Here is a 57671-nt window from a genome sequence, read left to right as displayed (position 1 = left end):
AGAACTTCACCGAGGCGCTGCTCCTCGGCAAGATCGCCCAGATCGCCCTGCAGGTCGCCGGCTACGAGGTCGTCGACCGCAGCGGCATCCCCGGTGCGGCACCGGCCCGGGCCGCGATGCTCGACGGCGAGGTCGAGGTGCAGTGGGAGTACACCGGCACCGGGTGGCTGAACTACCTGGGCATGCCGGAGGGCATCCCCGACAGCGAGGAGCAGTACGAGGCGGTGCGCGAGGCCGACGGGGCCAACGGGCTCACCTGGCTGCCGCCGGCTCCGCTGAACAACACCTACGCCTTCGCCGTCCGCAGCGAGGCGGTCGAGGAGCTCGGCGGCATCGACAGCCTCTCCGGCATCGCCGCTCTCCCGGTCGAGGAGCGGACGTTCTGCGTCGAGTCGGAGTTCGCCACCCGCGGCGACGGGTTCGAGCCGATGCTCGAGGCCTACGGCATCCCGCTCGGTGACCCGCAGGGCGTGCCACGGGACAACGTGCGGGTGCTGGACACCGGTGCGGTCTACACCGCGACCGACGACGGCGCGTGCAACTTCGGCGAGGTCTTCACCACCGACGGGCGGATCGCGGCTCTCGACCTGACCGTGCTGGAGGACGACCGCGGCTACTTCCCGGCCTACAACGCCGCCCCGGTGGTGCTGACCGACGTCCTCGAGGAGAACCCGGGGATCGCCGAGGTCTTCGCGCAGATCACGCCGCGGCTCACCGACGAGGTGATGATCGAGCTCAACGGGCGCGTCGACGTCGGCGGCGAGCAACCCGCCGAGGTAGCCCTGGACTGGCTGGTGTCCGAGGGGCTCGTCACCCGCGGCTGAGGCTGCCCGGCGGTTCACCCCTGGCGGGCGGCGTTCGCCTGGACGGCGGCGCTCACGTACTGCGCCAGGCCGGGGGCGATCCGCTCGTAGTACGCGGTGAACCGCTCGTCCTCGACGTACATCCGGCCCAGTCCGGCGTGCATCTCCGGCGGGCAGTCGTAGAAGTTGCGGCTGATCTGCAGCCGGTGCTCCTCCGCGAGGTCCATCGCCCGCACCGAGTCGGGGGCCGCGCCCGCGGCCAGCGCCTCGGCGAACCGGCGCTCGACGTCGTCGCCCTCGGCCTTGACCCGCAGCCAGTCCTCCTTCGTCATGGCGCGGGTGCGCTGCTGGGACTGCGCCCATGCGTCGGTGCCGCCCCACTTCTCCTCGGCCTCGGCCGCGTACTCCTCCGGCAGCCAGTCGCCGAACACCTCGAACCGCTCTTCCGGGGTCAGCGAGATCCCCATGGCGCGTGCCTCCATCTCCTTCTCGACGGCCGCGACCATCGCCTGCGTCCGCTCCAGCCGGTCCCGCAGCAGGCGGTGCTGCCGGCGCAGGTGCTCGGCGGGATCGGCGGACGGGTCGTCCAGCAGGGCCGTGACCTCCTCGAGGGGGAACCCGAGCTCGCGGTAGAGCAGCACCTGGTGCAGCCGGTCGAGATCGGCCGGCGCGTACTGCCGGTAGCCGGCCGACGTCCGGCCGGACGGCCGCAGCAGGCCGATCCGGTCGTAGTGGTGCAGCGTGCGCACCGTGACGCCGGCCGTCGCGGCCACCTCACCCACGTTCACCGGGTCCCTCCTTCATCTGACGAGGAGAAGGCAACAGCCTGACGTCGCGTCAGGGTCAAGGCCTTATGGTCGACCCGGTGAGCGGGGGAGCGGACGGCTGGGGCGCGGTGCTGCACGAGGCGGTGCTCGACGCCACGGCGGTGGCCGCCGGCACCCGGCTGCTCGACCTGGGCTGCGGCGCGGGTGGGCTCGCCCGGCGCGCGGCCGGCCGCGGCGCCCGGGTGACCGGCGTGGACACGGACCCGGACGCCGTCGCCCAGGCGGCCGCGGCCGTCCCCGGCGGGACGTTCCTCGTACGGCACGCGCAGGACCCGCCGCCCGGGCCGTTCGACGTCGTCACCGCCGTGCAGCTGCTCGTGCACGTCGCCGACCCGGTCGCGGTGCTGCACCGGGCCGGCCGCGCCGGCGGGGTCGTCGCCGCCACGGTGTGGGGGCGGGACCGGGAGTGCGACCTGCGGGTGCTGCGGGAGGCGCTGGCGCCGCGCCGACCGGGCCGGCCGACCGCGGTCAGCGAGCCCGCCCGGCTGCGGGCGATGGCAGAACGGGCGGGGCTGGTGGTGGAGCGGATCGACGAGGTCGTCGTGCCCTTCGACTACGCGGACGCCGACGAGCTGCTCGGGCCGCTCCTGACCACGCCGGTCGGCCGATCGGCGGCGCGGGGGGCCGAGCCGGACGCGGTGCGCGACACCGTCCTCGAGCACCTGGCGCCCTACCGCACCGCCGACGGCGGCTACCGGCTGCGCAACCTGTTCCGGGTGCTGGTCGCACGGCCGGCGACCGGCGGGGCTGCCCGGGTGGTGTGAGGATCGGGGGCATGGCCGACGACGTCTCACCCGAGGACCCGTTCCCCCGCACGCGGATCACCGTCAAGGACAGCGAGATGGCGTACGTCGACGTCGGCACCGGGGAGTCGATCGTCTTCCTGCACGGCAACCCGACGTCGTCCTACCTCTGGCGCAACGTGATCCCGCACGTGCAGCACCTCGGTCGCTGCATCGCTCCCGACCTCATCGGCATGGGCGAGTCGGGGAAGCTGCCCGACGCCGGTCCCGGCACCTACTCGTTCGCCACGCACGCCGGCTACCTGGAGGAGTTCCTCGACCGCGTCTTCGTCGGCGACCGCGTCACGCTGGTCCTGCACGACTGGGGGTCGGGCCTGGGCTTCGACTGGGCCGAACGCCATCAGGACCGGGTCCGGGGCATCGCGTTCACCGAGGCGATCGTCGCCCCGGTGACCTGGGACGACTGGCCCGCCGCGGCCCGCAACGTCTTCCAGGTCATGCGCGGTTCGGACGGCGAGGCCGCGGTGCTGGACAAGAACGTGTTCGTCGAGCGGGTGCTGCCGGCATCCGTGGCGCGTGGGCTCACCCCCGAGGCGCACGACCGCTACCGCGCCCCGTTCGCCCGGCGCGAGGACCGCTGGCCGACGCTCGAGTGGCCCCGCCAGCTGCCGATCGAGGGCGAGCCGGCGGCGGTCGTCGAGGTGGTGGAGCGCTACGGGTCGTGGCTGGCCGGCAGCGACGTGCCCAAGCTCTTCATCGACGCCGATCCGGGGTCGATCCTGGTCGGGCGGCAGCGGGAGTTCGTGCGCTCCTGGCCGGCGCTCACCGAGGTCACCGTCGCGGGCAGCCACTTCGTCCCGGAGGACTCACCGCACGAGATCGGCCGGGCGGTGGCGGACTGGATGGCCGCGCTGCCGTAGCGGTCGCGTCAGCCGGTCAGCACGCGGACCGTCTCCACCACCGCCACGACGGCGAACACGAGGAACAGGCCCGCGGCGACCCGGCGGATGAGCGGGATCGGCAGCCGGTCGGCGAGCTTCTTGCCGAGGAACACCGCGAGGCCGGAGACGACCAGCAGGGCGGCCCAGGCGCCGACGAAGACCGACAGCGGCTCCTCGTAGCGCGCGGCCAGCCCGGCGGTGGCGAGCTGGGAGAGGTCACCCCACTCGGCGGCGAACAGCACCCCGAAGGAGATCGCCGCCGCGCGCAGGAACGACGTCTGCTCCCGGGAACCGGCGGCCTCGCCCCCCTCCTCCGCACCCGCGGCCGCGCTGCGCCAGAGGATGACCGCGCCGACCAGGAACAGCAGCGCGACGACGCCGGTGACCAGCGCCTCGGGCAGCAGGGAGAGCAGCGAGCCCGCGGTCACCGCGATCGCCACCTGCAGGCCGAAGGCGGTTCCCACGCCGACGAACACCGGCAGCGGCGGGAAGCGGGTCGCGAGCACCAGGCTGGCGAACAGCGTCTTGTCGGGCAGCTCGACCGGCAGCACCAGGACGAACGCGGCCAGCACGACCGACCAGATCACGACGAACCCTCCTCGCGCGGCACTGCCGGGCGGGGCTCGGGCAGGCGACCTCTCGGCGGTCCACGGTAGCGGTCCGCGGGTGGTCGGGTCAGGGAGCGGGGACGGTGGGATCGGTCACCGGGCGGGGGCCGGGACCCGGGATCCCCGGCGGGCCGCCTTCACCCGGTACATGGCGGCGTCGGAGGCCGCCAGCGCGGAGTCGGGGGTCTCGCCCGGCCCGCAGAGCGCCACCCCGATGCTGATGCCGACGGCGTGCTCCTCGCCGTTCGCCCGGCGCAGGGGCGCGTCGAAGGCGGCGGTGATCCGGTCGGCGATGACCTGGGCGGCCCGCTCGGAGCCGGTCGCCGGGCACAGGACGACGAACTCGTCGCCGCCGATGCGCGCCACCGTGTCACCGGGCCGGATCGCGGCAGCCAGCCGGCGGGCGGCCTCCACCAGCACCTCGTCGCCGGCGGCGTGCCCGGCGCTGTCGTTGACCGGCTTGAACTCGTCGAGGTCGCAGTAGAGCACCGCCATCGGCCGGGCGGCCCGTTCGGCGGCGGCGAGCGTCTGGTCCAGCCGGTCCAGGAGGAGGTTGCGGTTGGGCAGGCCGGTGAGGGGGTCGTGCAGCGCGGCGTCGCGCAGCGCGGCCTCGAGGGCCCGCTGCTCGGTGACGTCGGTGAGGGCGACGACGATGCCGAGCACGGCGCCCTCGTCGTCGTGCACCTGGACGCCGGAGCCCGAGACCCGGCGCAGCGGCCGACCGGGGACGGCGATCGCCATCTCGGCGTCGTCGACGCGGCCGTCGGCGTAGACCCGCCGGAAGGGGACGTCCTCGGCCGCGAGGGTCGCGCCGTGGACGTCGGTGAGCCCGAAGGTGCTCGGGAGGTCCTCGAGCGCCACCGACGGGTCGGCGTCCAGGCCGTGCCACGCGCGGGCGGCGGCGTTGAAGAGGGTGACCCGCCCCTCGGCGTCCCCGCCGATGACACCGACGGGCAGCACCTCGAGCAGGGACCGCGTGAAGGCCGTGGAACGGGCCAGGTCCTGGTGGGCACGGGCAGTCTCGGCGCGCGCGAGCTGGCTCCCGGCGGCGAGGTCGGCGAGCTCGCGGGCCTGCTGCGCGGCGCGGACCAGCGCGGCCACCGCGGCGCCGACGTCGGCGAGGTGGTCGCGCTGCTCGCGGCTGAAGACGTGCGGAGTGGAGTCGAAGACGCAGAGGGCGGCCACCGTGCGACCGTCCACCACCACCGGGACGGCGCCGAAGGCGCACATCCGGGCTCGCCGGCCGTCCACCCACGGGCTGGCGGCGAAGCGCTGCTCCTGCGTCAGGTCCTCGCAGGTCTGCACCCCCGGCCCGCGGTCGAGCACCGTCGCCACCACCGAGCCCTCGCGCGGCCAGGAGGCGCCGCGGAAGCCGTGCACCGCCATCACGTGCATGACGGCGGTGTCCATGGTGAGCACCGCGGCGCAGGGCATCCCGGTGACCGCGGCGGCCACCCGCACCAGGCCCTGGAGCGCGGGGTCGGCGTCCATGACGGGCAGCTCCGGCTCCGCCTCGGGGGCCTCCGGGCGCGCGGGCACGGGCGCGTGCTCGGCCGTGCTCGTCATCTCGTGTCCCTCCGCGGCCGGCGCGTCCGGCCCGTTCAGTCTCGCAACGGCGCGCCTGGCTCGGCGGTTGAGCTCCGGCGTGTCACTTCCCCCGCAGGGGTCACCGCCACCGGGGTTTCCCGTGGAACAACGGTGCGCGGGAGCTGCGTCGGGTCTAGCGTCCCGGTCATGCGCCGACATTGATCCGCACCGCTCCCGCTGCCCCCGGCAGCCAGGCCGCTCGCCCGTCTGGCCATCGGCTGGGCCGCGCTCTCCGAGTGGGTGCCGCTGTACCCGCTGTACGCCCTGCTGTTCCTCGACGCCGGGGTGTCCGCCACCGACCTCTCCCTGCTGTTCGCGCTCTGGTCGGTCACCGGCCTGCTGGCCGAGGTGCCGGCCGGGCTGCTCGCCGACCGGTGGTCCCGTCGCGGGGTGCTGGTCCTGGCCGGGGTGCTGCAGGCTGCGGCTTTCGCCCTCTGGGCGGCGACCCCGTCGACCGGCGCCTTCGCGGCCGGCTTCGTGCTGTGGGGCCTGGCCGGCGCCGGCACGTCGGGGACCGCGGAGGCCCTCGTGCACGACGGGCTCGCCGAGGTGGGCGCGGCGGGCTGCTTCGCCCGGGTGAACGCCGCCATGACCGCCGCGGAGCTGCTCGTGCAGGTCCCGACGGCGCTCGCGGCGACCGCCCTCCACGCCGTCGGCGGCTTCACGCTGGTCGGGTGGGCGAGCTCGGCCGTGTGCCTGGCCGCCGCGGGCCTGGCGCTGCGGTTCCCCGAGGCCGTGGCCGACGACGCGGACGAGCCGTCCCCGGGCCTCGGCGTCGCGCTGCGCCGTCCCGCCCTGCTGGCCGCCGTCGTGGCCGTCGCGCTGGTCGGTGGGCTGGACGGGATGGAGGAGTACTTCCCGGTGCTGGTGGGCGAGCGCGCGGTGCCCGTGGCCGCGGTGCCCGTCGCGGTGCTGGCCGTCTCCCTCGCCGGGGCCGCCGGCGCCGCGATGGGCGGCCGGCTGGTGCGGCCCCCCGGCCGGCTGCTCGGCGCGCTGCTCCTCGCCGCGGGTCTCGGGATGCTGCTCGCCGCGGCCACCGCCGGTCTGCTCGTGGTGGCCGTCCTCGGCGTCGCCTACGGCGTCTACCTGGCGGTGCTGGTGGCCGCCGAGGCCGAGTTGCAGCGGAGGATCAGCGGCCCGTACCGGGCGACGATCACCTCGGTCGCCGGTGCCGGGGTCGAGCTCTCGTCAATGCTGGTCTTCGCGGCCTGGGCCGCCGGCGGCAGCGGCGCGGTCGCCCTGCTCGTGCTCGCCGTCGTCCCCGTCGTGGTCGTCGGGCTGCGGCGCCGGACCTGAGCCGGCCAGCGGCAGCGACAGCCGCGGCAGCAGCACCTGCACCAGCGGGCCGATGGTCAGCGCGTAGACCACGGTGCCGACGCCGAGGGTGCCACCGAGCAGCCACCCGGTCGCGACGACGCCGATCTCCACCGAGGTCCGCACCAGCCGCACCGACCGCCCGGTGCGCCGCACCAGGCCGGTCATCAGGCCGTCGCGCGGCCCGGGGCCGAGGTGGACGCCGATGTAGGCGGCCGTGGCGACGGCGTTGAGCAGGACGCCGGCGACCAGGAATGCGGCCCGTGCCGCCGGTGCCGTCGGTGCGGGCAGGACGGCGAGCGTCGCGTCCACGGCCAGGCCGATCACCAGGACGTTGCTGACCGTGCCCAGCCCGGGGCGCTGCCGCAGCGGGATCCACGCCAGCAGCACGAGGACCCCGACCGCGATCGTGACCGCCCCGATCGACCAGCCCAGCCGGGCCGCCAGCCCCTGGTGGAGCACGTCCCAGGGCATCACGCCGAGTGCGGAGCGGACCAGCAGCGCCATCGAGGCGCCGTACAGGGCGAGCCCCGCGTAGAGCTGGACCAGCCGCCGCGTGGTGCCGCCGACGGTGGCGGGGGCGCCGGCGAGCACGAGACGGTGGTCCACCCGGTCATCATCGGCCAGCGCCGGCCCGGCGACCGCAGGCCAATCGGGAGAAGTGGCCCACCGCGCCGCACCGGCCCCCACGACTTCCCCGGACGGGCCTCTGGCGCGGCGATCGGAGGCCGCTTCCCCGGAAGTCGCGCACCGCGCGGGAACGGGGAGCGGCGCGAGGGGCGGACCGGCGTCAGCCCCGGAGAGGGGGGATCCCGGCCCGCGGCCCCACCGGGTGGGCCGCCTCCGCGGCGGCCGTGGCGGCCCGCAGCGCCTCCTTGACCGGCAGGTCGCGGGTGCGGGCCAGCGCGGCGACGTCCTCGAACTCGACGCTCACGTTCACCACCTGACCGCCGGAGACGGCGAGCTTCACGCCGACCGGGGCGCCGAGCACCTCCACGGTCGCGTGCACGCGCTCCAGGGCCACCTTGCCGACCTCGACGACCCGCAGCCCGATCGTCGACGTCGTCGCGAAGACCGCGGCCTGCACGCTGGCCACCACCTCGGGCCGGCAGAGCACCGAGAGGGTGTGCGCGGGGCGGCCCTTCTTCATCAGGATCGGGGTGAGCCACGCGTCGGACGCCCCGGCGGCGAGGAGGCCGTCGAGGACACCCGGCCACAGCCGCGGGTCGAGGTCGTCGACGTTGGCCTCCAGCACGACCGGGCGGGCCGGCGCGGGGTCGGCGGCCTCGCCGAGCACCAGCCGGACGACGTTGGGGAGCTCCGCCGGGTCGCGACCGCCGGCGCCCACGCCCACCCGTTCGACGCGCAGGGCGGGCAGCGGCGTCCACTCGTCCACCCGGGCGGCGAGCAGCGCGGCGCCCGTCGGGGTGCACGTCTCCGCCGGCACCGGTCCGGCGTGCACCGGCGCACCGGCGAGCAGTTCCAGCACGGCCGGGCCGGGGACCGGGACGACGCCGTGCGCACCGCGCGCGGAGCCGCTGCCCAGCGCGACGGGAGAGGCGGTCAGCCGGGACAGCGCCAGGTGCTCGAGGGAGGCGACCACCCCCACGACGTCGGCCAGCGCGTCCAGCGCTCCGACCTCGTGGAAGTGCACCTCCGCCGGATCGACGCGGTGCACCCGGCCCTCCGCGACCGCCAGCCGCTCGAACACGGCGAGCGCACCGTCGCGCACCGGTGGCGGCAGCGCCGCGGACTGCAGCAGCGCGCGGACGTCGGACCACGTGCGGTGCGCCTCCGACGGCGGCGCGTGCACGTGCACCCGGGTGGCGCCGAGGCCGTGGCGGGTCACCTGCTCGGTGGTCAGCCGCACCGGCTCGACCGGCAGCGCGGCCACCGCCCGCGCCGGCACGTCCAGCGGCACCCCCGCGTCGACGAGGGCGCCGAGCAGCATGTCGCCCGACGCGCCGGCAGCCAGGTCCAGCCACCCGGTGGTCACGGCCGCCGAGCGCTCCTCCGCGCGACGCGGGCGGCGAAGATGCCGGCCGAGCAGCCGTCGTCGACCGCGGTGACGACGACGCCGGATCCGGCCGGGTGCAGCATCGACACCAGCGCGCCCAGCCCGCCCAGCCCGCCGGGGTGCGCGGCCGACGTCGGCACCGCCACCACGGGCACGTCGGTGCGCGCGGCGATCGCGGTCACCTGGCCGGCGTCCGCGCCGGCGACGACGACCAGGCAGTCGGTGTCCTCCGGGAGCGCGTCCCGCTCGACCGGCACGACCTCGGTGCCGGACACCCGGGCCACGAAGGCGGCCTCCGCGGCGGCGACGGCGTCGGCACCGTCGGTGCGCAGCACGGCGGTGCGGCCGGCCGGCTCGGGCAGCGGACCGATGGCGGCGGCCAGCGCGGCGCCGTCCATCGTGGTGCCGGAGCCGTGCTCGGTGGCCAGCGCCACGAGCGTCTCGGTCGCCGCGCGGACCACGAGCACCGCGCGGTCGGGGGTGTCGCGGCGGGCGTCGCGGACGAGGGCGAGCACCTGCTCGGTGCTGCGGCCCGCCGCCCGGACGACCGCCGGGCCGACGTCCTCGACGGAGCGGCGCACGGCCGGGACGGGCGCGAGGAGCGGCTCGCCCGGGAGGGCTCGGCCCAGCGGGGGGTGGGGGTCGCCCAGCAGCGCGGCGAACCCGGCCGCCTCCTCGCGGACGGCGGCGGCAGCCCGGGCGGCGTCGTCGGCCCGGGTGCTCTGCGGGGCGGGCGCCCCGGCCGGGGCGGGGGCGGCGCCGTCGGCGGCCCGGGTCTGGGTGAGCGCGGACAGCCGCACCACGCGGTCGCGGCCGCTGCGCTTGGCGTCGTAGAGCACCCCGTCGGCGGCGGCGAAGAGGGTCTTGCGGTCGTCGCCCCGGGTGGCCGAGGCGATGCCGGCGCTGATGGTCACCGGGACGTCCAGGCCGAGGTCGACCCAGGGGTAGCGGGCGACCGACGCCCGGATGCGCTCCAGCGCCCGCTCGGCCTGCTCCGCGGTGGTGTCGGGCAGGAGGATGACGAACTCGTCGCCGGCCCAGCGGCACACCTCGTCGGTGTCGCGCACGCCGGCGACCAGCAGCTCGCCGATGGTGCGCAGGACGGCGTCGCCGGCCGGGTGCCCGGCCGTGTCGTTGATCGTCTTGAAGGTGTCGACGTCGACCACGGCCAGCGCCGGCACGTCCCCCGCGGCCAGCAGCCCGTCCAGCCGCGCCTCGGCGTAACGCCGGTTGGGCAGGTGGGTGAGCGGGTCCTCGTAGGCCTGCCGGCGCAGCTGCCCGGCGGCGCGCTCGGTCTCCAGCAGGCTCTTGCGCCGGCCGAAGAGCTCCACCCAGCGGGTGCGTCGCTCGTCGACCCGGTCCAGCTCGTCGGCGAGGTAGGCCTGCAGGTAGGGGAGGGCGCGACCGGCGTCGTCGAGGTCGGCGTGCAGGGTGCAGAGCTCGCGCAGCGCCGCGCGGCGGACCCGGGGCAGGCCGTGCTCGGTGGCCAGGGTGAGCGCGGCGACCAGGTGCTCGTCGGCCGCCCGCCCCTCGCCCTGCCGGCGCAGCGCGCGGCCCAGGGCGAGCTCGGCCGAGGCCATGCGGTCGCGGTCGGCGGTGGCGGTCGACAGCCGGACGGCGGCGCGCAGCGGACCGACCGCCGCCGTCTGCTCGCCCATGCCGACCAGCGCCCAGCCGTGCACGATCTGGGCCGGCACGACGCCGGACGACTCCGGGGGGAGCCGCACGAGGGCCTGCTCGGCGAGCGCGCGAGCCTCGGCGAAGTACGGCGCGGCGGACTCGGGGGTGCCGTCGTCCAGGAGCCCCTCGCCGAGCTCGGCGCAGAGCTCCCCGAGCCGGGTGGCGGCGACGGCGACGAGCACGTCGGGGTCGAGGTCCGCGGTCGGGTCGGCCGCAACCGCCTCGGCGGCCTCCAGGGCGCGCCGCTGGTAGTCCAGCGCGAGCGGCATGAGCTCCAGGTCGGCGAGCACCCCCGCCAGCGTGCCCAGCGTGTCGACCAGCAGGGGGCTCGGGGTCAGCCCCGGGTCCAGCAGGCTCGCGGCCTCCACCGCCTCGTCCATCGCGGCGTCGATGCGCCGCGAGAGCAGCTCGATGCGCGCGTGCCGGGCCAGGCCGGCGGCGCGCTGCAGGGCGTCGTCGGAGGCGTCGAACGCGGCCTTCGCCGAGCGGACCAGCGCGATGGCCAGCGCCGCCCGGGAGGCCTGCTCCGAGCGCGGGTCGGCCTCCGGGCCGTCGGGGGAGCCGTCGATCAGCCCGGCGACCCCGGCGTGCAGGTCGAGGGCCGGCTCGGCCGCGGAGACCGGGTCGCCGACGAGGGTGAAGCCGGCGACCCGCAGCCGGCGGACCAGGAGCTCGGCGCGCAGGGTGTCTGCCCACGCCCGGCCCAGCGACACCGAGGTGCCCTCGGCCGCGTCGACCGCCGGGGCGGCGGCGACGTAGGGCGACGGGTCCCGCTCGACCCCGGCGAGCAGCTGCTCGGCGTGGTCGAGCTGCCAGTTGCTGAGGGCGGCGGTCACCCGGTGGTGCAGGGCTCCCGGTGGCACCAGCGCACTGTGCATGTCGCTACCCACGGTGTCGAGCACGTCACCGGGAACGCGCCGTCCCCCGTCCGCCGCGTCCCTCCCGCCCCACGCGTGCAGCGTGGTCACGCGCTCGCCCCGCGGTCGCCCGGCGCCTCGGTGGGGCCGTGCGCCCGCACCCGGTTGCGGCCCAGGCGCTTGGCGGAGAAGAGGTGCAGGTCGGCCGTGTCGAACAGCGACCGCCAGCCGGGCACCGGGGAGGGCTGCCCCTCGGCCGCCGCCGGCGCCGTCGCCACGCCGATGCTGACCGTCACCGGCGCCGCGAGCTCCAGGTCGCCCCAGTCGGCCCCGGCGACGGCCGACCGCAGCCGCTCCATGACCGCGACCGCCTGGGCCTCGGTCGCGGTCGGCAGCACGACGAGGAACTCGTCGCCGGCCCAGCGGTAGACCTCGTCGCCCGTGCGGCTGTGCTCGCGCAGCAGGTCGGCGACCCGGCGCAGCACGGCGTCGCCGTGGGTGTGGGAGGTGTCGTCGTTGACCTCCTTGAACCGGTCGACGTCGACGACGGCCAGCGACAGCGGCTCCTCGCCCAGGCGGAGCGCGCCCAGCCGCCGCTCCGCGCTGCGCCGGTTGCCCAGCCCGGTGAGCGGGTCCTCGAGCGCGTGCCGGCGCAGCACCGCCTCCTGCCGCTCGGCGTCGCGGAGCCGGCTCCGGCGGACGAACATCTCGGCCCACAGCTCCCTGCTGCGGGCGTGCGCCCGGCCGGTGTCGGCGCGGTAGGCCTCCAGCCAGTGCAGCGCTTCGGCCGGACGGCCCAGGTCGGCGTTGCCCTGCCCCAGCTCCAGCAGGCTCTGCCGGTAGCGGCGGCGGTCACCGGCGGCGGCGAACGCCCCCGAGGCCTCGACCAGCAGGTCGATGGTCTCCTCGCCGACGGCGGCGTCGCGGGCGCACAGGGCCGACAGCACCCGGGCCAGCGCCAGGTCGGTGTACCCGCGCAGCCACAGCCCGCCCTCCCGCTGCAGCGCCCGCCGGACGCGGCGCAGCGGGCCCAGCGCGGCGTCGGGATCGCCGCTGCACATCAGGGCCCAGGCGTGCACGACATCGAGGAGGTCGGCGTCGGCCTGCTCGGGGGACCACTCCAGCTCGCGCGCCGCGGTGGCGCAGCTGATCGCCTCGCCCGCCAGCTCGGCGGCGCGCTCGGTCTCGCCGCGGCGGCGCATCGTCTGGGCGAGCTCGACGTGCTGGCGGGCGGCCAGCAGGAGCAGCCGCCCGCGGTCGTCGACGTCGGGCAGCGCCGCGGCCACCTGGTGCCCGCGGACGGCGTGGTGGACGGCGAGCTCCTCGAGGTCCAGGCCCGAGAGCGTCATCGACAGCCAGCGGTGGGCCTGCAGGAGGGCGCGCGAGGGCGGCACCGAGGGGCCGTCGGTGAGCAGGCTGGCGTCGACGGCGAGCAGCATCGCGGAGTCGAGGTGGTCGGCGGTGGTCTCGACGTGCGCCAGGTACGCCATGAGCAGCGCCGTCTCGGCCGACGCCGGGCAGGCGTCGAGCTGCTCGCGGGCCGCCGCGATCCCGGACGCCGCGGCCGCGGCGTCGCCGTCCACCAGGGCGCGCCGGGCGGCGAACGCGTGACGCCACGCCTGCCAGACCGGCCAGGAGGCGTCGGGGAAGGCGTCGTCGACCTGGTCGACGAGCGCCAGGAACGGGACGGGGTCCTCCCGGTCGCTGGCGTCGAGCAGCGGCCACAGGGCGGTCTGCAGGTCGCCGGGCGCGACGCGGGACGGTCCGGGGCTCACGCATCCCTCCCTCCGCGGCGGGGCCCCGGAGGGCCGGTGGTGCCGGTCCCCGGCACCCCTACCCGGGCCGGGCGACCACGTCGTTCCGTGCGCACTACCCTCGTCGGATGCCCGGGATGCCACCCAGTACGTCGTCGACGCGGTTCGCCTACCTGGGCCCCGAGGGTACCTTCGCCGAAGCGGCCCTGAGCAGGGCGATCGCCACTGCCGGGGGACGGCGGGACCCCCACCCGAGTGTCGCCGCGGCGCTGACCGCCGTCCGTTCGGGGGACGCCGACGTCGCCCTCGTGCCGCTGGAGAACTCCGTCGAGGGGTCGGTCCCGGCCACCATGGACGGGCTGGCCGACGGCGACCCGCTGGTGATCACCCGCGAGGTCTTCCTGGAGGTGGCGTTCGTCCTCGCCGTCCGCCCCGGGACGGCGCTGGGCGCCGTCCGGTCGGTGGCCAGCCACCCGCACGCCCTCGCCCAGACCGGTGGGCGGCTGGCCGAGCTGCTGCCGGGGATCCGGCCGCTGCCCACCGCCTCGACCGCCGCGGCCGCCGCCGCGGTGGCGGCGGGGGAGGTGGACGCCGCCGTCTGCGCGGCGATCGCGGCGGAGCGGTACGGGCTCGAGGTCCTCGCCGACGACGTCGCCGACACCGGGGGAGCCGTCACCCGGTTCGTCCTCGTCCAGCCGCCCGGGCCGCTGCCCGCGCCGACCGGCAACGACAAGACCTCGCTGACGGTCGTCGTCGGTGACCGCACCGGCGCGCTGCTGGACGTGCTGCGGGAGTTCGCCGTCCGCGACATCAGCCTGACGCGCATCGAGTCGCGCCCCACCCGGCAGCGGCTCGGTGTCTACTCCTTCTCCCTCGACTGCGAGGGGCACGTCGCCGACGCGCGGGTGGGGGAGGCGCTGGCCGCGCTGCACCGGGTGTGCGACGACGTCCGCTTCCTCGGCTCCTACCCCCGCGCCGACGGGCGGGAGAACCGGGCGGTGCCGCCGGAGTCGTCCGACGCGGCGTTCGTCGAGGCCGGGCAGTGGCTGGCCGGGGTGCGCGCCGGCGGGAGCTGAACCCGTTCGCGGCCGTGGGGACGACGGTCACCGCCTGGGTGCTGTCCGGCACCCGCCACGCGGCCGCGGCCCGCCGGGTCGACCGGGTACCGCTGCTCTGGGTGGGAGTCGGAGGCGCCGTGCTGACCTGGACCGCCACCGCCGGCTCAGCCGAGGCGGTCGCGCAGCTCCTCGACGACCCGCCGGGTGACCGGGACGTCGACGCCGTGCCGGTCGGCCGCCCGCAGCACCGCGCCGCCGATCGCCTCGAGCTCGGTGGGCAGCCCCGCCTCGGCGTCGCGCTGCATCGACGAGCGCATGCCCCCGGGCAGCGACCAGGCGAACTCCCGGGTCGCCGCGGCGTCGCCGGCCGCCCCGTCGGCCCGTGCCACCGCGGCCACCTCGGCGATCACGGCGGTGAACTCCGCACCGTGCTCGGCGCGGACGGCGCCCAGGTCGGCCGTGTGCCGGGTGGTCAGCAGCGCCAAGGGGGCCAGGAAGCAGAGCTTGTCCCACAGCAGGCCGGGCTCGTCCGGCCGGACGGCGACGTCCACCCCGGCCGCGTCGAGCGCAGCGGCCAGCGGCTCGGCGCCCGGGGCCACCTCCACCGCGCAGAGCCGCCCCTCGTGCCGGACCTCCCCCGGGGCGGGGCGGGCGGCGAACACCCGGATGGTGCCCGCGACCACCCGCGCCGCCGGGTAGCGCCCGCGCAGTGCGGCCAGGTGCTCCACGCCGTTGAGCAGCGGCACCACCACCGCACCGCCCAGCACGTCGGCCGGCACGCGGCCGAGCGCCTCGTCCAGCTGGGTGGCTTTCGTCGTCACCAGCAGGACGTCGACCGGTGCCTCCAGCCGCTCGGCGCCGCGGACCCGCGCCGTCAGCTCGCCGTACCGGTCGCTGCTCACGCGCAGGCCGTGCTCGTCGAGGTGCGCGGCGGTCGCCGGCCGGGCCAGGCAGGTGACCACGTGCCCGTCCCGCGCCAGCAGGGCGGCCAGCAGCCCGCCGACGCCCCCGGGTCCCAGGACTGCCACGCGCAACGGGTCCACGACGCCATCCTCGCGCTACGTCAGCGGTTCCGCCGCAGGGTCCCGCCGCGAGCCTGCGAGTGATGGCGGAGGAGCGGGGTCCAGCCCGCGCGCCTCCGCGCGCGCGGCCGGCCGGGTGGGGCCCTGCGCCAGCCTGCCGGGCCACCAGATCCTGTCGCCGATCAGGTGCACCGCCGACGGCACGAGCAGCGTCCGGACGACGAAGGTGTCGAGCAGGACGCCGAAGCCGACGAGGAACCCGAGCTGGATGAGGACGACCAGCGGCAGCACGGTGAGCGCGCCGAACGTGGCCGCCAGCACCAGGCCCGCGCTGGTGATCACCCCGCCGGTGACCGCCAGCGACCGCAGGACGCCGTTGCGCGCGCCGTGCCGGGTCGACTCCTCCCGGGCCCGGGTCATGAGGAAGATGTTGTAGTCGATCCCCAGCGCGACCAGGAACACGAACCCGATGAGCAGCACCTGCGGGTCGCTGCCCGGGAACCGGAACAGGTGCTCGAACACCAGCGCGGCGACGCCGACGGTCGCCGCGGTGCTGAGCGCCGTCGTGGCCACCAGGAGCAGCGGGGCCACCACCGCGCGCAGCAGCAGGGCCAGCACGACGGTGATCACCAGGAGCACCAGCGGCACGATCACCGCCAGGTCGCGGGCGGCGGTCCCCTGGGTGTCCAGGTCCTGGGCGCTGGAGCCGCCGACGAGGGCGTCGGGGTCGACGTCGCCCACTGCCGCCCGCAGCTGCGCGACGGTGTCCTGCGCGGCCTCGCTGTCGGGGGCGTCGGTCAGCGTGGCGTCGAGCCGGACCAGCCCGTCCACCTCGACCGGCTCGGCGCCCGCGGCTCCGGGCGGCCCGCCCTGCTCGCCGGTGTACGGCGCCACCTCCGCGACACCGTCGACCTGCGCGGCGGCGTCGGCCACGTCCTGCCAGCCGTCGGCCGGCGTGATGATCACCGCGGGGCTGGCGGAGCCGGCCTCGTAGTGCCGGGCGAGGGCCTCCTGCCCTGCTCCGGACTCCGAGCCGCCGCGCACCGCCTCGGACAGCGGGATGCCGTCGGCGTCGAAGGCCGGGAGGAAGAGTGCCATGACGACGAGGAGCGCGCCGCTGCCGGCGAGGTAGCGGCCGGGGCGGCGGCCCACCGAGGAGGCCACCCGCTCCCAGCCGCGGCCGCGGGCGTGCTCCTCGCCGTACCTGGGGCGGAAGGGCCAGAACGCCGCGCGGCCCAGCAGCACCAGCACGGCCGGCAGGAAGGTGAGCGCGGCCAGCATGGCGAAGGCGATGCAGACCGCGGAGATGGGGCCGAGCGCGCGGTTGGAGCCCAGATCGGAGAAGAGCAGGCAGAGGACGCCGAGGACCACCGTCCCGCCCGAGGCGAGGACCGGCTCCCACGACTGCCGGAGCGCCACCCGCATCGCCGCGACCGGGGACCGCTCCCGGCGGAGCTCCTCGCGGTAGCGGGCGACCAGCAGCAGGCCGTAGTCGGTGGCCGCGCCGACGACCAGGATCGAGGCGATGCCCTGGCTCTGGCCGTTCACGGTGATCCGGCCCTGGTCGGCCAGGAGGTAGGCGACGGCGAGCGAGACCACCAGCGCCAGGCCGGCGGTGGCGATCACCAGCAGCGGGAGCAGGGGGCTGCGGTAGACGACCAGCAGGATGAGCAGGACGACGCCGAACGCCGCGAGCAGCAGCAACCCGTCGATGCCGGAGAAGCCCTCGGCGAAGTCGGAGAAGATGGCGCCGGGGCCGGTCACGTACGCGGTGGTGCCGTCGATGCCGTCGACGGCGCGCAGGTCGCCGATGACCTCGGGGAGCGACTCGCCCAGGTCGGGGTCGAACGGCAGGACGGCGTGCACCGCCTCGCCGTCCTCCGACGGGATGGGCGGTGACGGCTGCCCGGCCAGGGCTCCGGCTTCCTCGGCGACGGCGGCCGCCTCGTCGACCCGTTGCCGCGCCTCGGCGAGCGCGGCCTGGTCCAGAGGGCCCTCCTCGCTCTCCCAGAGCAGGATGACCGGCAGCGTGCGCTCGGTGCGGAACTGCTGCTGCAGTTGGGTGACCCGGGTGGACTCCGCGCTGTCGGGGAGGAAGGCGGCCGAGTCGTCCTCGGAGACCTCGGCCAGCTCGCCGCTGAACGAGCCCAGCGGGCCGGCCAGCCCCAGCCACAGCAGGGCGACCCCGGCAGGGAGGATCCAGCGGAGAGCTGAGGCGCGGCGCGGCATCATGTTCCTCGACGGTCGATCATCTCGATGATCGAGAGATTAGGGCGGTCCGGTGCCGCGCGCGAACGGAGGTGCGGTGGGCGAGGTCGATCCCGCGCGGCAGGAGCTGGCACTGCTCCTTCGCCGGCTGACCGTCGAGCTGGATGCGGTCGGGCAGCGGTTCGCCGGGTTGCACGGGCTCGGGCGCACCGACGTCCGGGCGCTGGTGGCGGTGATGGACGCCGCCCGCCGCGGGGAGGCGTTGACCGCCGGGGGGCTGGGCGCGGCGGTGGAGCTCAGCTCGGCCTCGGTGACCGCGCTGGTGGACCGCATGGAGCGCGCCGGTCACCTCCGCCGGGTCCGGGACAGCGAGGACCGCCGCCGGGTGACGCTGCAGATGTCGGACGCCGCGATGGCCGCGGGGGCGGCATTCTTCGGCGGGTTGCAGCGCGACCTGCTCGCGGCGATGGAGGAGTTCTCCGACGACGAGCTCGCCGTCGTCCGCCGGTTCCTGACCGGGATGACCGAGGTGATCGAGACGCACGCCCGCGCGGAGGACGAGCCGCGCTGATCCGGCTCCCGGACGGGTCGTCAGCGGGCGCCGAGCCGCAGCGGTCGAGCGCGGGCGGGCCTCGACGTGGGTCGTGGCCGAGATCATCGGGCGGGCGCGCCCCGGGGCCATGCGGCCGGCCGTCAGAGGTAGAGGCCGGTGGCCTCCTCGATGCGTTCGGCCGCGACGGCGTGCACGTCGCGCTCGCGCAGGATGACCAGGTCCTCGCCGTGCACCTCGACCTCGTGCTGGTCCTCGGGCGAGAAGAGCACCTGGTCGCCGACCTTGACCTGGCGGACGCTCGGCCCGACGCCCTTGGCCTCGCCCCACACCAGCCGCTTGGCCACCTGGGCGGTCGCGGGGATCAGGATGCCGCCGGTCGAGCGCCGCTCGCCGTCCTCCTTGCGCAGCGACACCAGGACGCGGTCGTGCAGCATCTTGATGGGCAGCCGGCCGGCGCTGTTCTCGGGCACGGACGGCAAGGCTACTGCCCGGCGATCGACCGGAGCGGCCCCCTCGCGGAGGCCCGCCGCGAGCGTGCGACCGGTGGGGGGCGAGGGGTCCTCTCTCAGCCCCAGCCGAGCTCGTGGAGGCGGTCCTCCTCGATGCCGAAGTGGTGCGCGATCTCGTGGACGACGGTGATGGTGACCTCCTCCACCACCTCGTCCTCGGTCTCGCAGATGTCGCAGATGGCCTGGCGGTAGATCATGATCCGGTCCGGCAGCGCCCCGCCGTAGTCCCAGCCGCGCTCGGTCAGCGCGTAGCCCTCGTAGAGCCCGAGCAGCTCGGGCTCGTCGGCGTTGCGGTCCTCGACCAGGACGACGACGTTGTCCAGCAGCGCCATCAGCTCGGCCGGCACCTGGTCGAGCGCGTCGGCGACGAGCTCCTCGAACTGCTGGAGGGGGAGGGCGTTCACCAGCTGGTCGGCAGCGGCCGGCCCTCCTCGTAGCCGGCCGAGCTCTGCACCCCCAGCACCGCCCGCTCGTGCAGCTGGTCGACGGTGCGCGCGCCCGCGTAGGTGCACGAGGAGCGGACACCGGCCACGATCTGGTCGATCAGGTCCTCGACGCCGGGGCGCTGCGGGTCCAGGTACATGCGGGACGAGGAGATGCCCTCCTCGAACAGGCCCGCCCGTGCCCGCTCGAACCCCGTCTGGGTCGCCGTCCGCGCCTTGACCGCGCGCGCCGACGCCATGCCGAAGGACTCCTTGTACAGCCGGCCGCCGTCGTCGTGGATGTCGCCGGCGCTCTCGAAGGTGCCGGCGAACCACGAGCCGACCATCACGTTCGCCGCGCCGGCCGCGAGCGCGAGGGCGATGTCGCGGGGGTGCCGCACGCCGCCGTCGGCCCAGACGTGCTTGCCGAGCGAGCGGGCCTCGGCGGCGCACTCCTCGACGGCGGAGAACTGGGGCCGGCCGACGCCGGTCATCATGCGGGTGGTGCACATGGCGCCGGGGCCCACGCCCACCTTCACGACGTCGGCACCGGCCTCGATCAGGTCGCGGGTGCCCTGCGCGGTCACCACGTTGCCGGCGACGACCGGCACGCCGCCGGCCACCGAGCGCGCCGCGCGGACGGCCTCGATCGCCTTTTCCTGGTGCCCGTGCGCGGTGTCGACGACCAGCACGTCGACGCCGGCGGCCAGCAGCGCGCCGGCCTTCCCGGCGACGTCGCCGTTGATGCCGACGGCAGCCGAGGTGAGCAGGTGGCCCCGGTCGTTCACGGCCGGGGTGTAGAGGGAGGAGCGCAGCGCGCCCTTGCGGGTGATGACGCCGACCAGCCGGTCGCCCTCGACGACGGGCGCCGCGCTGACCCGCTCGCCGGAGAGCACGTCGAAGATCTTGGTGAGGTCGGTGCCGGCCGGGATGGTCAGCGGCTCGCGGGTCATCACCTCGGAGAGCTGGGTGAACCGGTCGACGCCCTGGCACTGCCCGTCGGTGACGACGCCGACCGGGGAGCCGTCCTCGACCACCACGACGATGCCGTGCGCGCGCTTGGTGAGCAGCGACAGCGCCTCGCCCACCGTCGCGGTGGGGGAGAGGGTGATCGGGGTGTCGTAGACGGGGTGCCGGGTCTTGACCCAGGAGACGACCTCGGCGACGACGTCGACCGGGATGTCCTGCGGGAGGACGGCGAGGCCACCACGGCGGGCGACGGTCTCGGCCATGCGGCGGCCGGAGATCGCCGTCATGTTGGCGACGACGATCGGGATGGTGGTGCCCACGCCGTCGGGGGTGCGCAGGTCGACCTCCAGCCGCGACCCGACGGTCGAGTGCGCCGGCACCATGAAGACGTCGGCGTAGGTCAGGTCGTGCGAGGGCCGCTGCAGGAAGCGCATGGCCGCCATTGTCCCCGATCCGCCGGACCTCCAGAGGCGGTGCCGGGGAGTAGCGCTGTGCCCCGCCCGCGTGGGCAGAGGCGTACTGCCCGGCGAGGGTGATCCAGGCGGGCGGAGGGCGGGAGGTGCGGGAAGGGCGCGGCGGGATCGGGCAGCAGGTCGCGGCGAACAGCCCGAAGGCCCCGGAGATGGCCCGGGTGACACCATGGCGACGTGATCGACCTGCGCCTGGTGCGCGAGCACCCCGACGTCGTCCGTGCCAGCCAGCGCGCCCGCGGCGCCGACGAGTCCCTGGTCGACGCGCTGCTGGCCGCCGACGCCGCCCGGCGCGACGCGGTCAAGCGGGGCGACGACCTGCGTGCCGAGCAGAAGAGCGCCTCGCAGGCGGTGAAGAAGGCCTCACCCGAGGAGCGCCCGGCGGTGCTCGAGCGGGCCAAGGCCCTGGCCGCCGAGGTCAAGGAGGCCGAGGAGGCGCAGCGCGCTGCCGAGGCCGCCCTGCGCGAGGTGCACCTGCGCATCCCCAACGTCGTCGCCGACGAGGTGCCGCCCGGCGGTGAGGACGACGCGGTCACACTGCGCACCGTCGGCGAGGTGCCCACCTACGACTTCGCGCCGCGCGACCACATCGAGATCGGTGAGCTGCTCGGCGCGATCGACATGGAGCGCGGCGCCAAGGTGTCGGGCTCGCGCTTCTACTTCCTCACCGGTCCCGGCGCCCTGCTGGAGTTCGCGCTGGCCCAGCTGGCGATCAGCCGCGCCGTCGCCGCCGGGTTCACCCCGGTGGTCGCCCCCGCGTTGGTCAAGCCCAGCGCGATGGAGGGCACCGGGTTCCTCGGCGAGCACGACGAGGAGGTGTACCGGATCGAGCGCGACGACCTCTACCTCGTCGGCACCTCCGAGGTGGCGCTGGCCGGTATGCACGCGAACGAGGTGCTCGACCTGTCGAAGGGGCCGAAGCGCTACGCCGGCTGGTCGTCCTGCTTCCGCCGCGAGGCCGGCTCCTACGGCAAGGACACCCGCGGCATCATCCGCGTGCACTGGTTCGACAAGGTGGAGATGTTCAGCTTCTGCCGGCCGGAGGACGCCGCCGCCGAGCACCTGCGGCTGCTGGCATGGGAGGAGGAGTTCCTCCAGGCGCTCGAGCTGCCCTATCGGGTCGTCGACATCGCCGCCGGCGACCTCGGCACCAGCGCGACGCGCAAGTACGACATCGAGGCGTGGTTCCCCACCCAGGGCACCTACCGCGAGCTGACGTCGACGTCGGACTGCACCACCTTCCAGGCGCGCCGGCTCACCATCCGCTACAAGGACGCCGAGGGCCGCAACCAGACCGCGGCCACGCTGAACGGCACCCTGTGCGCGATCGCCCGCACCATCGCCTGCCTGCTCGAGGTGCACCAGCGGGCCGACGGCTCGGTGCACGTGCCGGTCGCGCTGCGGCCCTGGCTCGGCGGCGTGGCGGTGCTGACCCCGGGCATGACGCTGGCGGCCCCGGTGCCGACCGCATGACGGGCACCACGCCGCAGGCCATCCGCGCCCACGGCGTCCTCGAGGGGGCCGACACCGTCGTCGAGCTGGGCGACCTGGGCCCCTGGCGGCCCAAGCTGGTGGCCAGCGACCTCGACGGCACGCTGCTCGGCCCCGACGGCGAGGTGAGCCCGCGCACCCGTGCGGCGCTGGACGCCTGCTGGGCGGCCGGCATCCCCGTCGTCGGCGTCACCGGCCGCGGGCCCCGGCTGCTCGACAGCGTGCGCGCCGCCCTCGACGGCCGCGGCATCGCAGTCCTCTCGCAGGGCGGGTTCGTGGTCGACCTGGAGCGGGACGAGGTGCTGCGCGCCGTCGCGCTCCCCCGCGAGCAGGCCGAGCGGGTGGTCGAGCAGATCGAGGCGGTGGCCGGTGACCTGGTCCTCGCCGTCGAGGACGCCGCCGAGCAGGGCGAGGTGCACGCGCGCCTGCGGGTGCAGCACGGCTTCGACTGGCCCTACCCCGAGCCGGCCCACCTGCTGCCGCGGGGGCGGGTGCTGCCCGAGGGCGCCGTGCTCAAGGTGTTCCTGCGGTCCGCGGTGCTCGGGCAGGACGAGCTGCTGGCCCGGGCCCGGTCCGTCGTCGACCCGGCCGACGCCGAGCTCACCCACGCCGGGCTGGGCTTCATCGAGGTGCTGCCGCCGGGCATCACCAAGGCCAGCGGCCTGGCGATGGCGCTGGAGCGCTATTCCTCCACCTACCCGGGCCTGAACTTCGGCGACGTCCTGGTCTTCGGCGACATGCCCAACGACCTGCCGATGCTGGGCGCGGTCAAGGACGCCGGTGGCCGTGCGGTCGCGGTGGCCAACGCGCACCCGGCGGTGAAGGCGCTCGCCCCGGAGCTGACCAGCGGGCACGAGGTCGACGGCGTCGCCCGCTACCTGGAGGCGGTGCTGCGGGATGTCTGACTGGAGGCCGCGGCTGATCGCCAGCGACATGGACGGCACGCTGCTGCGCTGGGACGACACGGTCAGCGAGGCCACGGCCGCCGAGCTCGCGCGCTGGCGGGCCGACGGGGTGCCTGTCGTCCTGGCCACCGGGCGGCCGCCGCGCTGGATGCACCGGATCCGCGAGGTCCTGGGCTCGGGCACGGCGGTGTGCTGCAACGGTGCCGTGCTGCTGGACCTGGAGCGCTTCGAGATCGAGCACGAGGACCCGCTGCAGCCCGAGGTGCTCGAGTCGGTCACCACCGAACTGCGGCGGCGCCAGCCCGACACCTGGTTCGCGGTCGAGTACGGCCTGGAGTCTCGCCACGAGCCGATCTACAAGCCGCGCTGGGACGTCGACGCGCCCGGCGTGGCCGAGGCGACGCTGGCGGAGATGATCGCGCAACCGGTCGCGAAGCTGCTGGCCCGGCACGAGTCGATGACCCGGGACGCCTTCGTGAGCCTGGTCGGCGACGTCGTCGGGGACCGTGCCACGGTCACCACCTCCTCGACCGACGCGCTGGCCGAGATCTCCGCTCCGGGTGTGACCAAGGCGACGGGCCTGGCGCGGGTCGCCGCCCGGCACGGCATCGGACCGGAGGGCGTCGTCGTCTTCGGCGACATGCCCAACGACATCGCCGCCTTCGAGTGGGTGCGTGACGGCGGGGGCCGGGCGGTCGCGATGGCCCACGCCCACCCCGACCTGCTGGCCGTCGCCACCGACGTCACCGGCAGCAACGAGGACGACGGCGTCGCGGCTTTCCTCGCCGCTCTCTGACCCGCCTCGTCCCGCCCCGCCCCGCCCCCGCCCCGATCAGGTGACCTGATCATCGAGCGTCCTCCCTCACCGCACACCGTGAGGGAGGACGCCCCGCGGTGAGGGAGGACGCGGAGGGCCCGGCGTCGGCCCTGCCCTCGACGTCGGCCGCTGTCCCCGGCGTCGGCGACTGGCCCGGGGACGGCGCTGTCGTCGCCCGGCCGACCCGTGGGTGCAGCCGGTATACCGCTCGGCTGCATTCCGGCCGCTCGCCTACCGAAAAGCAGCACGACGGTCCTCGACCGACCGACCGACCGACGTCACGGAAGCGAGCAGGCATGGATCACGCGCACGACCCCGCAGCGACGGCTGAGGCGGGGACCGACGGAACCCGGCGGGGGTCGTCCGGCATCGGGCTGCGCGGCCGGCTGCTCGGTTCCATCCTCGTCGTGGCCCTGACCACGGTGGGCGTGGGCGCGTTCGGCATCCAGCGGATGTCGGTGCTGAGCGACCAGGCGAAGAACGTCTACGCCGAGGGCACCGTGCCGGTGGATGCGCTGCGGGAGCTGCAGGTGAACTGGTGGGAGCTGTCCGCCTTCACCGCTCGGGCGAACGTCCAGACCCTGCCGGCCGAGAGCCGTGCCTCTTCCCAGGAGAAGGCGGGGGTCGCCGCGCAGGCGCTCGCGGAGAACACGGCCGCCGCCGCCGAACTGCCCATGTCGGCGGAGACCCGGGCGGCGTTCGAGGACTTCGCCGAAGCGGCGGACCAGTACCTCGCCCTGCTCGGGCAGCTCGTCGCGGGCACGGGCACGCTGACCCCCGCGCAGCAGTTGGCGATCATCCAGCCGATGAACGCCTTCGAGGCGACCATCGGGGAGTCGCTCGTGGCGGCGACGGCCTCCGCCACGGCCACCGCGCAGACCACGACGGTCGAGGCCCAGGACGCCTACGAGACAGCGCGCGCACTGACGTTGGCCATGATCCCGATCGGGCTGTCGGTGTCCGTGGTGCTCGCCTTCCTGGTGGCGCGCGGCGTGACGCGCCCGGTCCAGCGCATCCGGGAGGTGCTGGGCCAGGTCGCCGCCGGTGACCTCACCGTCCGTGCCGGCCGCACCGGCGGCGCCGAGCTCGGCGAGATGGCGGCGTCCCTGGACGAGACCCTGGACTCGATCGGCAACGTGCTGGTGCTCGTCAACGACTCCTCCACCCGGCTGGCGGCCGCGTCGTCCCAGCTGAACTCCGCGGCCGAGGGCATGCGCGAGAACGCCCGCCTCGCCGCCGGTCAGGCCGACGAGGTCGTGACCTCGGCCGGTGCGGTGGCCTCGAGCGTCGACACGGTGGCGACGGGCTCGTCGCAGATGGAGTCGGCGATCCGGGAGATCGCGCACAACGCGACCGAGGCGGCGCGGGTGGCCGGCCAGGCGGTGGGCGTCGCGGAGACCACGACCCGCACGGTGGGCAAGCTGGGTGACTCCTCGCAGGAGATCGCCACCGTGATCAAGCTGATCAACGGGATCGCCGAGCAGACCAACCTGCTGGCGCTGAACGCCACCATCGAGGCCGCGCGTGCCGGTGAGGCCGGCAAGGGCTTCGCCGTCGTCGCCTCGGAGGTCAAGGAGCTGGCGCAGGAGACGGCGCGGGCGACCGAGGACATCTCCCAGCGGGTGGAGGCGATCCAGGCCGACACGGCCGGCGCGGTGGACGCGATCGGGAAGATCAGCCAGGTCATCGGGGAGATCAACGACTTCCAGGCGACGATCGCCGCGGCGGTCGAGGAGCAGACGGCGACGACGAACGAGATGAACCGCAACGTGGCCGAGGCCGCGAGCGGGTCGCAGGACATCGCGGCGGCGATCTCGGGTCTGGCGGCGGGCACGCAGGAGACCAACCAGCGGGTCGAGGACGCGCAGCGGGCGGCGGCGGAGCTGGCGCGGATGAGCGGCGAGCTGCAGGACGCGGTGGCCCGCTTCCGGGTCTGAGCCCGGGGAACCTGATCATCGAGCGTCCTCCCTCACCGCACACCGTGGGGGAGGACGCTCGATGATCAGGTCACCTGATCCCGGCCGCGGGCGGGGTCAGAGGTACTGGCCGCCGCCGGGGTGGGGGTGGGGGCCCGGCGCCGGCTGCGGGCCACCGGGGAGGGCCTTGCGGCGCATCTCCTCCAGCTGGGCGCGCGCGGCCATCTGCTGGGCGAACAGTGCCGTCTGGATGCCGTGGAACACGCCCTCCAGCCACCCCACCAGCTGCGCCTGGGCGATCCGCAGCTCGGCGTCCGAGGGGGTCTCGCCCTCGCTGAAGGGCAGCGTGATGCGCTCCAGCTCCTCGCGCAGCTCGGGGGCCAGGCCCTGCTCCAGCTCGCGGATGGACGAGGCGTGGATGTCGCGCAGCCGGTTGCGGCTGGCGTCGTCCAGGGGCGCGGCGCGGACCTCCTCCAGGAGCTGCTTGATCATCGTCCCGATCCGCATGACCTTCGCGGGCTGCTCGACCAGCTCGCCGACACCGGGGGCGCCGTCGTCGTCGGCGCCCGGAGGCATCGGGACGGCGCCGACCGGACGCCCGTCGGGGCCGACCACGACGACCTGCTGGGGGCGCTCGTTGCCGTTCTGCGGTGCAGTCATGGCCTCCATCCTGCCCGGTGGCCCCGACGGCCCGCCGGGTACCGGGACGGCGCGGGCCCGACCTGGTGCACGAACTAGGGTGCGGCCCATGTCATCGGGGGGCCGGTTGGACGTCGCGCAGGTCCGCGGCCTCTTCCCGGCGCTCTCCGACGGGTACGTGCACGCCGACGGCCCGGCCGGCTCGCTGGTGCCCGAGAACGTCGCCCACGCGGTGGGGTCCGCGATGCGCATGCCCGTCGCCGACCGGGGCGGGGTGTTCCCGGCCTCCGGGCGGGCGGAGGCGCTGGTCTCCGGAGCGCGCGCGGCCGTCGCGGACCTGGTGGGCGGCCGGCCCGGGGGCGTGGTCCTCGGCCCGAGCATGACCGCGCTGACGTACGGCATGGCCCGCGCGCTGGCCCGGACGTGGCGCCCCGGTGACGAGATCGTCCTCAGCCGGCTGGACCACGATGCCAACGTCCGCCCCTGGGTGCAGCTCGCGGCCACCACCGGCGTGCGGGTCCGGTGGGCCGAGGTGGACATCGAGACCGGTGAGCTGCCGGCCTGGCAGTACGCCGAGCTGCTCAACCGGCGCACACGGCTGGTCGCGGTCACCGCGGCCAGCAACGCGCTGGGCACGCGGCCCGACGTCGCCGGTATCGCCGCGCAGGCCCACGCCGTCGGGGCGCTGGTCTACGTCGACGCCGTGCACGCCGCGCCGCACGTGTTCCTGGACAAGGCCTCGCTGGGGGCCGACCTCCTGGCGGTGTCGGCCTACAAGTGGTGCGGCCCGCACGTCGCCGCGGTGGTCGCCGATCCCGACCTCCTGGCCTACCTGCAGCCGGACAAGCTGCTGCCCTCGCCGGACCGGGTGCCCGACCGCTTCGAGACCGGGGCGCCGCCGTTCGAGCTGTACGCCGGCGTGAGCGCCGCCGTCGACCACCTGGCGGGCCTGTGCAGCGACGCCGCCGGCAGCCGCCGCGACCGGCTCCGCGTCTCGATGGCCGCCGTCGCGCGGCACGAGGGGGACCTGTTCGACTGGCTCGACCAGGCGCTGCGCGCGATGCGGCACGTGCAGGTGATCGGCGAGCCCGAGCGCTGCACCCCCACGGTGTCGTTCACCGTCGCCGGCATGCGCCCCCGCCAGGTGGCCGCCGAGCTCGCCCGGGCAGGCGTCTGCGCCTGGGACGGCGACTTCTACGCCCGCGAGCTCTTCGACGCGCTCGGGGTGAACGAGGGCGGGGGAGCGGTGCGCCTGGGGCTGATGCACTACAACACGGCGGACGAGGTCGGCCGCATCATCGACGCCGTCGCCGCGCTCCGCCCCCGCTGAGGAAGGACCCCGTCCTCGTCATCGCTCGCCGGCTCGCGAGGAACTCTGGACGGGGTCGTCAGTCACCGGTGACGAGCAGGACCTTGCCCACGTGCTCGCTGGCCTCGACGACCCGGTGGGCCTCGGCCGCCCGCGACATCGGCAGCCGGCGGTCGACGATCGGCCGGATCGTGCCGCGCTCGATGTCGGGCCAGACGTCGTGGCGCACCGCCGCGACGATCTCCGCCTTGCCGCCGGGGCCGTCCACCGGGCGCGACCGCAGCGCGGTGGCGTGCACCGAGGCGCGCTTCGCCAGCAGCTTGCCCAGGTCCAGCTCCGCCTTCCGCCCGCCCTGCATGCCGATCACCACCAGCCGGCCGCCGACGGCGAGGGCGTCGACGTTGCGGGCCAGGTACTTGGCGCCCATGTTGTCCAGGACGACGTCGACCCCGCGGCCGTCGGTCGCCTCCCGCACCCGCTCGACGAAGTCCTCGTCGCGGTAGTTGATCCCCACGTCGGCGCCCAGCTCGCGGCAGACGTCCAGCTTCGCCGCCGTCCCCGCCGTGGTGAGCACGCGGGCGCCGGCGCGGGCGGCGAGCTGGATAGCCATCGTGCCGATGCCGCTGGACCCGCCGTGCACCAGGAAGGTGTCGCCACGGCGGAGCCCGGCCAGCATGAACACGTTGGACCACACGGTGCAGGTGACCTCGGGCAGCGCCGCGGCGGTCGCCAGCTCCACCCCCGACGGCCGGGGCAGCAGCTGGGGGGCGGGGACGGCGACCCGCTCGGCGTAGCCGCCGCCGGCCAGCAGCGCGCACACCTCGTCGCCGACGGACCAGCCGGTCACGCCCTCGCCGACCTCGCTGATGATCCCGCTGCACTCGAGGCCGAGGACCTGCGTGGCGCCCGGCGGGGGCGAGTAGTTCCCCTGCCGCTGCAGCAGGTCGGCCCGGTTCACCGCCGTGGCGACGACGTCGACGACCACCTCACCGGGGCCGCAGACCGGGTCGGGCACCTCCGCCCAGGTCAGCACCTCGGGACCGCCGGGCTCAGTGATCGTCACCGCACGCATGGCCCCGACCTTAGGGCCGTCGCCGTGGGGCGGCCGGCGTGGTAGGGCCGCCTCGTGCGGGGACGGCGGTGTGGCCGCTCCGGACGCGGGACGGCGCCGCGCCCCTGGGGGACGCGGCGCCGTCGTCGTCGGTTACGCGCGGGCCTTGAGGTCCTTGCGCAGGATCTTGCCCGCCGCCGACTTCGGCACCTGCTCGATGAACTCGACGAAGCGGATCTTCTTGTGCGGCGCGACCTTCTCGGCCATGTAGGCCATGACGGCGTCCTCGGTGATCTCCGAGCCCGGCGCACGGACGACGAAGGCCTTGGGCAGCTCCTCGCCGCTCTCCTTGTCGGGCACACCGATGACGGCGGCGTCGGCGATCTCCGGGTGGTTGATCAGCACGGCCTCGAGCTCGGCCGGGGCCACCTGGTAGCCCTTGTACTTGATCAGCTCCTTGACCCGGTCGACGACCGTGTAGCAGCCGTTCTCGTCGACGATCGCGACGTCGCCGGTGTGCAGCCAGCCCTCGCTGTCGAGCGTGCCCGCGGTGGCGTCGGGGTTGTTGAGGTAGCCCTTCATGACCTGCGGCCCGCGGACCCACAGCTCGCCCCGCTCGCCGGGCGCGGCGTCCTGGCCGGTGCCCGGGTCGACCAGCCGGCACTCGGTGTTGGGGATGGCGAAGCCGACCGAGCCCTTGGGCACGTCGCCGGTGACGCCGGAGGGCATGGCGGACGGGTCGGGGGTGGTGTGCGAGACCGGGGAGAGCTCGGTCATGCCGTACCCCTGGCCCACCGTGACGCCGGTGTCGGCCCCCTTGCGCAGCCGGGTCTGGGCGGCGAGGGCGAGCTGCTCGTCCAGCGGGGCCGCGCCCGAGGTGATGGAGGTCAGGGACGACAGGTCGTACTGGTCGACCAGCGGGTGCTTGGCCAGCGCCAGCAGGATGGGCGGCGCCACGAACGCCCGGGTGATCTTGTGGTCCTGGATCGTGCGCAGGAAGTCCTCGAGCTCGAACCGCGGGAGGGTCACCACCGCGCCGCCCAGCGCCAGGCCCTGGTTCATCAGGACGGTCAGGCCGTAGATGTGGAAGAACGGCAGGACGGCGATGATCCGCTCGTCCGCGCCGGTCCTGAGCAGCGGCAGGCACTGGGCCACGTTCGCCACCAGGTTGCGGTGGGTGAGCATGACGCCCTTGGGCAGGCCGGTGGTGCCGCTGGAGTAGGGGAGGGTGACCAGGTCGTTGGCCGGGTCGATGTCCACCTGGACCGAGGGCGCGTCGGCGCCGAGCAGGTCGAACAGGTTGGCGTGCCCCTCGGCGCCGTCGAGGACGATGATCTCGTCGACCGGCGACTTCTCGGCCGCGGCGGTGGCGCGGTCCAGGAACAGCCCGATGGTGATGAGGATCTTCGCGCCGGAGTCCTTCAGCTGGAAGGCGATCTCGTCGGGCGTGTAGAGCGAGTTGATCGGGCTCATCACGCAGCCGGCGGCCGCGATGCCGTGGAAGACCACCGGGAACCACGGGGTGTTGGGGCAGAAGACGGCGACGACGTCGCCCTTGCGCAGGCCGCGGGCGTGCAGGTTGGCCGCGACCCGGTCGACGTACTGGGCCAGCTGGCCGTGCGTGATCACGTCGCCCTTGAGGCCGTCGATCAGCGCCGGTGAATCGGGCTTCTCGCGGCCGGCCGCCAGGACGAACTCGGGGACGGAGAGGTTCGGGATCTCGACGTCGGGATACGGGCTCGACAGCGCCACGGGTGTTCCTCCTCGCATGGTGTGTGGCGCCAGTCTCACACCCGCGGTGCCGCCGCTCACAAGCGGGTTACCGGCGGGTTCGCCCGCTCACCTGGGCCAGAGCACCGACTGGGTGCACCGGAACAGCGCGATCGTCCTCCCGGTAGCGGCGTTGCGGACGACGGCGTCCCACACCTGGGTCGTCCGCCCGGCGTGCACGTTGGTCGCCTCGCAGGAGAGGCGCCCCTCCCGGGCGGTGCTCAGGTGGTTGCTCTTGAGTTCGATGGTGGTGAACCCGCTGGACCCCTCGGGCAGCAGCGCGCGCGTCGGCAGCCCGCAGCTGGTGTCGGCCAGGGTGACGACGGTGCCGGCGTGCAGGTACCCGTTGGGCGCCAGCAGCTCGGACCGGACGTCGAGGTGGCTGGTGAGCCGGCCGGGCTCGTGGGTGTCGACGACGATGCCGAGCAGCCCCGGCAGCGTGCCCGGGAGCAGGGCGTTGAGCTCGTCGGCGGTCAGGAAGCCGGTGGCGGACATGGCCGGCAACCTATCGGGGCGCGGATGCGGGCCCTCGGTCCTCCCCCCGGCAGCGGACGTCGTCCCTCGGTGGAGGCCCCTCACCGCAGCGCCTCCACCCGCACCGCTGCGCGTCCTCCCTCACCGCAGCGCGTCCACCCTCACCACCCACCGCCGGGGAGGACGCGCCACGATCAGGTGAGGTGACCTGATCGTGGCGCGGGGCGGCGGGCGCTCAGGCCAGGCCGCGGACGGTGCGCACCGGCGGGCGGGTGCCCCGGATCGACGCCACCATGTCCAGCGTCTGCCGGGTCGGGCCGACGTCGTGGGCGCGGAACACCCGCGCGCCCAGCCACGCGCTCACGGCCGTCGCCGCCAGCGTGCCGGTGAGCCGCTCGCCGACGGGCACGTCGAGGGTCTCGCCGACGAAGTCCTTGTTCGACAGGGCCACCAGGACCGGCCAGCCGGTGCCCACCAGCTCGCCGAGCCGGCGCGTGGCCTCCAGCGAGTGCCGGGTGTTCTTGCCGAAGTCGTGCCCCGGGTCGACGAGGACCCGCTCGCGGTCCACGCCCGCAGCGACGGCGGCCTCGGCCAGCGCGGTCGTCCGGGCCACGATGTCGGCGACGACGTCGTCGTAGGAGATCCGGTGCGGCCGGGTGCGCGGCGGCAGCCCGCCGGCGTGCGTGCAGACGATCCCCGCGCCCGCCTCGGCCGCGACCGCGGCCAGCTCCGGGTCCACCCCGCCCCAGGCGTCGTTGACGACGTCGGCGCCGGCCGCGAGCGCCTCGCGGGCGACCTCGGCCCGCCACGTGTCGATGGAGATGGGCAGCGCCGGGTGCGCCGCCCGGATCGCCGCGACCAGGTCGACGGTCCGGCGCACCTCCTCGGCGGGGGAGACCTCCTCGCCGGGTGCGGCCTTCACCCCGCCGACGTCGACCATGTCCGCGCCCTCGGCGACCACCCGGTCGACCCGTTCGACGGCCGCGGCCAGCTCGTAGGTGGCGCCGCGGTCGTAGAACGAGTCGGGGGTGCGGTTGACGATCGCCATGACCACGAACGCGCCGTCGGGCACGTCGAGGGCCCCCAGTCGCAGCAACCCGCTCCCCGTCCCATCGTGGTGTGTGGTGGAGTCAGCCAACCAGACCGTCCACGAGGAGGCAGACAGATGGCGCAGACGACGGCCGAGGGCGTCGAGGGGGTCCAGGGCCTGGTCGGGCAGCACCTGGGCTACAGCGACTGGGTGACGATCACGCAGGAGCAGGTGAACCAGTTCGCCGAGGCGACCGGTGACCACCAGTGGATCCACGTCGACCCCGAGCGGGCCAAGAGGGAGAGCCCCTTCGGCGGGCCGATCGCGCACGGCTACCTGACGCTGTCGCTGCTGCCCGCCCTGATCCCGCAGATCGTCGAGATCACCGGGTTCCGCATGGGCGTCAACTACGGCACGGAGAAGGTGCGTTTCCCCTCTCCGGTGCCCGTAGGCGCGCGGGTGCGGGCCGGGGCCACGCTCGAGGCGGCGACGCCGTTCGAGGGCGGCGTCCAGATGAACCTCGCCGTCACCGTGGAGGTCGAGGGCGGCAGCAAGCCGGCGATGGTCGCCACCGTCGTCTACCGCCGCTACCTCTGAGACCCCACGGCGCGGAGGCATAGGAAGCTTTACCTGCGTTTCCGGGCCTCGGAACGCAGGTAGAGCTTCCTATGCCCAGGGCGACCTCAGGTGACGATCGCCTGGTTCACCAGCTGGCGCAGGTAGTTGCGGATCGGCAGCGTGCTCGAGGGCAGTAGCTGCGTGTAGAAGCTGACCGTGAGGTCCTCGACCGGGTCCACGTAGAACGCCGTCGACGCCGCCCCGCCCCAGCTGTAGTCGCCGACGGACGAGACGACGCCGTAGCGCACCGGGTCGATCACCATCGAGAACCCGAGGCCGAAGCCGACGCCGCGCAGCGGGGTCTCGGCGAACAGCGGGCGGCCGAAGGTCTCCAGGTCCTGGTTGCCGGGGAGGTGGTTGGCCACCATGTGCGCGAGGGTGCGCGGGCCCAGCAGCCGTCCGCCGTCGTAGGACCCGCCGCGCCGGAGCATCTCGACGAACCGCAGGTAGTCACCGGCCGTGGAGACCAGCCCGCCGCCGCCGGAGAGGAACGCCGGCTTGCGGTGGGCGGCCTGCCCCATCGCGTCCAGGGGTGCGTAGCCCGTCGCGGCAGCCCCGGGCTGCCCCGGGACGGCGCCGTAGAGCCGGGCGAGGGACGGCACGTCGTCGTCGTCGCGGAGCCCGAACGAGGTGTCGCGCATGCCCAGCGGCGCGAAGATGCGCTGCTCGAAGAACTCGTCGAGGGACTGGCCGGAGACGACCTCGACGAGCCGGCCGAGCACATCGGTGGAGACGCCGTAGTTCCACTCGCTGCCGGGCTGGAAGACCAACGGAACCGAGGCCCACTGGCGGCAGACCTCGGCCGAGTCCGCGCCGGGCGGGGTGCCCCACTCGTGGCCCATCGCGCGGTACATGGCGTCCACCGGGTGGGCGTGGTGGAAGCCGTAGGTGAGGCCCGAGGTGTGGGTGAGCAGGTGCCGCACCCGGATCGGCTCCACCTGCGGGCTGGTCACCGGCTTCATCGCCGAGCCGGCCACGTAGACGCGGGTCTCGGCGAACTCGGGCAGCCACCGGGCGATCGGGTCGGTGAGCTGGAAGGCCCCCTCCTCGTACAGCATCATCGCCGCGACCGAGGTGACCGGCTTCGTCATCGAGAAGATGCGCCAGCGGGTCCCGGTCTCGACCGGGAGCCCCGCCTCGACGTCGCGGAAGCCCCCGCGGCCGACGTGCACCAGGTGCCCGTGGCGGGCCACCGTGACCAGGAACCCGGGGAGCTGGCCGTCCTCGACGTACCGGTTCAGCCGGCCGTCGATGCGGGCCAGCCGGGCGGGGTCCAGCCCCACCTCGGCCGGGTCGGTGCCCACCTGCAGGTCGTCGTTCACGCCCACCTCCCGTCCCCGGGGTCGCCCGCCGCCGGGCGACGCCTCGACCGGCATCCTGGCTCACGCCCTTGTGAGCCCGGACGCACGGGGTCGCGGCGCCTGCCCGGCTGCGGGCGCGACCGGATCAGACCGGGACGGAGCTCGCGGCCTTCTTCAGGTTCGAGCCGGCGGTCACCTTGACGGTGTTGGCCGCGGGGATGTCGATCGACTCACCGGTCTGCGGGTTGCGGCCGGTGCGGGCGGAGCGCTGGGTGCGCTCGACGGTGATCAGCCCGGAGACGGCGACCTTCTCGCCACGCGTGATGGCGTCGACCAGCTCGTCCTGCAGACCGGCGAGGACCGAGTCGACGGTCGAGGCCGGGACGTCGGCGCGCTTGGCGATGGCGGAGACCAGTTCGGCCTTGTTCATGGAGCAACCTTTCCGTAGGGGGTGGCGGTGCCGTGTCCTCGGCACGCAGCCGGCTCTTCCACCCGGACGCGCTGAGCGCCACCGGGGTTCCCGCACCGACGCCTGGCGGGGTGCGGGCACCCGGTCTCGCGGGATTCCGGGCCGGGGGGCACGGTGTCATGCCGCCTGGAGGTCTGGCCAGTGGGGGGTGCCGGGAAACCCGCAGCTGACCCGCTGATCACAGCCGTCACGGGCCCCGCGACCCGTCGAGCGGGCACCGGGGCGCGCGCCCTCCAGGCCTCGTGGATGTGCGCGCGCACCGTCGCGGCGAGCTCCGGAGTCACCTCGTCGATGCCGTGCTGAGCACCGGTGCCGCACCGCCTGCACGGAGACGCCGTCCTCGTCGGCGGCGGTGGAGCCCGAGCCTGCGCCGGGGATGGTGTCGCCGCAGGCGAAGCGCTTCACGGTGATCTCTCCCCTGACGGGGTCAGCGGTCGGCCCTCGCGGGGGATGCCAGGTCCTCGATCCGCAGGAGCCCGAGCACGTGGCCGGCCGGGTCGGTGCAGACGACGGGGTCGAAGCGGTGCGCGGGCGGGCGGGTGAGCGCCCGGCGCAGGGTGTCCTCGATGCCGGTCGAGGGGTGCACCCGGAGGGAGACGGGTGCGGTGTGCACCTCGCCGGTCCGCGGGTCGCGGAGCAGCAACGCCGTGGGTTCGCCCTGTGGTCCCACCAGGACGGCGGGGGGTGTCACGGGCTCTTCGCCCAGCACGCACTGGCGCACCGGGCGGACCAGGCTGACGACGCTCTCGGTCAGCCGGGCCCGTGCGGTCTGGGCGCGCACCAGCCGGACGACGTCGGGATCCAGCGGCCGGAACTCCGGCGCCGGGCGGCCCAGCAGCCAGCCCTGGGCCAGGGGCACGCCGATGCGGGTGAACGTCGCGAGCTCCGCGGGCGTCTCCACGCCCTCGGCGAGCAGCAAGGCGCCGACGCGGCCGGTGAACTCGCCGATCATCTCCACGAGCGCCGTGCGGACGGGGTCGCCGTCGAGGTCGGAGGCCAGGGCCCGGTCGAGCTTCACCAGCTGCGGCCGCACGGCGGCGAGCTGCTGCAGCCCGGAGTAGCCGCTGCCGGCGTCGTCCACGGCGATCAGCGCGCCGCGCCGGCGCAGGGCGTCGGTCTGCCGGCGCAGGGCACCCAGGTCGTCGACCGGTGCGTGCTCGGTGAGCTCCACGACGACGCGGTGCAGGTCGGGACGGGTGGCGAAGGCCTTCTCCACGACCTCGGCCCCCAGGAGGTGGGGGCTGACGTTCACGGTCAGGAAGGTGCCGGCCGGCAGGCGGTCGACGGCGGCGAGCGCCTTGTGGATGGCCAGCGCCTCGAGCTCGGCGGCGAGCCCCACCTCCGCGGCGGCGGCGAACCAGACGTCGGGTCCGGTCGAGCCGGGGAAGCGGGCCAGCGCCTCGTAGCCGGCGATGCCGGCGGTGGCGAGGTCGACGATCGGCTGGAACGCCAGCGTCAGGTCGTCGGCGTCGGCGAGCAGTGGCCGGCAGTCCGGCGGCGCGTCCGTGCGCATGCCCAGCATGGTCAGGTGGTCGACCGGCGCCGGGCGGCGCTTGACCCGGTGTGCGTCGTCTCACCCTCAGGGGTGTCCCCCATCCGCCGGCTGCGGCGGGATGCCGGTCCCACGCCGGTGGAGAGGCGTGCCAGCATGTGCGGAGGACGTCCCCGGTCAGGGGGCGGCGACGCCGGGCGGAGGGTGCGTGGCCACGACGGGCTCCGCCGTTCCCGGCGGGCACACCGGGGAGGACCCCCTCACCGATCCGCTGCGGATCGCCGCGGCCCGCCGGCTGCTGCTGGAGGTGTCGGGGCCGGCCGCCTTCGACCGGTTGTCGGCGCTGGCCGCCCGGCTCCTGGACGTCGGGCACGCCAAGGTCACGCTCTTCACCGACCACGACGTCGTCGTGGGCGGGCACGGGCTGCCCGCCGGTGTGGTGGGTGGGCCGGCGCTGCTCACCGGTGCGCTCTCGGCCATCACGGTCCGCCAGGGCCGGCCGCTGAAGATCGCGGCGGCCGCCGAGGACGAGCGGGTCGCGCACCTGCCCGCCGTCGTCTCCGGCCAGGTCGGTGCCTACCTGGGCGCCCCCCTCGTGGCCGCCTCGGGCCAGGTGGTGGGGGCGCTGGCCGTCTACGACGCCGCTCCGCGGGCCTGGTCCGAGGATGCCGCGGAGCTCCTGGAGCAGCTGGCCGCCTCCGTCGTCGCCGAGCTGGAGCTCTCGGCCGCGCAGTCGGCGGTCGGGACCTCGCGGGCCTGGCTGGAGGTGGCGCTCGAGGCGAGCTCCGTCGGCATCTGGGAGCGCGACCTGCGCACCGGCACCATCCACTGGGACGACCGGTGCGCGGCGTTGTTCGGCCTGGACTCGGCGGTGGACCTCAACTCGCTGGACGACGTCCTGGTCACGCACGTGCACCCTGATGACCACGCGGCCATCGCCGAGGCGATGCAGGTCGCGATCGAGGGGCGCGGCGACTACACCGTGGAGTTCCGGGCGGTGCGCGAGGACGGCGCCACGCGCTGGGTCCTGGGCCGTGGCCGGGTCGTCGCGGACGCGACCGGCGCGCCGGCCCGGGTGCTCGGCACGGCCGTGGACATCACCGAGGCGCGGGGGCAGGCGCAGCGGCGGCTCACCGCGGTACAGCGGGCCGCCGCCATCGCCGAGGTGGCGGCCGAGCTGGCCAACGCGGCGCGGCTCGACCAGCTCGCCGACATCGCGCTGCGCGGGGCCCAGGTGCTGGGCGCCGACTCCAGCGCGTTGGCCGTCTTCGACCACGCGGGCGGTCCGCTGCGGCTGCGCATGACCGGGAACCTCGTGGCCACGGTGGAGGAGAACGCGCCGCCCGGCGCCGAGCTGCGCCAGGGCGTCGTCCTTCCCATGGACGACGCGCTGCCGGCCCAGCACGCGGCCCGGCACGGGCGCCGGATCCTGCTGGGCGACCCGACCGACGCGGTGGCCCGCTTCCCGGCCCTCGAACCCGTCGTCGAGATGCTCGGGCTGCAGGCGCTGGCCACCATCCCGCTGCGTGTCGAGGGGCGGCTGCTCGGCTCCTTCCTCGTCGTCTGGACCACCGTGCACGACTTCACCGGTGACGACGTCGAGGTGCTGGAGGCGCTCGCCGCCCAGATCGCCCTGAGCGTCTCCCGCCTGCAGTCCGAGGCGGAGCGCGGTGCGGCGGTCGCGGCGATGGCGCAGGCCAACCAGCGCCTTCGGCTGCTCGCGGACGCCGGTCGGGTGCTCTCCGGCGCCCTCGACATCGACCACCAGATCGGCCGGTTGGCCTCCCTGGTCGTCCCCGAGCTGGCCGACTGGTGCTGGATCGTGGTGACCGACGAGGCCGGGCGCCTGCACGGGGTCGCCAGCGGCCACCGCGACCCCGCCCGTCGGGAGGAGGTCAAGGCCTACGTCCGGGCGATGGTGGCCGACATGACCCAGGAGTCCGCCGCCCGGCGGGTCACGGCAACCGGCCAGCCCGTGGTGCTGCCCACGATCGACTACGGGGACGTGACCCGCGCGCTGCCCGATCCCGGGACGCGGGAGCTCTTCGCGCGGCTGGGGGCCGCCTCGGCCGTCGTGGTGCCGCTCGTGGCGCGCGGGCAGGCGCTCGGCGCCCTGGGGTTGTTCACCGGTGAGCAGCGCGGCCCGCTCGGCGAGGCCGAGGTGGACACCGCCGTGGAGATCGGCCGGCGAGCGGGGCTGGCGCTGCACCAGGCGCGGCTGTACGAGCAGCAGCGCGACCTGGCCGACGCGCTGCAGCGCAGCATGCTCACCGAGCCGCCGCAGCCGGAGCACAGCGAGATCGTCGTCCGGTACGTGCCGGCCGCCGAGGGCGCCGAGATCGGCGGCGACTGGTACGACGCCTTCCAGCAGCGCGGCGGCACGACGGTGCTCGCGATCGGCGACGTCGTCGGCCACGACACCCGGGCGGCCGCGGCGATGGGCCAGGTCCGCGGCTTGCTGCGCGGGATCAGCTACTCCAGCGGCGGCTCCCCGGCCGAGGTGCTCACCGAGCTCGACCGGGCCGTGCAGGGGTTGGCCCTGAACACGATGGCGACGGCGCTGGTCGCCCAGCTCGAGCCCGAGCCGGACGACGAGGCCGGGCGGATGCGGCTGCGCTGGGCCAACGCGGGGCACCCGCCGCCGGTGCTGCTCGCCTCGGACGGCAGCGTCGTCCTCCTCGACGGCAAGCAGGCCGACCTGCTGCTGGGCGTGGCGCCGGAGACGGAGCGGGAGGACCACGTCGCCGTCCTGGCCCCGGGGTCGACCGTGCTGCTGTACACCGACGGGCTGGTCGAGCGCCGCGACCGCGACATCGACGCGGGCACCGAGGAGCTGCTGGAGGTGCTCGGCGAGTGCGGCGGGGTGCCCCTCGACGAGCTGTGCGACCGGGTGCTGGAGCGGATGATCCTGCCCGACGCGGAGGACGACGTCGCCGTCCTCGCCGTCCGGCTGGCGCCCGAGGCCTGACGCCGGGCGGTCCGAGGCCTGACGTCGCCCCCCGTCCGAGGGTCGGCCGTCGGCGCCGGCCAGGGGTCGGGGGAGGGCCGCCCGGGCGGTTCGGGTACCTGGTCCCGGGCAGTCGGGCTCTGCCCCGCCCGAGTGGGCAGAGCCCGACTGGCCGGCACCACCCCTGCCGGGGTCGTGACGTGCCCGGAACGGCCGCCCTGCCGGCCCCGGCCCGAGCGGTGACTCCTGGAACGGCTCCTCCGCAGGGTCCCGTCGAGAGCGTGCGAAACGGCGGGGGCAGAGGGGTTCATCGACTACTGGCCGGGCGGTACCTCGACGGCGGTCGCGGTGGCACCCGGATCGCCCGGCCGCCCGCTGCCGCCGCTCTGCGCCCGCAGCTCGGCGTCACGGGCGGCCATCGCCTCCTGCCGGCCCGGCTCCTCCTCCAGGATCGCCGCCGCCTTCCACCCGGCCGGGATGGCGAAGCCGTCGACCAGCGTGGTGATGTGCGGCCGCAGCTCCTTGAGCAGGGCGTTCACCGTGGCCGTCAGCGTCTTGGCCCGCGACGGGGTGAGCTGCCCGTGCTCGAGGAACCAGCCCTTGTCCTCCTCGATGGTGCTCAGCGCGTACAGGTCGCACAGCGTGTCGAGGAGCGCCTTGGCCGCGGGGTCGGCGGTGCGGTCGACGGCGTCCACGAACGCCTCGAGCACGATGCGGTCGATGTGCGTCCGCGCCGTCATGAGCACGTGGTCCTGGACGTCGTTGAACATGTCGAACGGGGCCATGCCGTCGGTGGTCGAGTTCTTGCGCAGCCGCCGGATCGCGCCCTCGAGCGCGTGCTTCTCGCGGAACTCGAACATCTTCAGCTGCCAGCCGCGGTCGAGCATCGGCACCTCGTCGTCGCGGCCGGGGACGGCGTCGACCAGCCGCTGGATGAGCACGCGGGCTGCCGTCCGCTCCAGCACCGTCTCCCGGACCATGTCGGCCACGAAGCCGACCCGGCCCCAGCCGTCGAGGGAGCCGAAGGCGTCGCGGTAGCCGGTGAGCAGCCCCTTGGCCACCAGCTGCAGCAGGACGGTGTTGTCGCCCTCGAAGGTGGTGAAGACGTCGGTGTCGGCCTTGAGGTGCGGCAGCCGGTTCTCCTGCAGGTAACCGGCCCCACCGCAGGCCTCGCGGCACATCTGGATGGTGCGGGTGGCGTGCCACGTCTGGGCCACCTTGAGCCCGGCGGCGCGGGACTCCAGCTCACGCTGTGCCTTCTCGTCGGCCACCTGGCCGTGCTCGTGCACCGCCGTCTGGACGTCGTGCATCGTGCTGACCAGCTCGGCCTGGGCGAAGTGCAGCGCGTAGGTCTTCGCCAGCGCCGGCAGGAGCTTGCGCTGGTGCACCAGGTAGTCGTTGATGACGATCTCGCGCTCCTCGCCGGGGGCGGCGAACTGGCGGCGCGTGTTGCCGTACCGGACGGCGATGTCGAGCGCCAGCTTGGTGGCCGATGCCGCCGAGCCGCCGACGCTCACCCGGCCGCGCACGAGCGTGCCCAGCATGGTGAAGAAGCGCCGGGTCTCGTTCTCGATGCTCGAGGTGTAGGTGCCGTCCTCGGCGACCTGGCCGTAGCGGTCGAGGAGCATGTCCCGCGGGACGGTGACGTGGTCGAAGGTGAGCCGGCCGTTGTCGACGCCGAGGAGGCCCGCCTTGGGGCCGTCGTCGCCGATGGTGACGCCCGGCACCGGGTTGCCGTGCTCGTCGCGGATCGGCACCAGCCACGCGTGCACGCCGTGGTTCACCCCCCGGGTGATCAGCTGGGCGAAGACCACCGCCATCCGGCCGTCCTTCGCGGCGTTGCCGATGTAGTCCTTGCGCGCGGCCTCGTGCGGGGTGTGCAGGTCGAACGTCTGCGTCGCCGGGTTGTAGGTGCAGGTGGTGCGCAGCTGCTGGACGTCGGATCCGTGCCCGGTCTCGGTCATGGCGAAGCAACCGGGGATGTCGTAGCTCATGATGCCGGGCAGGTAGGCCTCGTGGTGCCGGCGCGTGCCGAGCAGCTGCACGGCGCCGCCGAACAGGCCCCACTGGACGCCGGCCTTGACCATGAGGGAGAGGTCGACGAAGGCGAGCATCTCGATCGAGGTGACCGAGCCGCCGGCGTCGGCCTCGCCGCCGAACTCCTTGGGGAATCCGAGCGTGACCCGGCCGGACTCGGCCAGCTTCGCTGCCATGCGGGTCACCCGCTCCCGGGCCTCGGTCATCGACTCGCCGTAGACCGGCAGCATCTCCGGGTCGTGCAGGTTCTCGCGGGCGTCACGGCGCACGTGCGCCCAGCGGCCGTCGAGCGCCTCCTGGAGGCGGGCCGGGTCGACCGTGGGGGGCAGGGTGCTCGTCACAGGTCCTCCTTGCGGGATGCGGGGGTCACGACGCCGGAGAGTCCGGCCCAGGCGAGGTCGGTGAGGTGGGCGGCGAGCTCGCGCCGCGGCATGGGGCGCCCAGCGCGCAGCCACCAGTCGGCGGCGGCCCGGACCAGGCCGACGACGGCGTGGCCCCAGGGCGCGGCGGCGACCGGGTCGCGGCCGGCCCGGTCGAGCGCGGCGGCGAGGACGGCGGCCGCCTGCTCGCCGACGAGGTCGGAGAGGCCGGTGATCGGGTCGTCGGCGTCGGACGGGCCCGGTGGGGTGTGGACCACGAAGCGGTAGAGCTCGGGGTCGGCCTCCAGGAACGCCAGGTAGGCCTCGACGGCGGCGCCGAGCATGTCGCGCGGCTGGTCGGAGCTGTCCATCGCGGCGCGCAGCGTCGGGACCAGCTGCTCGGCGACCCGGGTGCAGACGGCGACGTGCAGGTCGCTGCGGTCGGCGAAGTGCCGGTAGACGACGGTCTTGCTGGTGCCGGCCACCGCGGCGATCTCGTCCATGCCCACGCCGGCGCCGTGCCGGCCGACCGCGATCACCGCCGCGTCGACCAGCGCCGCCCGGCGGGCGCGGCGGTGTTCGTCCCACCGGGAATCGCGCCGGTCGCGGGGAGCGGCCGCGCGGGCGGCGGCCGACCCCGACCGGTGCTCGGCGCGCCCCTGGGCGTCCCCGCCGGTCTGCCGCCGGCGGTCCGTCCCGGCAGCCGTCCGCGGCGACGGGTCCCTCGCCTCGAGTTTCACGGCACCGACGGTACCGGGTACTGTCGGTACCGGCCACCCACCACCCCACTCCGGAGGTCCCCATGGCTGAGAGCGCGAAGTCCGCGATGCGCCGCGCGGCGATCGTCGGCGGCAACCGGATCCCGTTCGCCCGGTCGAACTCCGCCTACGCCCAGGCGTCGAACCAGGACATGCTCACCGCCACGCTCGACGGGCTGGTTGCGCGGTTCGGGCTGCAGGGCGAGTCGGTGGGGGAGGTCGTCGCCGGCGCCGTCCTCAAGCACGCACGCGACTTCAACCTCACCCGGGAGGCGGTGCTGGGCTCGAAGCTCGCGCCGACCACACCGGCCTACGACGTGCAGCAGGCCTGCGGCACGGGGCTCGAGGCCGCCGTCCTCGTCGCCAACAAGATCGCGCTGGGTCAGATCGAGTCCGGCATCGCCGGCGGGGTCGACACGACCTCCGACGCCCCGCTCGCGGTCGGCGACGACCTGCGCCGCACCCTGATCTCGCTGAACAACGCCAGGACCGTGGGTGACCGCCTCAAGGCGCTGGCGCGCATCCGCCCCGGCCAGCTGGTGCCCGAGATTCCCCGCAACGCCGAGCCGCGCACCGGCCTGGCGATGGGCGACCACGCCGCGATCACCGCGGCCGAGTGGGAGATCGGCCGGGAGGAGCAGGACGAGCTCGCCGCGCGGTCGCACCAGCGCATGGCCGCGGCCTACGACCGCGGCTTCTTCGACGACCTGGTGACGCCCTTCCTCGGGCTCGCCCGCGACAACAACCTGCGCCCCGACTCCAGCGTGGAGAAGCTCGCGAGGCTCAAGCCGGTGTTCGGCACGGGGGAGGGGGCCACGATGACGGCGGGCAACTCCACGCCGCTCACCGACGGAGCGTCGGCCGTGCTGCTGGCCTCCGACGAGTGGGCCGAGGCGAAGGGGCTGCCGGTGCTCGCGCACCTGGTGGACGCGCAGACCGCCGCCGTCGACTACGTGCACGGCGGCGAGGGGCTGCTCATGGCGCCGGTCTACGCGGTGCCGGTGATGCTGGCCCGCAATGGCCTCACCCTGCAGGACTTCGACTTCTACGAGATCCACGAGGCGTTCGCGTCCACCGTGCTCGCGACGATGAAGGCATGGGAGGACGCGGCGTTCTGCAAGGAGAAGCTGGGCCTGGACGCGCCGCTGGGCTCCATCGACCGGGCCAAGCTGAACGTCAACGGCTCGTCGCTGGCGGCCGGGCACCCCTTCGCCGCGACCGGCGGGCGCATCGTGGCGAGCCTGGCGAAGATGCTGCACGAGGCCGGGCCGGGCAAGCGCGGGCTGATCTCCATCTGCGCTGCCGGCGGCCAGGGCGTCGTCGCGGTCCTCGAGTCCTGATCCCCTCCCGGCGTCCTGTGCACGCAACGCCCCCCTCGGGAGGCGACGCCCGGACCCCTGTCCGGCGTCATGTGCGCATAGCGCCCGTATCGGAAGGAAGACCCCCCAGTGGCTGACTGGTACACGAACTTCGCCAACTCCGGCATCGGCACGACGATCACCAAGCAGTTGGGCCTCCCACGACCCGTGGAGCTGCGCCGGTACGAGCCCGGGGAGCCACTGCTCCCCGGCCCGGTGGTGGTCGGCTCGGCCGGCGCGGGACGGCTCCGCGACACCGCCACCGCCGTCCTGCGGGACGCCGGGGTGACCGTGCAGTCGCCGGTGACCGCCGACGGCGCGACCGACGGCGAGAAGCTGGGCGCGGTGGTGCTCGACGCGAGCGGGCTCACCGGCCCCGGCGACCTGGCGAGCGCGCACGACTTCCTCGCGCCGGCGATCAAGCGGCTGCGCGCCTCGGGCCGGGTGCTGGTCCTCGCCGACCCGCCGGCGGGCGCCGCCACCCCGGCGCAGGCCGCGGCGCGCCAGGCGGTGGACGGCCTGGTCCGCTCCATCGGCAAGGAGCTCCTGAACGGGTCGACGGCGAACGCCCTCTTCGTGCCCGAGGGCGCCGAGGCCTCGCTCGCCGCGCCGCTGCGCTTCTTCCTCTCCGGCCGCTCCGCGTACGTCGACGGGCAGCTGCTCACCCTCTCGGCGGCGGACGTCCCCCTGAACCCGGAAGAGGAGGCCCCGCTGGCCGGCAAGGTCGCCGTCGTCACGGGTGCCGCGCGCGGCATCGGCGCCGCCATCGCCGAGGTGCTCGCCCGAGACGGCGCCCACGTGGTGGCGGTCGACGTGCCCGCCGCCGGCGACAAGCTGGCCGAGGTGGCCAACCGGATCAGCGGGACGGCGCTGCAGCTGGACATCACCGCGGCCGACGCTCCGCAGCGGCTGGTCGAGCACCTGCGGGAGCGGCACGGCGGTGTCGACGTCGTCGTGCACAACGCCGGCATCACCCGCGACAAGCTGCTGGTGAACATGGACGCCACGCGGTGGAACACCGTCATGGCGGTCAACCTGCAGGCGCAGCTGGACATCACCCAGGGGCTGCTGGACGCCGACGGGCTGCTCCGGGACGGCGCGCGCGTCGTCTGCGTCTCCTCGCAGTCGGGCATCGCGGGCAACCGCGGCCAGACCAACTACGCCGCCAGCAAGGCCGGCGTCATCGGCATGGTGCGGGCCTGGGCGCCGGAGTTCGCGGCGCGCGGCGCCACCATCAACGCGGTTGCACCGGGCTTCATCGTCACCGAGATGACCGCGAGGATGCCCTTCGGCACCCGGGAGATCGGGTCGCGGATCAACTCGCTGCAGCAGGGCGGGCTGCCGGCCGACGTCGCGGAGACGATCGCCTGGCTGGCGCAGCCGGCCAGCGCCGGGGTCAACGGCCAGACCGTCCGGGTCTGCGGCCAGTCCATGCTGGGGGCCTGAGGTGGTCGATTCCTCCGCCGAGCGGACCGTCCTCGAGCAGCCGCCGAACATGGCGGCGCTCTTCGCGAAGGCCGCCCTCACCGCGCGCGGTCGGGGTGGGGAGCTGCCCGGCACCCGGCTCGCGCGCACCGGCGTGACGGTCGACCCGGCCGACCTCGCCGGGTACGCCCGAGTCTGCCGGTTCCTCCTGGCCGACGCGCTGCCGGCGACCTACCCGCACGTGCTCGCCTTCCCGCTGCAGCTCGCGCTGATGAGCGACCGCGTGTTCCCGCTGGCCCTGCCGGGACTGGTGCACGTGCGCAACCGCATCGACGTGCTGCGCCCGATCGCCACGACCGAGACGCTGGACCTCGAGGTCTGGGCCGAGCGGTTCGCCCGGCACCGCGGCGGGGCGACGGTCCACCTGTGCGCGTCGGTGCGGTCGGCCGGCGCCGAGGTGTGGCGATCGCGGTCGACGTACCTGGCGCGCGGCGCGAGGGCACCCGAGGGCGCACCGGATTCCGATGTGACGGTGGCGGTGGGCGACCTCGACCGTGCGGTGGCCACCTGGCGGGTGCCCGAGGACGCCGGCCGCCGCTACGCCAAGGTCTCCGGCGACGTGAACCCGATCCACCTCTCGGGGTTGACCGCCAAGGCGTTCGGCTTCAAGCGGGCGATCGCCCACGGCATGTGGGTCAAGGCGCGGGTGCTGGCGGCGCTGGACAACCGGCTGCCCGAGGTTTTCACCGTCGACGTCGCCTTCCGCAAGCCACTGTTCCTGCCCTCGACCGTCACCCTGTCGACGGCGCGGGCCGGCGAGGGCTGGGACGCCGCGGTCCGCAACGCGAGGAGCGGAACCGAGCACCTCGTGGCCACCATCCGCCCGCACTGAGCCGAGGAGCCCGCATGCCCGTGTCGTTCGACCTCACCGAGGACCAGGTCGAGCTGCAGAAGTGGGTGCACGAGTTCGCCGCCGGCGTCGTGCGCCCCGCCGCGGCCGGGTACGACGAGCGGGAGGCATTCCCGTGGGAGGTCCTGCAGGAGGCGGCCGAGATCGGGCTCTACTCGCTGGACTTCTTCGCCACCCAGTGGTTCGACGAGTCCGGCCTCGGCATCCCGATCACCATGGAGGAGCTCTTCTGGGGTGACGCCGGCATCGGGCTGGCCATCGTCGGGACCACCCTGGCGGCCGCCTCGGTGCGGGCCAACGGCACCGACGAGCAGGTCGGGCAGTGGATCCCGGCGATGTTCGGGACCGAGGCCGAGCCCAAGGTGGCGGCCTTCTGCTCCAGCGAGCCCGACGCCGGCTCCGACGTCGGGGCGATGCGCACCCGGGCCGTCTACGACGAGGCGGCCGACGAGTGGGTGCTGACCGGCACCAAGACCTGGGCCACCAACGGCGGGATCGCCGACGTCCACGTGGTCACCGCCGTCGTCGACCCGGAGCTCAGGGCCCGCGGGCACGCGAGCTTCGTCGTCCCGCCGGGGACGAAGGGCATCTCGCAGGGGCAGAAGTTCCTCAAGCACGGCATCCGCGCCTCGCACACCGCCGAGGTGGTGCTCGACGGCTGCCGCATCCCCGGCGACTGCCTGCTCGGCGGCCGCGAGAGGCTCGAGGAGCGGCTCGCCCGGGCCCGGGAGGGGGTGAAGAGCGGCCGCACCCAGCCATCGATGGCCACCTTCGAGCGCACCCGGCCGGCCGTCGGTGCGCAGGCGGTCGGGGTGGCGCGCGCCGCCTACGACTACGCGCTGGACTACGCCAAGCAGCGGGTGCAGTTCGGACGGCCGATCATCGAGAACCAGGCGATCGCCTTTCAGCTCGCCGACATGCGGACGCGGATCGACGCCGCCCGGCTCCTGGTGTGGCGCGCCGCGTGGATGGCCCGCAACGGCCGGCAGTTCACCGCCGCCGAGGGCTCGATGTCCAAGCTGGTCGCCGGGGAGACGGCGGTGCGGGTGACCGAGCAGGCGATGCAGATCCTCGGCGGGAACGGCTACACCCGCGACTACCCCGTCGAGCGGATGGCGCGGGACGCGAAGATCTACACCATCTTCGAGGGGACGTCGGAGATCCAGCGGCTGGTCATCGCCCGCACGATCTCGGGCGTGCACGTGCGCTGACCCCGCGCGACGGGTGGCCCACCCGGGGCGGACGGCCGGTGGTAGCTGGTCCGCGGGAGTCGGGCTCTGCCCACACAGGCGGGGCAGAGCCCGACTGCCGCCGAACCATGGTGGCGTCGGCGATCCCGGCGCGTCGCATCACGCAGCGCACTCGTTCCGTCACATACCATCTGCCCGGCGTGTCAAGGGCGTTCGCCGTAGGCCGACGACCAGGGGGCACGGTATGGACCCGGACCCGGACCGGGGTCGGCGCGAGGACGACACCCGCCCGACGCAGCGGTGGGACCGCGTTGCCGAGCCGGACGTGCTGCCGGTCGCGGGCCTCCCGCCGGTGCCGCCGGTAGCCGGTCGCGCGGATGCGTCGCGGCAGGGGACGTCGGCGGCCACGGGTGGCGGACCCACGAGCACCATCGCCGACGAGTTCCCGGCCGAGCCGCAGTGGGGCCAGCGTCCGTGGGACGACGGGCCGTGGGACGAGCACTGGGACGAGCTCGCCGCGGACGACGGGACCTGGGACGACCTCTCCTCGGACACCGGCTCGCACGACACCGGCACGTACGCGGGCTCCTGGGACGACGACTCATGGGACGACGACGTCGAGGAGCCGGCCGGTCCGCCCCGGCGCCGCGAGCCCCGCTGGCAGGCGGCCGCTCGCGGGCTCGGTGAACTGATGGTCACCGCCGGCCTGGTCCTGCTGCTCTTCGTCGTCTACGAGGTCTACGTCACCGACCTGCTCGCCGAGCGCCGCCAGGACCAGCTCAGCAGCGAGCTGCAGGAGCAGTGGGCGGACGCCCCCGCCGACGCCGGCCTGGTCGAGGTCGAGATCGGTGACGCCTTCGGCGTCCTCCGCATCCCGCGCCTGGGCGAGGACTACGCCCGCGTGATCCTCGAGGGCACCACCGAGCGGGAGCTCTCGCAGGGGCCCGGTCACTACGCCGACACCGCGATGCCGGGGGAGCCCGGCAACGTCGCCCTGGCCGGCCACCGCGTCGGCAAGGGGTCGCCCTTCCTCGAGCTGGACGCGATGCGCCCCGGTGACCCCATCGTCGTGGAGACGGTCGACACCTGGTTCGTCTACCGCGTGCTCGGCGACCCGGCGACCGGCGACCTCGAGGCCGACCCCAGCGGCATCCCCGGCCAGCAGATCGTGCTCCCGTCCGACGTGTCGGTGATCGCGCCGACGCCGAACGCCGACCCCTCGGTCGGGTCGACCGGCTCCTACCTCACGCTCACGACCTGCCACCCGCGCTTCTCCGCGCGGGAGCGGCTGATCGTCCACGCGCGGCTCGACGGCGCGGGCATCCCCAAGTCGGAGATGCCCGACGGCCCGCCGGCGCTGCGCGAGGGCTGACCCGGACCTCGGAGGACCGCATGTACGGCTGGATCTGGCGGCACCTGCCCGGCGGCAGGGGCCTGAAGGCGGCGCAGTCGCTCGTGCTCGCGCTCGCCGTCTGCGCCCTGCTGCTCTTCGTCGTCTTCCCGTGGCTGGAGCCGCAGCTGCCGTGGAACGACGTCACCGTCGGCGGCTGAGCTCGCCTCACCCCGGGTCCAGCGCCGCGAGCACGGCGTCGAGCACCCGCCCGGCCCCGGAGCGGACGACGTCGTCGGTGACCAGCCCGGTCTCCGCCGCCGCGTCGTCCACGGCCCGCTGCGCGGCGGCGTCGTCGAGCCCCGCGGTGTTCAGCGCGACGGCGGCGACCCGGGCCGGGTGCACCCAGCCCGCGGCCTGCTCGTAACCGCGGACGATCTCCGGCAGCGGGGGCAGGGCCGTGCCGGGGTAGTCGGCGATCGCGGTGCGCCCGGCCCGGTGGCACAGCACCAGCGCGTCCGCCGACGACCCGTGCAGCAGGCCGAGGGTCACGCCCGAGTAGGCCGGGTGGTGGATCGAGCCCTGGCCCTCCAGCCAGAGCAGGTCGCCGCGCGCGGCGCCCTCCCGCACCAGGCGGTCGGCGGCGCCGGCGACGAAGTCGGAGATCACGTGGTCGACGGCCATGCCCCAGCCCGCGATGGCGACGCCGGTCTGCCCGGTGGCCACGAACACCGAGCTCAGCCCCCGGTCCCGCGCGGCCCGGTCCAGCTCCAGGACGACGCTCATCTTCCCGATCGCGCAGTCCGACCCGACCGTGTGCACGACCCGCGCCCCGACCGGCCCGGGGAGCGGGACGCCGAGGTCGTCCGGCACCGCGCGCAGGTCCCGGATCCCGACGCCGGAAGCCCGTGCCGCGGCCGCGAGCTCCGGGTCGGCGCGGAGGTCGGTGTGCAGCCCCGCCTCGACGTGCATGCCCAGCCGCAGGGCGGTCAGCAGCTCCTCCCGCCAGGCGTCCGTCAGCCGGCCGCCCAGCGGCGCGACGCCGAGCAGCACCGTCGTCGCGCCGAGCTCCCGGGCGGCCGCGACGTCGGCGACCACGGGGGCGGGGGAGCCGCAGAAGGGGGCGACGTCGACCGCGCGCTGCCCGGTGTGCGCCGCGTCGACCACGCACACCACCTCGCGCGTCCCGTAGCGCAGCACCCCGTGGGCGGTCTTGGCGTAGGACTCGGCGAGCTGGCCGCCGGTGAGCACGGCGAGGCGCTCGCCGCTCACGCCGCGGCCCCGGCCGGCTCGACGCCCAGACCCGCCGCGTCGGGCAGCACCACCCGCCCCGCATCCAGCCCCAGCCCGGTGAAGGGCTCGTCCGCGACCAGCAGGTGGGCGTCGAGGTCGACCAGGTCGGCCAGCGGGCCGAGCTGGGCGGCCTGGGCGATGCCGAGCTGCGACTCGATCATGCAGCCGAGCATGACCTGCAGGTCCAGTGCGGCGGCCGCGGCCAGCATCCGCTGCGCCTCCCGGATGCCCCCGCACTTGGCCAGCTTGACCACGATGCCGTCCGTGTACCCGGCGACGGCGGGCACCGACGCGAGGTCCCTGCACCCCTCGTCCACGAAGACCGGCAGCCGGTCGGGCAGGTCGCGGTACCGGGCGAAGGAGTCCAGGTCGGCCGCGGGGAACGGCTGCTCGATCATCTCCACCCCCAGCTCGCGCAGGCGGGGCAGCAGCTCCCGGGCCTGCTCGAAGCTCCATCCCTCGTTGCCGTCGATCCGCAGCCGGGCCCCGGTGATCGAGCGGATCGCCTCCAGCCGCTCCAGGTCCGCGGGGCCGCCGACCTTCACCTTGTAGACCTCGAAGCCGGGTGCACGGCGGACGCGCGCGATCGTCTCCTCGACCGGCGCCATCCCGATGGTGAAGCTGGTCGGCGGCAGCACCCCGTCGAGGCCCAGCAGCCGCCACACCGGCTGGCCGTAGCGGCGGCCCACCCAGTCGTGCGCCGCGCCGTCGAGCGCCATCTTCGCCCCCTGCGGCCCGTCCCAGGCGCGCAGCCGCCGGGCGATGCCCTCGAGGTCGCGCAGGTCCCCGCCCAGCAGCGCCCGCCCGTCCGCGGCGACGGCGTCGGCCATCCCGGTCACGGACTCCCCCCAGTAGGCCACCGGCGCTCCCTCGCCGCGCCCGCGGACGCCGCCGTCGTCCACCTCGACGACGAGCACCTCCTCGGTGTCCACCGACGAGCGGGCGATGGTGAACGTGTCGCGCAGGTGCAGCGTCAGGGGGCGGCAGGTGAGCTCCACCCGGGCAGTCTCGTGGCCGGGGCGGCCCGCGGCTACCGGTTGCGCCCGAGGGCGTCGTGGCTGGTGACCCAGTCGCCGGCCAGGATCGCCGAGGTCAGCGAGATGTCACCGGCCAGCACCACCCCCGCGCAGATCTCGGCGAACTTCTGCACCTTGTCCCTGCCGTAGCAGCCGAGCACCTCGAGGCACTCCCGCTGGGTGGGCAGCCCGGTCCCCCCGCCGTAGGTGGCCACGATGAGCGAGGTGAGCGTCGTCGACCAGTAGTAGTCGCCGTTCTCCAGGAGCTGGGTGTAGGTGACGCCGGAGTGCGACTCGGCGACGTTGGCGGCGTCCTGCCCGGTGGCGATGAACATCGCCGTCAGCCCGTTGGCGGCGTGCGCTCCGTTGTAGGCCGCACCGGACATGAAGGCGCCGGCCATGCCGACCTGCCGGTACTCGAAGAGCTGCCGGGTGCCGACACCGGTGAGCCGCCGCAGGACCTCGTCGGGGATCGTCACCTCGGCGACAACGCGCTTCCCGCGCGTCATCAGCATGTTGATCTGCGAGTGCTTCTTGTCGGTGTCGATCGCACCGGAGAGGACGTAGCGCGGGTGGTCGGGGTGGTTCTCGCGGATCCACTCGCACGCGGCGAGGGTCGCCTTGCCGGTCATGTTCTGTCCGGCGGCGTCCCCGGTGGTGTAGTTGACGCGCAGGTACCGCAGCGGGCCGATCTGGTGCTGGCCGATGTAGGTGAGCTTCCCCGAGCGGGTCGTGGCCTCGGCCGCCGCCCGGATGCCGTCGACGTTCTCCTCCACCCAGCGGCCGAACTCCCGGGCCGCGAGTGCGTCGTCGAACATGAACGCGGGGGCGCGCTGCATGTGGTCGTCGACGACGGTGGTCCGCGCGCCGCCGCACTCGGCGATCACCCGCATCCCGCGGTTGTAGCTGGCCACCAGCGTGCCCTCGGTCGTGGCCATCGGCACGAAGAAGTCGCCCCGGGCGTGCTCGCCGCGCAGCGTGAGCGGCCCGGCCAGGCCGAGGGGGACCTGGGCGACGCCGGTGAAGTTCTCGATGTTGCCCGGGAGGACGGCGGGGTCGAGGGAGTAGCGGCTGACGTGGTCGAGCCCCGCGCCGGTCTGCTCGGCGACGAAGGCCTGCCGCTTGTGCGCCATCTCGTCGGTGTAGTCGTGCTCCCGGTCGCGGGGGATGCGGGCGCGGTGCGAGGGCTGGACATCGGTCATGGGACACCTCGGCAGGACGACGGTCGGGTCTTCGATTGTGAGCTGGATCACCCATCGCCGCGCGTCCAGTGCCGGGTCTCGAACCGGCAACGATCTCCGGGGCCCGAGTCGCCAACCTGCGGGTACGGGAGCAAGGTCGGGGTGGACCACCTGCCCCGACCTCGGAGGTTCCCGTGCGGACGACCCGAATGATCTCCCTGGGCGCCGTCGGTGCGCTCGCCCTCAGCGCCTGCAGCGGCGGTGGCGAGAGCGTCGACACCGGCGGGGGTGGCGGCGGGGGCGACGGCGACGTGCTGGTGGCCGCGGTCAGCGCCCAGCCCGACCAGTTCGACCCGCACGTGACCAGCGCCTACCCGAGCTTCCAGGTGCTGGAGAACGTCTACGACACCCTCGTCGTCCCGAACGCCCAGGACCTGACGATGGAGCCGAGTCTGGCCACCGACTGGGAGGTCAGCGAGGACGGCCTGACCTGGACGTTCAACCTGCGCGAGGGCGTCACCTTCCACGACGGCAGCGAGTTCGACGCGGCCGACGTCGTCTACTCCTACAACCGGATCATCGACGAGGAGCTGAACAACGCCTACCGGTTCGCCACCGTCGAGAGCGTGGAGGCCGTCGACCCGCAGACCGTCGAGATCACCGTCAGCCAGCCGACGCCCAACCTGCCGGCGCTGATCGGCGCCTTCAAGGGCATGGCGATCCTCCCCGAGGGCGCCGCGGAGGAGTACGACCTGACCACCGAGGCGGTCGGCACCGGGCCCTTCACGCTGGAGAGCTCGGACGCCAGCAGCACCGAGCTCGTCGCGTACGAGGACTACTGGGGCGGCGCGCCGAGCATCGGCGGGGTCGAGTTCCGCTACATCACCGAGCCGGCCGCCGCGCTGACCGCGCTGCAGAACGGCGAGGTGCAGTGGACCGACAACATCCCGCCGCAGCAGATCGAGTCGCTCGAGGGCGACGACGCCGTGGAGCTGGCCACCACGCCCAGCGTCGACTACTGGTACATGAGCATGAACTACGCCCGGGAGCCGTTCGGCAACCCGCTCGTGCGGCAGGCGATCGCCACCGCGGTCGACCGGGGCGCGGTCACCGAGGCGGCCCGCTTCGGGGCGGCGCAGCCCAACCAGACCGCCATCCCCGAGGACAGCTTCTACTACTACGACTACGCGCCGTTCGAGCCCAGCGTCGAGGAGGCGCAGGCGCTGATCGAGCAGGCCGGCGTCCAGACCCCCATCACCATGGGGCTGATGGTCACCGACGAGTTCCCCGAGACCGTCACCGCCGCCCAGGTCATCGCCAGCCAGCTGGAGCCCATCGGCATCAACGTGGACGTGCAGACGGTGGACTTCGCGACCTGGCTGGACCGGCAGGCGCAGGGCGACTTCGACGCCTTCATGCTCGGCTGGCTGGGCAACATCGACCCGTTCGACTTCTACCACGCCCAGCACATCACCGACGGCTCCAGCAACTACCAGGGCTACAGCAACCCGCAGGTCGACGAGCTGCTCACCCAGGCGTCCACGGAGACCGACGAGGACACCCGCAAGGAGCTCTACGACCAGGCCGCCAAGCTGATCGTGGACGACGTGTCCTACCTGTACCTGTACAACCCCGACGTCGTGCAGGCCTGGGCGCCGGGGCTCTCCGGCTACGAGATCCGCGCCGACAAGGCGATCAACTTCGAAGGCGTGGAGCTGCCCTGACCGGCTACGTCCTCCGGCGGATCGGCCAGTCCGCGGTCGTCCTCGCCGGGGTCAGCGTCATCGTGTTCGGCCTGGTGCACCTGGTACCGGGCGATCCGGTGCGGCTCGCGCTGGGCACGCGGTTCTCCCAGGAGAGCTACGACGCCCTGCGCGAGCGGTCCGGGCTGGACCAGCCGCTCGTCGAGCAGTTCTTCGGCTGGTTCGGCCGGGCGCTCACCGGCGACCTGGGGGTGAGCTTCCGCAGCGGCGAGACGGTGACCTCCCTGATCGCCGAGCGGCTGCCGGCCACGCTGACGCTGGCGTTCGCCTCGATCCTCGTGGCCCTGCTCATCGCCGTCCCGCTGGGCACGGTCTCGGCGCTGCGGCCGCGGTCGCTGGTCGACCGGGTGGCCACCGTGATCAGCCAGTTCGGCATCTCGGTGCCCGACTTCTGGATGGGCATCGTGCTCATCCTGGTGTTCGCCGGGACGCTGGGCTGGCTGCCCTCGGGCGGCTACGTCCCGCTCACCGAGGACCCGGGTGCCTGGTTCCAGCGGCTGCTCATGCCGGCGCTGGTCACCGGGGTCGTCTCCGGTTCGGTGATCACCCGGTTCGTCCGGTCCAGCGTGCTCGAGGCGCTCGGCGCCGACCACGTGCGGACGGCGCAGGCCAAGGGGCTGGGCACCCGGCAGGTGTTCACCTGGCACGTGCTGCGCAACGCCCTGCTGCCGCTGGTCACGGTGACCGGCGTGCAGCTGGCGTACCTGCTCTCGGGGGTGGTCGTCGTCGAGATCGTCTTCTCGTGGCCGGGGCTGGGGCAGCTCGCGCTGCAGGCGGTCCAGGCGCGCGACTACCCGGTGCTCCAGGGGGCGATCCTGCTGTTCGCGCTGGTCTTCCTGGTGATCAACCTCGTCGTCGACCTGCTCTACTCCGCCATCGACCCCCGGATCCGCCGATGACACACAGCCGAGTCCTGCTGCCATGACACACAGCCGAGTCCTGCTGCCATGACCGGCGCTCCCGTCCCCGAGCCGGGCAACTCCCCGGACACCCCTGCGGGTGCCCCGGGCACGCCCCCGGCCGCCACGCTGCGCCCGGCCCGCCCGCGCTGGCGGGAGACGCTGAGCCTGCTGGCGCGCAACCCGACCGCGGCGATCGCCTCGGTGGTGCTGCTGCTGATCGTGGTCGTGGCCGTCTTCGACGACACCCTCGCCCCGGAGGGTGCCAACGAGATCTCGGTGACCGACCGGCTCCAGCCGCCGAGCTGGGAGCACCCGTTCGGCACCGACGACCTCGGCCGCGACATCCTGAGCCGGGTGATCCTGGGCGCCTCGGTGTCGCTGCGGGTGGGGTTCCTCGCGGTGGGCTTCGCGCTCGTCGTCGGCACCGCCATCGGCCTGCTCGCCGGCTACTACGGCAAGTGGGTCGACGACGTCCTCATGCGGTTCATGGACATGCTGTTCGCGTTCCCGGCCGTGCTGCTCGCGATCGCCGTCCTCGCCGTCCGGGGGCCCGGGTCGGGCAACACCGCGCTGGCCATCGGCATCGTCTACACGCCGATCTTCGCCCGGGTCACCCGCGCCAGCGTGCTCGGCGTGCGCGAGGAGGTGTACGTGCGGGCGTCCCGGTCGGTCGGGGCCTCGGACTGGCGGATCCTGACCCGCCACATCCTGCCCAACGCCGCGCCGCCGATCATCGTGCAGACCTCGATCAGCCTGGCGTTCGCGGTGCTGGCCGAGGCGGCGCTGTCGTTCCTCGGCCTGGGCACGCAACCGCCGAACCCGTCGTGGGGGCTGATGCTCGCCGAGGGGCGCGGCTTCATCGAGCTGGCCTGGTGGCTGGCGTTCTTCCCGGGGATGGCGATCTTCCTGACCGTGCTCTGCTTCAACCTGCTCGGCGACGGGCTCCGCGACGTGCTCGACCCGCGCCAGCGCACCCAGATGGCCGGTGGCTCCCGTTCCGCGGGGGTGGCGGCCGCCGCCGAGACCGGGGGGAACGCGTGACCGCGCCGGTGCTGGAGGTCGAGGACCTGCGGGTGCGGCTGCGCACCCCGCGCGGGCCGGCCGACGTCGTCAACGGGCTGAGCTACACCGTGGGCGCGGGGGAGACCGTGGCCGTCGTCGGGGAGTCGGGCAGCGGCAAGAGCGTCTCGGTGCTGGCGCTGCTGGGCCTGCTGCCCGCCCGGGTGGCCACGGTGACCGGCCGGGCCGTGCTGCAGGGGGAGGACCTGCTCACCATGCCGCCCGAGCGGCTGCGCCAGGTGCGCGGCCCGGGCGCCGGCATGGTGTTCCAGGACCCGATGACCTCGCTGAACCCGGTCCTCACCATCGGCCGGCAGCTGGTCGAGGGCATCCGGGCGCACGGCGACGTCTCCAAGCAGGCGGCGCGCGAGCGGGCGGCGGACCTGCTGCGCGAGGTCGGCCTGCCCGACCCGGAGCGGGCGCTGGACCGCTACCCGCACGAGCTGTCGGGCGGCATGCGCCAGCGGGTGGTCATCGCGATCGCGCTCAGCAACTCCCCCTCGCTGCTCATCGCCGACGAGGCGACGACGGCGCTGGACGTGACGGTGCAGGCGCAGATCATCGACCTGGTCGAGAAGCTCCAGGCCGAGCACGGCACCGGCGTCATCTGGATCACCCACGACCTCGGTGTCGTCGCCGGCATCGCGGACCGTGTGCTGGTCATGTACGGCGGCCGGTGCGTCGAGGACGGCACGGTCGACGACGTCCTGGAGCGCCCGGCGCACCCGTACACCCGTGGGCTGCTCGGCTCGCTGCCCGACCTGGCCGCGCCGGTCGGCCCCGACGGCGAGGTGCCCGAGCTGACGGCCGTTCCCGGGCTGCCGCCCCCGCCCACCGACCTGCCGCCCGGGTGCGTCTTCTGGCCGCGCTGCCCCGTGCGGGCCGATCCGCGCTGCGAGACCGAGCAGCCGCCGCTCGCGATCGTCTCCCGCGCCGCCGCGGCCGGGCCGGGCGGCGCCACCGCCTCCGGCGCGCACGGGGGCGACGGCGGGGGGCTGCCGCACCGGGCGGCGACCTGGTGCGCCGAAGGGGAGGTGTCCCGTGGCTGACGACGTCCTGGTCTCCGCCCGCGGGCTGGAGGTGCACTTCCCGATCCGCGGTCAGGGGCGCGGCAAGGCCGCGCGCGTCCTGCGCGCCGTCGACGGGGTGGACCTGGACATCCTGCGGGGGGAGGCCCTCGGACTGGTGGGGGAGTCCGGCTGCGGGAAGTCCACGCTGGGCAACGCGCTGCTGCGGCTGGTCCCGCCGACCGGGGGGAGCGTCACCTTCGACGGCACCGACGTCACCTCGCTGGACCGCCGCGGGCTCAAGGAGATGCGCCGCCGGGCCGGGATGGTGTTCCAGGACCCGTTCGCCTCGCTCGACCCGCGGCGCACGGTCGCCCAGACCGTCAGCGAGCCGCTGGAGGTGCACGGCCTCCGCTCGGGCAAGCGGGAGCGGGCCACCCGCGTGGGGGAGCTGCTGGAGCTCGTCGGCCTGGACCCGGCGGTGGCCGGGCGGTACCCGCACGAGTTCTCGGGTGGTCAGCGCCAGCGCGTCGGCATCGCCCGCGCGCTGGCCGGCGAACCGGACTTCCTGGTGTGCGACGAGGCGATCGCCTCCCTCGATGTCAGCGTGCAGGCCCAGGTGCTCAACCTGCTGCGCCGGCTGCAGCGGCAGCTGGGGCTCACGCTGCTGTTCATCTCGCACGACCTCTCCGCCGTGCGGCACATCTCCGACCGGATCGCCGTCATGTACCTGGGGCGGATCGTCGAGATCGGGCCGGCCGCGGCCGTGGGCAGCGACCCGCAGATGCCTTACACGCAGGCGCTGCTCTCGGCGGTGCCCGTGCCGCACCCGGCGAAGGAGCGGGCGCGGGAGCGGATCGTGCTGCGCGGCGACGTCCCCTCGCCGTCCGACGTCCCCTCGGGCTGCCGGTTCCGCACCCGTTGCCCGTACGTGTTCGAGCCCTGCGACGACGTCGACCCGGCCCTCCAGCCGGCCGGCGCCCCCGGTCAGCTGGCGGCCTGCCACCTGCACGGCGTCGAGGGCACGCCGGTCACCCGCACCCCCGAGGGCGTCACCGCCGACCCCTGACGCCGTCCGCCCCGCTCAGACGGACTCGCCGACGAGCCGGGGGCGGGCGGCGGCCAGGCCGACCGCGAGCTGGGTGACCACGACGCCGAGCAGCAGCCAGAGCCCGGGTGCCCACGCGCCGGTCGCCTCGTGCAGCAGTCCCACGGCCAGGGGGCCGGTCGCGGCCACCAGGTAGCCCACGCTCTGCGCGGACGCCGAGAGCCGGCCGGTCTGCCCGACGTCGCGGGTGCGCTGCAGGATCAGCGCCATCGCCAGCGGGAAGGCGATGCCGGTACCGGCGCCCCAGAGCAGCGTCCACAGCAGCGGGGCGGCCGTGGGGGCGAGCAGCAGGCCGGTGATGCCGGCGACCACCGGCAGCGTGCCGGCCAGCACCCAGCCGGCCTGGCCCGGGCGGCGTGCGGCCAGCGGGGGGACGAGGAGCGACGCGGGTACCCCCAGCGCGG

At 74.8% G+C, this 57671-nt stretch carries 50 protein-coding genes (2 of these 50 cut by a window edge); 24 read left to right on the top strand and 26 right to left on the bottom strand.

Annotation, left to right across the window (positions count from 1 at the left end; genetic code table 11):
- A protein-coding gene (locus tag ACI79W_RS12705) for a glycine betaine ABC transporter substrate-binding protein (protein ID WP_456562444.1) crosses the window boundary here: on the top strand, window positions 1-824 show its 3' portion. It extends 157 nt beyond the left edge of the window; 824 of the gene's 981 nt are visible here — the last part of the coding sequence; its start codon lies off the left edge, out of view; its stop codon occupies window positions 822-824.
- A 14-nt stretch (window positions 825-838) separates the two neighbouring features.
- On the opposite strand, the gene ACI79W_RS12700 is transcribed toward ACI79W_RS12705, so the two are convergent.
- Window positions 839-1591: a MerR family transcriptional regulator gene (locus ACI79W_RS12700; RefSeq protein ID WP_456562443.1), complete on the bottom strand. Its 753-nt coding sequence runs from the start codon at window positions 1589-1591 to the stop codon at window positions 839-841.
- Window positions 1592-1668: 77 nt separating this feature from the next.
- On the opposite strand from ACI79W_RS12700, the gene ACI79W_RS12695 reads away from it, so the two are divergent.
- Together ACI79W_RS12695 and ACI79W_RS12690 are read left to right on the top strand one after the other, a co-directional pair.
- Window positions 1669-2394, top strand: a complete 726-nt coding sequence (locus ACI79W_RS12695) for a class I SAM-dependent methyltransferase (protein WP_456562442.1) — start codon at window positions 1669-1671, stop codon at window positions 2392-2394.
- An 11-nt stretch (window positions 2395-2405) separates the two neighbouring features.
- Complete coding sequence (locus ACI79W_RS12690) at window positions 2406-3293, top strand: haloalkane dehalogenase (RefSeq protein WP_456562441.1); 888 nt, start codon at window positions 2406-2408, stop codon at window positions 3291-3293.
- An 8-nt stretch (window positions 3294-3301) separates the two neighbouring features.
- Here ACI79W_RS12690 and ACI79W_RS12685 read toward each other — a convergent pair whose 3' ends face one another.
- Both ACI79W_RS12685 and ACI79W_RS12680 read right to left on the bottom strand, forming a co-directional pair.
- Entirely contained in the window at window positions 3302-3901 is a 600-nt protein-coding gene (locus ACI79W_RS12685) for a TMEM165/GDT1 family protein (RefSeq protein ID WP_456562440.1), read from the bottom strand.
- Between the two features lie 114 nt (window positions 3902-4015).
- Window positions 4016-5488, bottom strand: a complete 1473-nt coding sequence (locus ACI79W_RS12680; protein ID WP_456562439.1) for a diguanylate cyclase domain-containing protein — start codon at window positions 5486-5488, stop codon at window positions 4016-4018.
- A gap of 261 nt (window positions 5489-5749) precedes the next feature.
- Between ACI79W_RS12680 and ACI79W_RS12675 the strand changes: the two genes are divergently transcribed.
- The gene (locus ACI79W_RS12675; RefSeq protein ID WP_456562438.1) at window positions 5750-6805 is read left to right on the top strand and encodes an MFS transporter; all 1056 of its coding nucleotides are present in this window, start codon (window positions 5750-5752) and stop codon (window positions 6803-6805) included.
- On the opposite strand, the gene yczE is transcribed toward ACI79W_RS12675, so the two are convergent.
- From yczE to ACI79W_RS12655, 4 genes are all read right to left on the bottom strand, one after another.
- On the bottom strand, window positions 6698-7432 hold the full coding sequence (gene yczE / locus ACI79W_RS12670; RefSeq protein WP_456562437.1) for a membrane protein YczE: 735 nt from the start codon (window positions 7430-7432) through the stop codon (window positions 6698-6700). The genes ACI79W_RS12675 and yczE overlap by 108 nt on opposite strands.
- Window positions 7433-7613: 181 nt before the next feature.
- Entirely contained in the window at window positions 7614-8819 is a 1206-nt protein-coding gene (larC, locus tag ACI79W_RS12665) for a nickel pincer cofactor biosynthesis protein LarC (RefSeq protein ID WP_456562436.1), read from the bottom strand.
- Entirely contained in the window at window positions 8816-11383 is a 2568-nt protein-coding gene (locus ACI79W_RS12660; RefSeq protein ID WP_456562435.1) for a diguanylate cyclase domain-containing protein, read from the bottom strand. The genes larC and ACI79W_RS12660 overlap by 4 nt, the downstream gene beginning before the upstream one ends.
- A 101-nt stretch (window positions 11384-11484) precedes the next feature.
- Complete coding sequence (locus ACI79W_RS12655; protein ID WP_456562434.1) at window positions 11485-13152, bottom strand: diguanylate cyclase; 1668 nt, start codon at window positions 13150-13152, stop codon at window positions 11485-11487.
- 107 nt (window positions 13153-13259) lie between these two features.
- Between ACI79W_RS12655 and pheA the strand changes: the two genes are divergently transcribed.
- The gene (gene pheA, locus ACI79W_RS12650) at window positions 13260-14207 is read left to right on the top strand and encodes a prephenate dehydratase (RefSeq protein WP_456562433.1); all 948 of its coding nucleotides are present in this window, start codon (window positions 13260-13262) and stop codon (window positions 14205-14207) included.
- 146 nt (window positions 14208-14353) lie between these two features.
- On the opposite strand, the gene ACI79W_RS12645 is transcribed toward pheA, so the two are convergent.
- The gene (locus ACI79W_RS12645; protein ID WP_456562432.1) at window positions 14354-15232 is read right to left on the bottom strand and encodes a ketopantoate reductase family protein; all 879 of its coding nucleotides are present in this window, start codon (window positions 15230-15232) and stop codon (window positions 14354-14356) included.
- Between the two features lie 15 nt (window positions 15233-15247).
- Window positions 15248-17440: an MMPL family transporter gene (locus ACI79W_RS12640; RefSeq protein WP_456562431.1), complete on the bottom strand. Its 2193-nt coding sequence runs from the start codon at window positions 17438-17440 to the stop codon at window positions 15248-15250.
- A 76-nt stretch (window positions 17441-17516) separates the two neighbouring features.
- On the opposite strand from ACI79W_RS12640, the gene ACI79W_RS12635 reads away from it, so the two are divergent.
- Window positions 17517-17990, top strand: a complete 474-nt coding sequence (locus ACI79W_RS12635) for a MarR family winged helix-turn-helix transcriptional regulator (protein WP_456562430.1) — start codon at window positions 17517-17519, stop codon at window positions 17988-17990.
- 122 nt (window positions 17991-18112) lie between these two features.
- Here the strand turns inward: ACI79W_RS12635 and ACI79W_RS12630 are convergent, their stop codons facing one another.
- The 3 genes from ACI79W_RS12630 to ACI79W_RS12620 all read right to left on the bottom strand — a co-directional run bounded on the left by ACI79W_RS12630 (window position 18113) and on the right by ACI79W_RS12620 (window position 20306).
- Window positions 18113-18442, bottom strand: a complete 330-nt coding sequence (locus ACI79W_RS12630) for a GroES family chaperonin (RefSeq protein WP_456562429.1) — start codon at window positions 18440-18442, stop codon at window positions 18113-18115.
- A gap of 95 nt (window positions 18443-18537) precedes the next feature.
- Complete coding sequence (locus tag ACI79W_RS12625) at window positions 18538-18885, bottom strand: metallopeptidase family protein (RefSeq protein ID WP_456562428.1); 348 nt, start codon at window positions 18883-18885, stop codon at window positions 18538-18540.
- Window positions 18882-20306, bottom strand: a complete 1425-nt coding sequence (locus ACI79W_RS12620; protein ID WP_456562427.1) for a GuaB1 family IMP dehydrogenase-related protein — start codon at window positions 20304-20306, stop codon at window positions 18882-18884. Before ACI79W_RS12620 ends, ACI79W_RS12625 begins: the two co-directional genes overlap by 4 nt.
- Window positions 20307-20519: 213 nt before the next feature.
- Here ACI79W_RS12620 and serS point away from each other — a divergent pair, with 213 nt between their 5' ends.
- The 4 genes from serS to ACI79W_RS12600 all read left to right on the top strand — a co-directional run bounded on the left by serS (window position 20520) and on the right by ACI79W_RS12600 (window position 25492).
- Window positions 20520-21815: a serine--tRNA ligase gene (gene serS, locus ACI79W_RS12615; RefSeq protein ID WP_456562426.1), complete on the top strand. Its 1296-nt coding sequence runs from the start codon at window positions 20520-20522 to the stop codon at window positions 21813-21815.
- Entirely contained in the window at window positions 21812-22738 is a 927-nt protein-coding gene (locus ACI79W_RS12610) for an HAD family hydrolase (protein ID WP_456562425.1), read from the top strand. Before serS ends, ACI79W_RS12610 begins: the two co-directional genes overlap by 4 nt.
- Complete coding sequence (locus ACI79W_RS12605) at window positions 22731-23534, top strand: HAD family hydrolase (RefSeq protein ID WP_456562424.1); 804 nt, start codon at window positions 22731-22733, stop codon at window positions 23532-23534. The genes ACI79W_RS12610 and ACI79W_RS12605 overlap by 8 nt, the downstream gene beginning before the upstream one ends.
- Before the next feature lie 317 nt (window positions 23535-23851).
- Window positions 23852-25492, top strand: a complete 1641-nt coding sequence (locus ACI79W_RS12600; RefSeq protein WP_456562423.1) for a methyl-accepting chemotaxis protein — start codon at window positions 23852-23854, stop codon at window positions 25490-25492.
- Window positions 25493-25588: 96 nt separating this feature from the next.
- On the opposite strand, the gene ACI79W_RS12595 is transcribed toward ACI79W_RS12600, so the two are convergent.
- Window positions 25589-26131, bottom strand: coding sequence for a bacterial proteasome activator family protein (locus tag ACI79W_RS12595; protein WP_456562422.1), 543 nt, complete (start codon window positions 26129-26131; stop codon window positions 25589-25591).
- 88 nt (window positions 26132-26219) lie between these two features.
- On the opposite strand from ACI79W_RS12595, the gene ACI79W_RS12590 reads away from it, so the two are divergent.
- Window positions 26220-27440: a cysteine desulfurase-like protein gene (locus ACI79W_RS12590; RefSeq protein WP_456562421.1), complete on the top strand. Its 1221-nt coding sequence runs from the start codon at window positions 26220-26222 to the stop codon at window positions 27438-27440.
- Between the two features lie 58 nt (window positions 27441-27498).
- Here the strand turns inward: ACI79W_RS12590 and ACI79W_RS12585 are convergent, their stop codons facing one another.
- The 4 genes from ACI79W_RS12585 to folP all read right to left on the bottom strand — a co-directional run bounded on the left by ACI79W_RS12585 (window position 27499) and on the right by folP (window position 31810).
- On the bottom strand, window positions 27499-28491 hold the full coding sequence (locus ACI79W_RS12585) for an NAD(P)H-quinone oxidoreductase (protein ID WP_456562420.1): 993 nt from the start codon (window positions 28489-28491) through the stop codon (window positions 27499-27501).
- Window positions 28492-28623: 132 nt separating this feature from the next.
- Window positions 28624-30222: a 4-coumarate--CoA ligase family protein gene (locus ACI79W_RS12580; RefSeq protein ID WP_456562419.1), complete on the bottom strand. Its 1599-nt coding sequence runs from the start codon at window positions 30220-30222 to the stop codon at window positions 28624-28626.
- 87 nt (window positions 30223-30309) lie between these two features.
- Window positions 30310-30735, bottom strand: a complete 426-nt coding sequence (locus ACI79W_RS12575) for a PaaI family thioesterase (protein WP_456562418.1) — start codon at window positions 30733-30735, stop codon at window positions 30310-30312.
- Window positions 30736-30949: 214 nt separating this feature from the next.
- Window positions 30950-31810 carry a dihydropteroate synthase gene (folP, locus tag ACI79W_RS12570; RefSeq protein ID WP_456562417.1) on the bottom strand — a complete coding sequence of 287 codons (861 nt, stop codon included), beginning with the start codon at window positions 31808-31810 and terminating at the stop codon, window positions 30950-30952.
- A gap of 69 nt (window positions 31811-31879) precedes the next feature.
- On the opposite strand from folP, the gene ACI79W_RS12565 reads away from it, so the two are divergent.
- Complete coding sequence (locus ACI79W_RS12565; RefSeq protein ID WP_456562416.1) at window positions 31880-32341, top strand: MaoC family dehydratase; 462 nt, start codon at window positions 31880-31882, stop codon at window positions 32339-32341.
- 86 nt (window positions 32342-32427) lie between these two features.
- On the opposite strand, the gene ACI79W_RS12560 is transcribed toward ACI79W_RS12565, so the two are convergent.
- The 3 genes from ACI79W_RS12560 to ACI79W_RS12550 all read right to left on the bottom strand — a co-directional run bounded on the left by ACI79W_RS12560 (window position 32428) and on the right by ACI79W_RS12550 (window position 35645).
- Entirely contained in the window at window positions 32428-33684 is a 1257-nt protein-coding gene (locus ACI79W_RS12560) for a serine hydrolase domain-containing protein (RefSeq protein ID WP_456562415.1), read from the bottom strand.
- A gap of 124 nt (window positions 33685-33808) precedes the next feature.
- The gene (locus ACI79W_RS12555; protein ID WP_091932307.1) at window positions 33809-34093 is read right to left on the bottom strand and encodes an HU family DNA-binding protein; all 285 of its coding nucleotides are present in this window, start codon (window positions 34091-34093) and stop codon (window positions 33809-33811) included.
- A 466-nt stretch (window positions 34094-34559) separates the two neighbouring features.
- Entirely contained in the window at window positions 34560-35645 is a 1086-nt protein-coding gene (locus ACI79W_RS12550) for an EAL domain-containing protein (protein ID WP_456562414.1), read from the bottom strand.
- Window positions 35646-35832: 187 nt separating this feature from the next.
- Between ACI79W_RS12550 and ACI79W_RS12545 the strand changes: the two genes are divergently transcribed.
- Complete coding sequence (locus tag ACI79W_RS12545; RefSeq protein WP_456562413.1) at window positions 35833-38592, top strand: SpoIIE family protein phosphatase; 2760 nt, start codon at window positions 35833-35835, stop codon at window positions 38590-38592.
- A gap of 293 nt (window positions 38593-38885) precedes the next feature.
- On the opposite strand, the gene ACI79W_RS12540 is transcribed toward ACI79W_RS12545, so the two are convergent.
- Window positions 38886-40949: an acyl-CoA dehydrogenase family protein gene (locus ACI79W_RS12540; protein WP_456562412.1), complete on the bottom strand. Its 2064-nt coding sequence runs from the start codon at window positions 40947-40949 to the stop codon at window positions 38886-38888.
- Window positions 40946-41707 carry a TetR family transcriptional regulator gene (locus ACI79W_RS12535; RefSeq protein ID WP_456562411.1) on the bottom strand — a complete coding sequence of 254 codons (762 nt, stop codon included), beginning with the start codon at window positions 41705-41707 and terminating at the stop codon, window positions 40946-40948. The genes ACI79W_RS12540 and ACI79W_RS12535 overlap by 4 nt, the downstream gene beginning before the upstream one ends.
- A 62-nt stretch (window positions 41708-41769) precedes the next feature.
- Between ACI79W_RS12535 and ACI79W_RS12530 the strand changes: the two genes are divergently transcribed.
- The 6 genes from ACI79W_RS12530 (at window position 41770) to ACI79W_RS12505 (ending at window position 48159) form a co-directional block, all read left to right on the top strand.
- Complete coding sequence (locus ACI79W_RS12530; protein WP_456562410.1) at window positions 41770-43065, top strand: acetyl-CoA C-acetyltransferase; 1296 nt, start codon at window positions 41770-41772, stop codon at window positions 43063-43065.
- A 108-nt stretch (window positions 43066-43173) separates the two neighbouring features.
- Window positions 43174-44529, top strand: a complete 1356-nt coding sequence (locus ACI79W_RS12525; RefSeq protein WP_456562409.1) for a 3-oxoacyl-ACP reductase — start codon at window positions 43174-43176, stop codon at window positions 44527-44529.
- 1 nt (window position 44530) lies between these two features.
- Window positions 44531-45400, top strand: coding sequence for a MaoC family dehydratase (locus ACI79W_RS12520; protein ID WP_456562408.1), 870 nt, complete (start codon window positions 44531-44533; stop codon window positions 45398-45400).
- Window positions 45401-45414: 14 nt separating this feature from the next.
- Window positions 45415-46629 (top strand): acyl-CoA dehydrogenase family protein, encoded by a 1215-nt coding sequence (locus ACI79W_RS12515; RefSeq protein WP_456562407.1) that lies wholly within the window; start codon window positions 45415-45417, stop codon window positions 46627-46629.
- Window positions 46630-46852: 223 nt separating this feature from the next.
- The gene (locus tag ACI79W_RS12510) at window positions 46853-47980 is read left to right on the top strand and encodes a class E sortase (protein WP_456562406.1); all 1128 of its coding nucleotides are present in this window, start codon (window positions 46853-46855) and stop codon (window positions 47978-47980) included.
- A gap of 20 nt (window positions 47981-48000) precedes the next feature.
- A complete protein-coding gene (locus ACI79W_RS12505; protein ID WP_456562405.1) occupies window positions 48001-48159 on the top strand; it encodes a hypothetical protein in 159 nt (52 codons plus the stop codon).
- Window positions 48160-48166: 7 nt separating this feature from the next.
- Here ACI79W_RS12505 and ACI79W_RS12500 read toward each other — a convergent pair whose 3' ends face one another.
- The 3 genes from ACI79W_RS12500 to ACI79W_RS12490 are packed head-to-tail and all read right to left on the bottom strand — an operon-like array spanning window position 48167 to window position 51449.
- The gene (locus tag ACI79W_RS12500; RefSeq protein WP_456562404.1) at window positions 48167-49210 is read right to left on the bottom strand and encodes a DUF1611 domain-containing protein; all 1044 of its coding nucleotides are present in this window, start codon (window positions 49208-49210) and stop codon (window positions 48167-48169) included.
- Entirely contained in the window at window positions 49207-50229 is a 1023-nt protein-coding gene (locus tag ACI79W_RS12495) for a dipeptide epimerase (RefSeq protein WP_456562403.1), read from the bottom strand. Before ACI79W_RS12495 ends, ACI79W_RS12500 begins: the two co-directional genes overlap by 4 nt.
- 32 nt (window positions 50230-50261) lie before the next feature.
- Window positions 50262-51449, bottom strand: a complete 1188-nt coding sequence (locus ACI79W_RS12490) for a hydroxymethylglutaryl-CoA reductase (RefSeq protein ID WP_456562402.1) — start codon at window positions 51447-51449, stop codon at window positions 50262-50264.
- Between the two features lie 173 nt (window positions 51450-51622).
- Here ACI79W_RS12490 and ACI79W_RS12485 point away from each other — a divergent pair, with 173 nt between their 5' ends.
- Genes ACI79W_RS12485 through ACI79W_RS12465 form a run of 5 tightly spaced genes read left to right on the top strand, consistent with a single transcriptional unit; the run spans window position 51623 to window position 57228 of the window.
- Complete coding sequence (locus ACI79W_RS12485; RefSeq protein WP_456562401.1) at window positions 51623-53152, top strand: ABC transporter substrate-binding protein; 1530 nt, start codon at window positions 51623-51625, stop codon at window positions 53150-53152.
- Window positions 53149-54090 (top strand): ABC transporter permease, encoded by a 942-nt coding sequence (locus tag ACI79W_RS12480; protein ID WP_456562497.1) that lies wholly within the window; start codon window positions 53149-53151, stop codon window positions 54088-54090. Before ACI79W_RS12485 ends, ACI79W_RS12480 begins: the two co-directional genes overlap by 4 nt.
- A gap of 48 nt (window positions 54091-54138) precedes the next feature.
- Window positions 54139-55134 (top strand): ABC transporter permease, encoded by a 996-nt coding sequence (locus ACI79W_RS12475; RefSeq protein WP_456562400.1) that lies wholly within the window; start codon window positions 54139-54141, stop codon window positions 55132-55134.
- Window positions 55131-56201, top strand: coding sequence for an ABC transporter ATP-binding protein (locus tag ACI79W_RS12470; protein ID WP_456562399.1), 1071 nt, complete (start codon window positions 55131-55133; stop codon window positions 56199-56201). The genes ACI79W_RS12475 and ACI79W_RS12470 overlap by 4 nt, the downstream gene beginning before the upstream one ends.
- Window positions 56194-57228, top strand: a complete 1035-nt coding sequence (locus ACI79W_RS12465; RefSeq protein WP_456562398.1) for an ABC transporter ATP-binding protein — start codon at window positions 56194-56196, stop codon at window positions 57226-57228. The genes ACI79W_RS12470 and ACI79W_RS12465 overlap by 8 nt, the downstream gene beginning before the upstream one ends.
- A gap of 15 nt (window positions 57229-57243) precedes the next feature.
- On the opposite strand, the gene ACI79W_RS12460 is transcribed toward ACI79W_RS12465, so the two are convergent.
- Window positions 57244-57671, bottom strand: the final stretch of a protein-coding gene (locus tag ACI79W_RS12460) for an MFS transporter (protein ID WP_456562397.1). It continues 772 nt past the right edge of the window; 428 of the gene's 1200 nt are visible here — the last part of the coding sequence; the start codon falls outside the window, past its right edge; its stop codon occupies window positions 57244-57246.

It is taken from the genome of Blastococcus sp. SYSU DS0533 (assembly GCF_054050775.1).
This window is presented reverse-complemented; position numbering and strand designations above follow the sequence as displayed.

Coding starts and splice junctions, on each gene's coding strand:
- ACI79W_RS12550 (WP_456562414.1), bottom strand. CDS start 35,645: ATGCGCACGGACGCGCCGCCGGACTGCCGGCCACTGCTCGCCGACGCC.
- ACI79W_RS12680 (WP_456562439.1), bottom strand. CDS start 5,488: ATGACGAGCACGGCCGAGCACGCGCCCGTGCCCGCGCGCCCGGAGGCC.
- ACI79W_RS12620 (WP_456562427.1), bottom strand. CDS start 20,306: ATGCGCTTCCTGCAGCGGCCCTCGCACGACCTGACCTACGCCGACGTC.
- ACI79W_RS12590 (WP_456562421.1), top strand. CDS start 26,220: ATGTCATCGGGGGGCCGGTTGGACGTCGCGCAGGTCCGCGGCCTCTTC.
- ACI79W_RS12475 (WP_456562400.1), top strand. CDS start 54,139: ATGACCGGCGCTCCCGTCCCCGAGCCGGGCAACTCCCCGGACACCCCT.
- pheA (WP_456562433.1), top strand. CDS start 13,260: ATGCCCGGGATGCCACCCAGTACGTCGTCGACGCGGTTCGCCTACCTG.
- ACI79W_RS12490 (WP_456562402.1), bottom strand. CDS start 51,449: ATGACCGATGTCCAGCCCTCGCACCGCGCCCGCATCCCCCGCGACCGG.
- ACI79W_RS12600 (WP_456562423.1), top strand. CDS start 23,852: ATGGATCACGCGCACGACCCCGCAGCGACGGCTGAGGCGGGGACCGAC.
- ACI79W_RS12585 (WP_456562420.1), bottom strand. CDS start 28,491: ATGCGTGCGGTGACGATCACTGAGCCCGGCGGTCCCGAGGTGCTGACC.
- ACI79W_RS12610 (WP_456562425.1), top strand. CDS start 21,812: ATGACGGGCACCACGCCGCAGGCCATCCGCGCCCACGGCGTCCTCGAG.
- ACI79W_RS12530 (WP_456562410.1), top strand. CDS start 41,770: ATGGCTGAGAGCGCGAAGTCCGCGATGCGCCGCGCGGCGATCGTCGGC.
- ACI79W_RS12555 (WP_091932307.1), bottom strand. CDS start 34,093: ATGAACAAGGCCGAACTGGTCTCCGCCATCGCCAAGCGCGCCGACGTC.
- ACI79W_RS12690 (WP_456562441.1), top strand. CDS start 2,406: ATGGCCGACGACGTCTCACCCGAGGACCCGTTCCCCCGCACGCGGATC.
- ACI79W_RS12605 (WP_456562424.1), top strand. CDS start 22,731: ATGTCTGACTGGAGGCCGCGGCTGATCGCCAGCGACATGGACGGCACG.
- ACI79W_RS12565 (WP_456562416.1), top strand. CDS start 31,880: ATGGCGCAGACGACGGCCGAGGGCGTCGAGGGGGTCCAGGGCCTGGTC.
- ACI79W_RS12640 (WP_456562431.1), bottom strand. CDS start 17,440: ATGCCGCGCCGCGCCTCAGCTCTCCGCTGGATCCTCCCTGCCGGGGTC.
- ACI79W_RS12510 (WP_456562406.1), top strand. CDS start 46,853: ATGGACCCGGACCCGGACCGGGGTCGGCGCGAGGACGACACCCGCCCG.
- ACI79W_RS12575 (WP_456562418.1), bottom strand. CDS start 30,735: ATGTCCGCCACCGGCTTCCTGACCGCCGACGAGCTCAACGCCCTGCTC.
- ACI79W_RS12595 (WP_456562422.1), bottom strand. CDS start 26,131: ATGACTGCACCGCAGAACGGCAACGAGCGCCCCCAGCAGGTCGTCGTG.
- ACI79W_RS12515 (WP_456562407.1), top strand. CDS start 45,415: ATGCCCGTGTCGTTCGACCTCACCGAGGACCAGGTCGAGCTGCAGAAG.
- ACI79W_RS12505 (WP_456562405.1), top strand. CDS start 48,001: ATGTACGGCTGGATCTGGCGGCACCTGCCCGGCGGCAGGGGCCTGAAG.